This is a genomic window from Streptomyces sp. NPDC001135 (assembly GCF_053598395.1).
In genome coordinates, this window is sequence record NZ_JBSFKD010000028.1 from 57,672 (window position 1) to 115,342 (window position 57,671).

The 57,671-nt window shown below is 72.1% G+C and carries 47 protein-coding genes, 1 tRNA gene, 1 other RNA gene and 1 pseudogene (2 of these 50 cut by a window edge); 39 read left to right on the forward strand and 11 right to left on the reverse strand.

The genetic code is table 11. The features are described 5' to 3' along the window. A protein-coding gene (locus ACWC94_RS29315; RefSeq protein WP_450800267.1) for an FHA domain-containing protein crosses the window boundary here: on the reverse strand, positions 1-1,620 show its 5' portion. 2,283 nt of this gene lie to the left of the window's left edge; 1,620 of the gene's 3,903 nt are visible here — the first part of the coding sequence; it begins with the start codon at positions 1,618-1,620; its stop codon lies off the left edge, out of view. 311 nt (positions 1,621-1,931) lie between these two features. Between ACWC94_RS29315 and ACWC94_RS29320 the strand changes: the two genes are divergently transcribed. From ACWC94_RS29320 to ACWC94_RS29335, 4 genes are all read left to right on the forward strand, one after another. Beyond that, positions 1,932-3,602 (forward strand): serine/threonine-protein kinase, encoded by a 1,671-nt coding sequence (locus ACWC94_RS29320; protein ID WP_450800200.1) that lies wholly within the window; start codon positions 1,932-1,934, stop codon positions 3,600-3,602. Between the two features lie 111 nt (positions 3,603-3,713). Then, positions 3,714-4,937: a serine/threonine-protein kinase gene (locus ACWC94_RS29325; protein ID WP_450800202.1), complete on the forward strand. Its 1,224-nt coding sequence runs from the start codon at positions 3,714-3,716 to the stop codon at positions 4,935-4,937. Between the two features lie 106 nt (positions 4,938-5,043). Further along, a complete protein-coding gene (gene prfB / locus ACWC94_RS29330; RefSeq protein ID WP_450800204.1) occupies positions 5,044-6,150 on the forward strand; it encodes a peptide chain release factor 2 in 1,107 nt (368 codons plus the stop codon). A 305-nt stretch (positions 6,151-6,455) separates the two neighbouring features. Next, a complete protein-coding gene (locus tag ACWC94_RS29335) occupies positions 6,456-7,385 on the forward strand; it encodes a hypothetical protein (RefSeq protein ID WP_450800206.1) in 930 nt (309 codons plus the stop codon). Between the two features lie 134 nt (positions 7,386-7,519). Here ACWC94_RS29335 and ACWC94_RS29340 read toward each other — a convergent pair whose 3' ends face one another. Beyond that, positions 7,520-7,711, reverse strand: coding sequence for a hypothetical protein (locus ACWC94_RS29340; RefSeq protein WP_023550109.1), 192 nt, complete (start codon positions 7,709-7,711; stop codon positions 7,520-7,522). A 237-nt stretch (positions 7,712-7,948) separates the two neighbouring features. Between ACWC94_RS29340 and ftsE the strand changes: the two genes are divergently transcribed. The 8 genes from ftsE (at position 7,949) to ACWC94_RS29380 (ending at position 15,368) form a co-directional block, all read left to right on the forward strand. After that, positions 7,949-8,638 carry a cell division ATP-binding protein FtsE gene (gene ftsE / locus ACWC94_RS29345; protein ID WP_031159396.1) on the forward strand — a complete coding sequence of 230 codons (690 nt, stop codon included), beginning with the start codon at positions 7,949-7,951 and terminating at the stop codon, positions 8,636-8,638. Positions 8,639-8,672: 34 nt separating this feature from the next. Continuing rightward, positions 8,673-9,593 (forward strand): permease-like cell division protein FtsX, encoded by a 921-nt coding sequence (gene ftsX / locus ACWC94_RS29350; protein WP_450800207.1) that lies wholly within the window; start codon positions 8,673-8,675, stop codon positions 9,591-9,593. Positions 9,594-9,660: 67 nt separating this feature from the next. Beyond that, entirely contained in the window at positions 9,661-10,833 is a 1,173-nt protein-coding gene (locus ACWC94_RS29355; protein ID WP_450800208.1) for a S41 family peptidase, read from the forward strand. A 69-nt stretch (positions 10,834-10,902) separates the two neighbouring features. Further along, positions 10,903-11,445, forward strand: a complete 543-nt coding sequence (gene smpB / locus ACWC94_RS29360) for an SsrA-binding protein SmpB (protein ID WP_450800268.1) — start codon at positions 10,903-10,905, stop codon at positions 11,443-11,445. Between the two features lie 110 nt (positions 11,446-11,555). Continuing rightward, positions 11,556-11,924: a transfer-messenger RNA gene (gene ssrA / locus ACWC94_RS29365) on the forward strand. A 190-nt stretch (positions 11,925-12,114) separates the two neighbouring features. Further along, a complete protein-coding gene (locus ACWC94_RS29370) occupies positions 12,115-12,558 on the forward strand; it encodes a hypothetical protein (protein WP_450800209.1) in 444 nt (147 codons plus the stop codon). Between the two features lie 171 nt (positions 12,559-12,729). After that, positions 12,730-14,121, forward strand: a complete 1,392-nt coding sequence (locus ACWC94_RS29375) for a nitrate/nitrite transporter (protein ID WP_450800210.1) — start codon at positions 12,730-12,732, stop codon at positions 14,119-14,121. 86 nt (positions 14,122-14,207) lie between these two features. Further along, positions 14,208-15,368, forward strand: coding sequence for a uroporphyrinogen-III synthase (locus ACWC94_RS29380; protein ID WP_450800211.1), 1,161 nt, complete (start codon positions 14,208-14,210; stop codon positions 15,366-15,368). A gap of 103 nt (positions 15,369-15,471) precedes the next feature. Here ACWC94_RS29380 and ACWC94_RS29385 read toward each other — a convergent pair. Both ACWC94_RS29385 and ACWC94_RS29390 read right to left on the reverse strand, forming a co-directional pair. Beyond that, a pseudogene (locus tag ACWC94_RS29385) lies at positions 15,472-15,699 on the reverse strand (GNAT family N-acetyltransferase); the annotation flags it as partial. A 58-nt stretch (positions 15,700-15,757) separates the two neighbouring features. Beyond that, positions 15,758-16,261, reverse strand: coding sequence for an anthrone oxygenase family protein (locus tag ACWC94_RS29390; RefSeq protein ID WP_450800212.1), 504 nt, complete (start codon positions 16,259-16,261; stop codon positions 15,758-15,760). Positions 16,262-16,422: 161 nt separating this feature from the next. Here ACWC94_RS29390 and ACWC94_RS29395 point away from each other — a divergent pair, with 161 nt between their 5' ends. The 6 genes from ACWC94_RS29395 to ACWC94_RS29420 all read left to right on the forward strand — a co-directional run bounded on the left by ACWC94_RS29395 (position 16,423) and on the right by ACWC94_RS29420 (position 23,558). Next, complete coding sequence (locus ACWC94_RS29395; RefSeq protein ID WP_450800213.1) at positions 16,423-17,028, forward strand: CGNR zinc finger domain-containing protein; 606 nt, start codon at positions 16,423-16,425, stop codon at positions 17,026-17,028. A gap of 218 nt (positions 17,029-17,246) precedes the next feature. Continuing rightward, positions 17,247-17,831: a sigma-70 family RNA polymerase sigma factor gene (locus ACWC94_RS29400; protein ID WP_030167252.1), complete on the forward strand. Its 585-nt coding sequence runs from the start codon at positions 17,247-17,249 to the stop codon at positions 17,829-17,831. 86 nt (positions 17,832-17,917) lie between these two features. Then, the gene (locus ACWC94_RS29405; RefSeq protein WP_450800214.1) at positions 17,918-18,664 is read left to right on the forward strand and encodes an anti-sigma factor family protein; all 747 of its coding nucleotides are present in this window, start codon (positions 17,918-17,920) and stop codon (positions 18,662-18,664) included. A 60-nt stretch (positions 18,665-18,724) separates the two neighbouring features. Further along, on the forward strand, positions 18,725-21,076 hold the full coding sequence (locus tag ACWC94_RS29410; protein WP_450800215.1) for a HelD family protein: 2,352 nt from the start codon (positions 18,725-18,727) through the stop codon (positions 21,074-21,076). 388 nt (positions 21,077-21,464) lie between these two features. Then, on the forward strand, positions 21,465-22,880 hold the full coding sequence (locus ACWC94_RS29415) for a malic enzyme-like NAD(P)-binding protein (RefSeq protein ID WP_450800216.1): 1,416 nt from the start codon (positions 21,465-21,467) through the stop codon (positions 22,878-22,880). Positions 22,881-23,276: 396 nt separating this feature from the next. Continuing rightward, positions 23,277-23,558 carry an HU family DNA-binding protein gene (locus tag ACWC94_RS29420; protein ID WP_023550134.1) on the forward strand — a complete coding sequence of 94 codons (282 nt, stop codon included), beginning with the start codon at positions 23,277-23,279 and terminating at the stop codon, positions 23,556-23,558. 207 nt (positions 23,559-23,765) lie between these two features. Here the strand turns inward: ACWC94_RS29420 and murA are convergent, their stop codons facing one another. After that, entirely contained in the window at positions 23,766-25,106 is a 1,341-nt protein-coding gene (murA, locus tag ACWC94_RS29425; protein WP_450800217.1) for a UDP-N-acetylglucosamine 1-carboxyvinyltransferase, read from the reverse strand. Positions 25,107-25,381: 275 nt separating this feature from the next. Between murA and ACWC94_RS29430 the strand changes: the two genes are divergently transcribed. The 9 genes from ACWC94_RS29430 (at position 25,382) to ACWC94_RS29470 (ending at position 37,417) form a co-directional block, all read left to right on the forward strand. Beyond that, on the forward strand, positions 25,382-25,954 hold the full coding sequence (locus tag ACWC94_RS29430) for a YqgE/AlgH family protein (RefSeq protein WP_031159437.1): 573 nt from the start codon (positions 25,382-25,384) through the stop codon (positions 25,952-25,954). A gap of 29 nt (positions 25,955-25,983) precedes the next feature. Then, a complete protein-coding gene (locus ACWC94_RS29435) occupies positions 25,984-26,274 on the forward strand; it encodes a DUF3039 domain-containing protein (protein WP_225822918.1) in 291 nt (96 codons plus the stop codon). A 161-nt stretch (positions 26,275-26,435) separates the two neighbouring features. Then, entirely contained in the window at positions 26,436-28,058 is a 1,623-nt protein-coding gene (locus ACWC94_RS29440; RefSeq protein WP_450800218.1) for a beta-N-acetylhexosaminidase, read from the forward strand. Positions 28,059-28,315: 257 nt separating this feature from the next. After that, positions 28,316-29,209 carry an FAD binding domain-containing protein gene (locus tag ACWC94_RS29445; protein ID WP_450800219.1) on the forward strand — a complete coding sequence of 298 codons (894 nt, stop codon included), beginning with the start codon at positions 28,316-28,318 and terminating at the stop codon, positions 29,207-29,209. Further along, on the forward strand, positions 29,206-31,140 hold the full coding sequence (locus ACWC94_RS29450) for a 2Fe-2S iron-sulfur cluster-binding protein (protein WP_450800220.1): 1,935 nt from the start codon (positions 29,206-29,208) through the stop codon (positions 31,138-31,140). Before ACWC94_RS29445 ends, ACWC94_RS29450 begins: the two co-directional genes overlap by 4 nt. Continuing rightward, positions 31,137-33,446: a xanthine dehydrogenase family protein molybdopterin-binding subunit gene (locus ACWC94_RS29455; protein WP_450800221.1), complete on the forward strand. Its 2,310-nt coding sequence runs from the start codon at positions 31,137-31,139 to the stop codon at positions 33,444-33,446. Before ACWC94_RS29450 ends, ACWC94_RS29455 begins: the two co-directional genes overlap by 4 nt. Then, complete coding sequence (locus tag ACWC94_RS29460; protein ID WP_450800222.1) at positions 33,443-33,574, forward strand: hypothetical protein; 132 nt, start codon at positions 33,443-33,445, stop codon at positions 33,572-33,574. Before ACWC94_RS29455 ends, ACWC94_RS29460 begins: the two co-directional genes overlap by 4 nt. 136 nt (positions 33,575-33,710) lie before the next feature. Beyond that, positions 33,711-34,871, forward strand: a complete 1,161-nt coding sequence (locus ACWC94_RS29465) for an SUKH-4 family immunity protein (protein ID WP_450800223.1) — start codon at positions 33,711-33,713, stop codon at positions 34,869-34,871. A gap of 134 nt (positions 34,872-35,005) precedes the next feature. Beyond that, positions 35,006-37,417 carry an alkaline phosphatase family protein gene (locus tag ACWC94_RS29470; protein WP_450800224.1) on the forward strand — a complete coding sequence of 804 codons (2,412 nt, stop codon included), beginning with the start codon at positions 35,006-35,008 and terminating at the stop codon, positions 37,415-37,417. A 46-nt stretch (positions 37,418-37,463) separates the two neighbouring features. On the opposite strand, the gene ACWC94_RS29475 is transcribed toward ACWC94_RS29470, so the two are convergent. Beyond that, a tRNA-Cys gene (locus ACWC94_RS29475) sits at positions 37,464-37,538 on the reverse strand. A 407-nt stretch (positions 37,539-37,945) separates the two neighbouring features. On the opposite strand from ACWC94_RS29475, the gene ACWC94_RS29480 reads away from it, so the two are divergent. From ACWC94_RS29480 to dapE, 4 genes are all read left to right on the forward strand, one after another. After that, positions 37,946-39,736 carry a DEAD/DEAH box helicase gene (locus ACWC94_RS29480; protein WP_450800225.1) on the forward strand — a complete coding sequence of 597 codons (1,791 nt, stop codon included), beginning with the start codon at positions 37,946-37,948 and terminating at the stop codon, positions 39,734-39,736. Between the two features lie 324 nt (positions 39,737-40,060). After that, a complete protein-coding gene (locus ACWC94_RS29485; RefSeq protein WP_360096040.1) occupies positions 40,061-40,702 on the forward strand; it encodes an IclR family transcriptional regulator in 642 nt (213 codons plus the stop codon). A gap of 247 nt (positions 40,703-40,949) precedes the next feature. Then, positions 40,950-42,407, forward strand: coding sequence for an amino acid permease (locus ACWC94_RS29490; RefSeq protein WP_450800226.1), 1,458 nt, complete (start codon positions 40,950-40,952; stop codon positions 42,405-42,407). Next, positions 42,404-43,459, forward strand: coding sequence for a succinyl-diaminopimelate desuccinylase (gene dapE / locus ACWC94_RS29495; RefSeq protein WP_450800227.1), 1,056 nt, complete (start codon positions 42,404-42,406; stop codon positions 43,457-43,459). Before ACWC94_RS29490 ends, dapE begins: the two co-directional genes overlap by 4 nt. On the opposite strand, the gene ACWC94_RS29500 is transcribed toward dapE, so the two are convergent. After that, positions 43,440-45,002 carry a PucR family transcriptional regulator gene (locus ACWC94_RS29500; protein WP_450800228.1) on the reverse strand — a complete coding sequence of 521 codons (1,563 nt, stop codon included), beginning with the start codon at positions 45,000-45,002 and terminating at the stop codon, positions 43,440-43,442. The two genes, dapE and ACWC94_RS29500, sit on opposite strands and share 20 nt — an antisense overlap. A 102-nt stretch (positions 45,003-45,104) precedes the next feature. On the opposite strand from ACWC94_RS29500, the gene ACWC94_RS29505 reads away from it, so the two are divergent. The 3 genes from ACWC94_RS29505 to ACWC94_RS29515 are packed head-to-tail and all read left to right on the forward strand — an operon-like array spanning position 45,105 to position 47,813. Further along, the gene (locus ACWC94_RS29505; protein ID WP_450800229.1) at positions 45,105-45,860 is read left to right on the forward strand and encodes a chorismate synthase; all 756 of its coding nucleotides are present in this window, start codon (positions 45,105-45,107) and stop codon (positions 45,858-45,860) included. Continuing rightward, positions 45,857-46,966: an o-succinylbenzoate synthase gene (gene menC, locus ACWC94_RS29510; protein ID WP_450800231.1), complete on the forward strand. Its 1,110-nt coding sequence runs from the start codon at positions 45,857-45,859 to the stop codon at positions 46,964-46,966. Before ACWC94_RS29505 ends, menC begins: the two co-directional genes overlap by 4 nt. A 55-nt stretch (positions 46,967-47,021) precedes the next feature. Then, entirely contained in the window at positions 47,022-47,813 is a 792-nt protein-coding gene (locus ACWC94_RS29515) for a S16 family serine protease (RefSeq protein WP_450800233.1), read from the forward strand. On the opposite strand, the gene ACWC94_RS29520 is transcribed toward ACWC94_RS29515, so the two are convergent. After that, a complete protein-coding gene (locus ACWC94_RS29520) occupies positions 47,810-48,292 on the reverse strand; it encodes an Lrp/AsnC family transcriptional regulator (RefSeq protein WP_450800269.1) in 483 nt (160 codons plus the stop codon). The two genes, ACWC94_RS29515 and ACWC94_RS29520, sit on opposite strands and share 4 nt — an antisense overlap. A gap of 122 nt (positions 48,293-48,414) precedes the next feature. On the opposite strand from ACWC94_RS29520, the gene hppD reads away from it, so the two are divergent. After that, entirely contained in the window at positions 48,415-49,560 is a 1,146-nt protein-coding gene (gene hppD / locus ACWC94_RS29525) for a 4-hydroxyphenylpyruvate dioxygenase (protein WP_450800235.1), read from the forward strand. Positions 49,561-49,585: 25 nt separating this feature from the next. On the opposite strand, the gene ACWC94_RS29530 is transcribed toward hppD, so the two are convergent. After that, a complete protein-coding gene (locus ACWC94_RS29530) occupies positions 49,586-51,055 on the reverse strand; it encodes a tetratricopeptide repeat protein (RefSeq protein ID WP_450800236.1) in 1,470 nt (489 codons plus the stop codon). A gap of 92 nt (positions 51,056-51,147) precedes the next feature. Between ACWC94_RS29530 and ACWC94_RS29535 the strand changes: the two genes are divergently transcribed. Next, the gene (locus ACWC94_RS29535) at positions 51,148-52,563 is read left to right on the forward strand and encodes an FAD-binding oxidoreductase (protein ID WP_450800237.1); all 1,416 of its coding nucleotides are present in this window, start codon (positions 51,148-51,150) and stop codon (positions 52,561-52,563) included. Positions 52,564-52,592: 29 nt separating this feature from the next. Here ACWC94_RS29535 and ACWC94_RS29540 read toward each other — a convergent pair whose 3' ends face one another. Next, on the reverse strand, positions 52,593-53,006 hold the full coding sequence (locus tag ACWC94_RS29540; RefSeq protein WP_450800238.1) for an SsgA family sporulation/cell division regulator: 414 nt from the start codon (positions 53,004-53,006) through the stop codon (positions 52,593-52,595). Between the two features lie 245 nt (positions 53,007-53,251). Here ACWC94_RS29540 and ACWC94_RS29545 point away from each other — a divergent pair, with 245 nt between their 5' ends. Both ACWC94_RS29545 and ACWC94_RS29550 read left to right on the forward strand, forming a co-directional pair. Continuing rightward, on the forward strand, positions 53,252-55,150 hold the full coding sequence (locus tag ACWC94_RS29545) for an RDD family protein (protein WP_450800239.1): 1,899 nt from the start codon (positions 53,252-53,254) through the stop codon (positions 55,148-55,150). 86 nt (positions 55,151-55,236) lie between these two features. Beyond that, a complete protein-coding gene (locus ACWC94_RS29550) occupies positions 55,237-55,995 on the forward strand; it encodes an RDD family protein (RefSeq protein ID WP_450800240.1) in 759 nt (252 codons plus the stop codon). Positions 55,996-56,092: 97 nt separating this feature from the next. On the opposite strand, the gene ACWC94_RS29555 is transcribed toward ACWC94_RS29550, so the two are convergent. After that, the gene (locus tag ACWC94_RS29555; protein ID WP_450800241.1) at positions 56,093-56,338 is read right to left on the reverse strand and encodes a hypothetical protein; all 246 of its coding nucleotides are present in this window, start codon (positions 56,336-56,338) and stop codon (positions 56,093-56,095) included. 343 nt (positions 56,339-56,681) lie between these two features. On the opposite strand from ACWC94_RS29555, the gene ACWC94_RS29560 reads away from it, so the two are divergent. Next, positions 56,682-57,671, forward strand: partial view of an immune inhibitor A domain-containing protein gene (locus ACWC94_RS29560; RefSeq protein ID WP_450800242.1) — the start only. 1,365 nt of this gene lie beyond the right edge of the window; 990 of the gene's 2,355 nt are visible here — the first part of the coding sequence; the start codon lies at positions 56,682-56,684; its stop codon lies beyond the right edge, outside the window.

Genomic DNA, 57,671 nt, shown 5'->3' on the forward strand with positions numbered 1-57,671 from the left:
GCAGTCCTGGCCGTGGCCCGGCCGGACGTGCGGGAGCCAGCCCAGCCAGGACCACTCGGCCGTGCGCTCCTCCACGGGCCGGGCGCGGTCGGCACTGATCAGCACGATCTCCAGCAGGTCGGGGGAGTGCAGGGCGGCCAGCTGCGCCAGCACCGCGCGGGCCAGACCGGACAGCCGGGGGCGTGGACCGGCCAGGCCCAGCGCGCCCGCCTCGCGCAGCGCCGCCGTCACGGGCACCGCGGGCAGCAGCCCGGAGCCGTCCGGAGCACTGCGGTCGGCCGTGCCGAGCCGCACGGTCAGCGCCTCCGCGTGGTCCGGCCCACGCTCCCACAGCCGGGGTCCGGGACCGAGCGCCGTCAGGAGCAGCGCGGCGGGATCCGGCCAGGTATCCGGCTGCTGCGGTGCCGGGTCCGCCGGGACGGCGTCGGCGCGCGGGGCGGTGCCGCCGTACGCCCCGGGGGTGACGGGCTGTTCCCCACGCCCGCCGGTCAGCTTGCGCGCCCAGGCACCGAGTCCGCGCCGCCGTCCGCCCTGGGGGATGCCGGTGCCCCTGACAGGGGGGCCTCCACGGCCCCGCTCCCGCGGATCCCCGACGGGCCCCGGGGTGCGGCCGGTGGTCCCGGGTCCCGCCGCGCCGGTGTACGGCTCCGCGGCCACCGGGCCCGGCCCGCCGACACCGAAGCGGCCGGCGTGCGTGTCCCCGCCGCGGTTCTCGATCCCCGGCGACCCGCCCTGTCCCGGTACCACCCCCGACTCCCGCCGCCGGTGCTCCAGCCCCCCGCCCCCGGAGGCGCCCCACCCGGCGGAGCCGTACCCGTGCTGGGCCGAACCGACGGGCCCGCCGGACGCCTCGGTCCCGCCCGCGGCGGGCGACGGTCCTTCCGTCCCACCGAGGCCGCCCGCACCCGGCGACGAACCCCGCACGGGTGGCGCGGAACCGGAGCCGGACTCCGGCGCACCCGGCAACGTGACCCGGACGCATCCCTCCCCGTCCGGTACGACCCGGACGCCGGTTCCCCCAGACGGAGCAACCCGCAGTACCGACTCCCCGATCCGCAGCAGGCCCCCGGCGGGGAACCGCACCGGACGCGAGTCCACCCGCGCCCCGTCCAGCGCCGTACCGTTCGTGGAGCCGAGGTCGGCGACCGAGACGCGTCCGTCCGCGCCGACGGTGACCGCGCAGTGCAGCCGGGACACGTCGGGGTCGTCCAGCGGTACGTCCGCGTCGGACGAGCGGCCCACGGTGATCCGGCCGCCGTGCAGCAGATGGACCCCGCCCGCATCGGGGCCGGCGACGACTTGCAGCTGGGTCGGCGCGTCGGCCGGCTCGGCGTGGGGCTCGGCGACCGCCGGGGCGCCCAGGGACAGCACGGCGCCGTCGACCAGCGGAGGTTCGCCGAGGGTGCAGCGGCGCGGGTCGAGGCGTTCCGTACCGGCGTACAGCACGACGGGGGCGTTGGAGGCGTCGCGGCCCTCCCCGGTGACCGCCCCGGCCAGCGCCGAGGCGACCGCGGCCAGGTCCGTGCCCGTGGGCGCCGTGACCAGCACGTCGCGGCTCGCGGCGCGGCCCCGCTGCGGGGACGCGCCCAGCGGGTCTACGACGGTCAGCCGGATCTGCATCCCCACCCCAACACGAGCACGTCGGCCAGTACTGGAAGGCATCCTCGCACCTGCCACTGACAGCCCGCCCGGCACCCGGTAACAAGTGATCTTGATTGGTCGGCTCTGCCCCCAAAAATGCCTGACCATGAGGGTGCGGGCGATCAGTTGAGATCGGTCACGTCCGTTTTCGGCAACCAGTGGACCGGGACATGCGTCTTTCCGTCGAGCACCTGGCGCCCCCGAGGGCGGCACTACAGTGGGTCGGACAACCGGAATGACAACCGGAATACAGGCAAGCAACCACCAGCAAGCAGCAGGGAGCGCGTGACGTGCGGCCAGTCGGCAGCAAGTACCTGCTTGAGGAGCCGCTCGGACGCGGCGCCACAGGCACCGTCTGGCGTGCCCGCCAGCGCGAGACCGCGGGCGCCGAGGCGGCCGTGGCCGGGCAGCCCGGCGAGACGGTCGCGATCAAGGTCCTCAAGGAGGAGCTGGCGAGCGATCCGGACATCGTGATGCGCTTCCTGCGCGAGCGCTCCGTCCTGCTCCGCCTCACCCACCCGAACATCGTCCGGGTCCGCGACCTGGTGGTCGAGGGTGATCTGCTGGCCCTGGTCATGGACCTCGTCGACGGCCCCGACCTGCACCGCTACCTGCGCGAGAACGGCGCCCTCACACCGGTCGCCGCCGCGCTGATGACCGCGCAGATCGCCGACGCCCTCGCCGCGAGCCACGCCGACGGCGTCGTGCACCGCGACCTGAAGCCCGCCAACGTCCTGCTCGAGCAGCACGAGGGCCGGATGCACCCGATGCTGACCGACTTCGGCATCGCCCGCCTCGCCGACTCCCCGGGCCTGACCCGCACCCAGGAATTCGTCGGCACGCCCGCGTACGTGGCACCGGAGTCCGCCGAGGGCCGCCCGCAGACCTCCGCCGTGGACATCTACGGCGCCGGCATCCTGCTGTACGAGCTGGTCACCGGACGCCCGCCGTTCTCCGGCGGCACCGCCCTCGAGGTCCTGCACCAGCACCTGAGCGCCGAGCCGCGCCGCCCCTCCACCGTCCCGGACCCGCTGTGGACGGTCATAGAGCGCTGCCTGCGCAAGAACCCCGACGAACGGCCGAGCGCCGAGAACCTCGCGCGCGGCCTCCGGGTCGTCGCCGAGGGCGTCGGCGTGCACGCGAACGCCGCGCAGATCGCCGCGGCCGAGGGCGTGGGCGCGCTGCTGGCCCCCGACCCGGCCCCGGCCGCCGTCCCCGGCGCCGCCGACCCCACCCAGGTCCTGCCGAACACCGGCCCCCAGGGCGCGTACGACCCGAACGGGGCGACCAGTGTGCTGCCCCACACCGGCGGTCCCGCCGGCGCCGCCGACCCCACCGCCGTCCTGCCGAACACCGGCGCGGCGGACCCGACGGCTGTGCTGCCGAACACCGGCCCGCAGGGGCAGCAGCCCGAGCAGCCGCACCCCTGGCAGAACCAGCTGCGCGCCGCCCGCGACCGCAACGAGCAGACACAGATCCAGTACCTGGCCCCGGAGGACGACCCGCTGCGCCACCGGCCCCAGCGGCAGGTCGCCCGGCCCCAGCAGCAGCCGCGCCAGGCCCCGCAGGGACGCCCGCAGCAGCCGCAGCAGCGCGGCCGGCAGCAGCGGTACCAGCAGGGGTACGGCCACGCGCCCCAGCAGCCTCAGCAGTACGCCCCGCCGCAGCAGCCGCAGCGGTACGCGCCGCCCGCGCCGGAGCCGCAACGGCCCGCGCGCGAGCCCCGCGCACCGCGGCAGCGCAGCGCCAACCCGATGAAGATCCCTGGGCTCGGCTGCCTGAAGGGCTGCCTGTTCACGATCGTCATCCTGGTCGTGGCGAGCTGGCTGATCTACGAGCTGACCCCGCTGCACACGTGGGTCGGCCAGGGCAGGAGCTACTGGCACGAGGTGACCCACTGGGTCGGACAGGCGAGCCGCTGGGTCAAGGACCTGGGTGGTTCGTCCGGCAGCGGCAACTGATCACAGGCTTGTGGATTTGTCGACATCTGACGGGTGATTTCCGTCTCCGCGGTGAAGGTTGGCTCATCGGACGCGTAGTTTTAGCGACAACACGCGTCTGTAGGAGCAGCCTTGGCACGGAAGATCGGCAGCCGGTACACCGCCAACCAGATCCTGGGGCGGGGCAGCGCCGGCACGGTGTGGCTGGGCGAGGGACCGGAGGGCCCCGTCGCCGTCAAGCTGCTGCGCGAGGACCTCGCCTCCGACCAGGAGCTCGTCGCACGCTTCGTCCACGAGCGCACCGCGCTGCTCGGTCTGGAGCACCCGCGCATCGTCACCGTGCGCGATCTGGTGGTGGACGGCAACGACCTGGCCCTGGTCATGGACCTCGTGCGCGGCACCGACCTGCGCACCCGTCTGGAGCGCGAACGACGGCTCGCCCCCGAGGCGGCCGTGGCGATCGTCGCCGACATCGCCGACGCGCTGGCGGCGGCCCACGCGGCCGGGGTCGTGCACCGGGACGTGAAGCCCGAGAACGTCCTGCTGGACATGCAGGGCCCGCTCGGCCCGGGCGGCGCCCACCCGGCGCTGCTGACCGACTTCGGCGTCGCCAAGCTGATCGACTCGCCGAAGCGGACCCGCGCCACGAAGATCATCGGTACGCCGGACTACCTGGCCCCCGAGATCGTCGAGGGCCTGCCGCCGCGCGCGGCCGTGGACATCTACGCCCTCGCGACCGTCCTGTACGAGCTGCTGGCCGGGTTCACCCCCTTCGGCGGCGGCCACCCCGGCGCGGTGCTTCGACGCCACGTCACCGAGACCGTCGTACCGCTGCCCGGGATCCCCGAAGAGCTGTGGCAGCTGATCGTGCAGTGCCTGGCCAAGGCGCCCGCGTCCCGGCTGCGCGCCTCGGAGCTGGCGGCGCGGCTGCGCGAGCAGCTGCCCACGCTGGCGGGGATGCCGCCGCTGGACGTGGACGAGCCGGACCTCTCCGAGGAGGCCGCCGAGGAGCCCCAGCCCTCGGCTCCGCCCGGCGAGCCGGTACGGCGGCGGGGGGCCGTGCCCCTCGTCCCCGGGGCCAAGCCGGACTCCAACCGGGACACGCACACGTCGATGCGGGTGCCGGCGCCGGACGAGCTGGCGGGGGGCGCGCACGGTACGGCGCGCGCTCCCCGCGCCACCGGTACGCCCAGGCCGGGGTCGGCCCGCCACCGCGCGACGGTACGGCGGCGCAGGGTGACGCTGGGAGTGGCCGGCGTGGTCCTGGCCGCTGTGGTGGGCGTCGGCGCGTGGCTCGCGTCCGGCGACGGGGACTCGGACGCACCGCGGAACACCCACAGCACCTCGGCCCCCTGACCCCGCCCGGAGGGCGGAGCCCGGGGTGGCGGGTGCGGGGCCGGGCGCCCCGTCGGCTGGGACACACTCGACCCTCGGCGCTCGGCGGAGCCGTTACGCTGGATGCGTGGCAGTCGTCGATGTATCCGAAGAGCTGAAGTCCCTCTCCTCGACCATGGAGTCGATCGAGGCCGTCCTGGACCTCGACAAGCTGAGGGCAGACATCGCCGTGCTCGAGGAGCAGGCGGCCGCGCCGTCCCTCTGGGACAACCCGGACGAGGCGCAGAAGATCACCAGCAAGCTCTCCCACCTCCAGGCCGAGGTCAGGAAGGCGGAGGCGCTGCGCGGCCGGATCGACGATCTCGCCGTCCTCTTCGAGATGGCCGAGGAGGAGGACGACCCGGACACCCGGGCCGAGGCCGAGGCCGAGCTGGCCGCGGTGAAGAAGTCGCTGGACGAGATGGAGGTTCGCACCCTCCTGTCCGGCGAGTACGACGCCCGTGAGGCGCTCGTCAACATCCGCGCCGAGGCCGGTGGCGTCGACGCCGCCGACTTCGCCGAGAAGCTGCAGCGCATGTACCTGCGCTGGGCCGAGCAGCGCGGCTACAAGACCGAGCTCATCGAGACGTCGTACGCCGAAGAGGCCGGCATCAAGTCGACCACCTTCTCCGTGCAGGCGCCGTACGCCTACGGCACCCTCTCCGTCGAGCAGGGCACGCACCGTCTGGTGCGCATCTCGCCCTTCGACAACCAGGGCCGCCGCCAGACCTCCTTCGCGGGTGTCGAGGTGCTGCCCGTCGTCGAGCAGTCCGACCACGTCGAGATCGACGAGAGCGACCTCCGGATCGACGTGTACCGCTCCTCCGGGCCGGGTGGTCAGGGCGTGAACACCACCGACTCGGCGGTGCGCATCACCCACCTCCCCACCGGCATCGTCGTCTCGTGCCAGAACGAGCGCTCGCAGATCCAGAACAAGGCCACGGCGATGAACGTCCTCCAGGCCAAGCTGCTGGAGCGCCGCCGGCAGGAGGAGCAGGCCAAGATGGACGCCCTCAAGGGCGACGGCGGCAACTCCTGGGGCAACCAGATGCGGTCGTACGTGCTGCACCCCTACCAGATGGTCAAGGACCTGCGGACCGAGTTCGAAGTCGGCAACCCCGAGGCCGTGTTCAACGGTGAGATCGACGGCTTCCTGGAGGCCGGTATTCGCTGGCGCAAGCAGCAGGAGAAGTAGGTTTGTCGACAAGGAAACCGGTCTGACAACTGCCGCCCGAGAGGCGGCAGTTGTCTTTTGTCTGGGTTTTACATCACACTCACAGGTTTCAACTCCCCCCAAACGCCACCCCAATGGACATCGCGCCCGCAACGCCCTTGACGTTGCTTTGAAAAATCGGAAGGGTGAGGCGCGGCATGCGTACATCTGGGGCGCATGTGAACCGGGGGATCGAGACGCGTACTTCGTCGCCAGCTGCCTCCGTCGATCACGGCACGCCCCACGCGCCGCCTCATTGACGAACAGCTACTGGGGGTAGCAACCACATGACGAAGAAGACGCGGATCCGGGTCGCGCGGATAGCCGCGGGCGCCGTGATCGCGGCCGGTGCGTCCTTGACCGCAGCCGGTGCGGCATCCGCCCTGGACCTCGACGTCCAGGCGGGTCCGATCAGCCTGGGCGCCCACACGAACACCGCGGGTGACGACGGCGGCACCGACGGCGGCACCACCGACGGCGGCTGCCCGATCGCCGTCTGCACCACGGACGGTGGCACCAACGACGGCGGCACGACCGACGGCGGGACCACGGACGGTGGGACCACGGACGGTGGGACGACCGACGGTGGGACGACCGACGGCGGCACCGTCACCATCGGTGGGACCACGGACGGTGGCACGACCGACGGCGGCACGACCGACGGTGGGACCACGGACGGTGGGACGACCGACGGCGGCACGACCGACGGGGGGACGACCGACGGCGGCACCACGAACGGTGGCACCACGAACGGCGGCACCACGAACGGTGGGACGACGAACGGTGGCACCACGAACGGCGGCACCACGAACGGGGGGACGACCGACGGCGGCACCACGAACGGTGGCACGACGAACGGCGGCACCACGAACGGGGGGACGACCGACGGCGGCACCACGACCGGCGGTGGCTCCGGCACCTCCGGCGGCGGCAGCACGGGTGGCCACGGCACCGGTGGCGGCTCCGGCACCGGCGGCAACCACGACACCCCGCAGGGCGGCAACAACAACGCCTCGCAGGAGGAGGGCTCCTCGGAGCTCACCGACACCGGCTCCGACACCCAGGCCCAGGGCAAGGGCAGCGGCAAGCAGCTCGCCGAAACCGGTGCCGGCCAGACCGCGTTCCTGGTCATCGGTGCCGCGACGATGATCGCCGGCGGCGTCGGCTTCCGCGTCCTGCCGCGTCTGGTGAACGGTCGCGGCGGCGCCGCGGCCTGACCGTAACCCCACGGTCACGCTGCGCACGCATCGCGCATGCCGAAGGGCCCGGAGCTCGGCGCTCCGGGCCCTGACGCGTTTCTCAGAGTTTTCTCACGCGCCGTCTTCGCACGCGTTGTTTCTCACACGCTTTGTCACGCGGTCTGGTGCGCCAGCAGCGCCACCGCGGCGATCAGTACCGCCAGCAGCGCGATCAGCGCCATCGGGTTCACCCCGCCCAGAAAGCCTTCTTGCTGCAGTCGCTCGCGGTTGGCACGGCACACCGGGCACCGGCCCTCGCTCACGGGCGCCGCGCAGTTCGCGCACACCAACCGGTCGTACGTCATGCGCTCGCCCTCCTTGCACCGGCCATCGCTCGTACAACGCTCACGGGAACCAGAACGTTCCCCCCTCCACTGTGCCAGGTTCGCGGGGTGCGTGCGCGGGGCCTGGGAGAGCCGGGCAAGGACAGGGACCGGTACAAAAACGTACAAGCCTTACCCAACCTCGTCCTGCGACTGCACTTGCACACCCGGTTCGCGTATGGTCACGCTCATCTACCCCCGGCGACCCGTGGTGCATCCGTGATCCGATTCGACAACGTCTCCAAGGTCTACCCCAAGCAGACCCGCCCCGCACTCAGGGATGTCTCCCTGGAGGTGGAGAAGGGCGAGTTCGTGTTCCTCGTGGGGTCCTCCGGCTCCGGAAAGTCCACCTTCCTGCGGCTCGTCCTCCGCGAGGAGCGGTGCAGCCACGGCCAGGTGCACGTCCTGGGCAAGGACCTCGCGCGCCTCTCCAACTGGAAGGTGCCGCAGATGCGCCGCCAGCTGGGGACGGTGTTCCAGGACTTCCGGCTCCTGCCGAACAAGACCGTCGCGGAGAACGTGGCCTTCGCCCAGGAGGTCATCGGCAAGTCCCGCGGCGAGATCCGCAAGTCCGTGCCGCAGGTGCTCGATCTCGTCGGGCTCGGCGGCAAGGAGGACCGGATGCCGGGCGAGCTGTCCGGTGGTGAGCAGCAGCGCGTGGCCATCGCGCGGGCCTTCGTCAACCGGCCCAAGCTGCTGATCGCCGACGAGCCCACCGGCAACCTCGACCCGCAGACCTCCGTCGGCATCATGAAGCTGCTCGACCGCATCAACCGGACGGGCACCACGGTCATCATGGCGACACACGATCAGAACATCGTGGACCAGATGCGCAAGCGCGTCATCGAGCTGGAGAAGGGCCGCCTCGTCCGCGACCAGGCCCGCGGCGTCTACGGCTACCAGCACTAAGCAAGTTCACGACGGAAAGGCTCGACCAGACGCCATGCGCGCCCAGTTCGTCCTGTCGGAGATCGGTGTCGGTCTCCGCCGCAATCTGACGATGACCTTCGCCGTCATCGTCTCGGTCGCCCTGTCCCTGGCCCTCTTCGGCGGCTCGCTGCTGATGAGCGACCAGGTGAGCACCATGAAGGGCTACTGGTACGACAAGGTCAACGTCTCGATCTTCCTGTGCAACAAGCACGACGCCGAATCGGACGTCAACTGCGCCAAGGGCGCGGTCACGGAGGACCAGAAGAAGCAGATCCTCGGTGACCTGAACAAGATGACGTCGGTCGTCGAGAAGGTCTCCTACGAGTCGCAGGACCAGGCCTACAAGCACTACAAGGAGCAGTTCGGCAACTCCCCGCTGGCCGGTTCGCTCACGCCGGACCAGATGCAGGAGTCGTACCGGATCAAGCTCAAGGACCCGCAGAAGTACCAGGTCATCGCGTCGGCCTTCAACGGACGCGCCGGTGTGCAGTCCGTGCAGGACCAGAAGGGCATCCTGGACAACCTCTTCACGCTGCTGAACCTGATGAACCGGGGCGCGCTCGGTGTGATGGCGCTGATGCTGGTCGTCGCCCTGCTGCTGATCGTCAACACCGTGCGTGTCTCGGCGTTCAGCCGCCGGCGTGAGACCGGGATCATGCGGCTGGTCGGCGCCTCGGGCTTCTACATCCAGGCGCCGTTCATCGCCGAGGCCGCGGTCGCCGGGCTCATCGGCGGCGGGCTCGCCTGTGTGGCCCTGGTGATCGGCCGGTACTTCACCATCGACCACGGCATGGCCCTGTCCCACAAGCTCCAGCTCATCAACTTCGTCGGCTGGGACGCGGTGTTGGCCAAGCTGCCGCTGATCCTCGCCACGAGCGTGGTGATGCCGTCGCTGGCGGCGTTCTTCGCGCTGCGCAAGTACCTGAAGGTGTGACGCATGCCAAGAGGACCGTACGGACATCCGGCCGTACGGTCCTTCGCGTTGTCCTAGACTCACCGCCATGTCAGGCCGTGACCTGTTCGGTGAGCCCCGTCGCATCCGCCGCGGGGCCGCCCTGACATTGGTCTTCGCCGGCGTCCTGGTCACCGGCGCCGCCACCGGCTCCTTCCCGGAGACCGGTACCCCCGCGCGCGGGGCCGCCTCCCGGCCCGTGCCCTCGGCCACCCGGCAGGAGGACGTGCAGAGGGCCGCCGCCGAGGCGATGGCCGACGGCAAGTCCCCGATGGAGGCCGCCGAGCGGGCCGTCAGCCGCAGCGGGGACCGCTGGGGAGCCGTCTACTCCGAAGGCGAGTACCAGGAGTTCCAGGACGCCCTCGACGGCCGGTACACCGGCGTCGGACTGTGGGCGCGCAGCGACCGGGGCGGCCGGATCGAGGTGACCAAGGTGCAGCCCGGCTCGCCCGCCGCCGAGGCGGGGGTCCGCACGGGCGACCGGCTGCGCAGCGTCGACGGCCGCAAGGTCGACGGACGGCCGGTCACCGAGGTCGTCTCGCTGCTGCGCGGCGACGCCGACGACGCGGCCGCCGGTACGACCGTCACCCTGGGCCTCGAACGCGGCACGCGCGCGTGGACCGAGAAACTGCGCCGGGCCAGCCTGTCCACCCACTCCGTGACGGTGAGCAGGCTGCCCGGAGGGGTCACCGTCATCAGGATCGCCGCGTTCACCAAGGGCACCGGGGACGCCGTGCACGCCGCGGTACGGCAGGTCGCGGCCGACGGCGGGATCGTCCTCGACCTGCGCGGCAACTCCGGCGGCCTGGTCACCGAGGCGGTGGAGACCTCCTCCGCCTTCCTCGACGGCGGCCTGGTCGCCACCTACGACGTCGACGGCGCCCAGCGCTCCCTGCACGCCGAGCCCGGCGGCGACACCGCCCGGCCGCTGGTCACCCTGGTCGACGGCGGCACGATGAGCGCGGCCGAGCTGCTCACCGGGGCCTTGCAGGACCGGGGCCGCGCGGTGGTGATCGGCTCGCGCACCTTCGGCAAGGGCTCCATCCAGATGCCGACGAAACTCCCCGACGGCTCGGTGGCCGAGCTGACCGTCGGCCACTACCGCACCCCTTCCGGCCACACCGTCGACGGCCGGGGGATCACGCCGGACCTGGAGGCGGGGCCGGCGCAGTCCCTGCCCCGGGCGCAGACGGTCCTCACGGGCCTGGGCAACCCGTCGTAGCCTCGTGTTAATCGGCTGTACGCATGCCCCCCGCGTGGTGCGAAAATGGTCGGCACTATGAGCAAGGGAATGTACGTACCGAAGGAGTCCCAGCCCAAGCAGGGCGGCGGGGCCGCGAAGGCCAGGGACGGCGAGAAGGGCGGCAAACGCAAGATCGTCGCCCAGAACAAGAAGGCCCGGCACGACTACGCGATCGTCGACACCTACGAGGCCGGGATCGTGCTCACCGGCACCGAGGTCAAGTCGCTGCGCGAGGGACGGACCTCGCTGACCGACGGCTTCGTCCAGATCGACCGGGGGGAGGCGTGGCTGCACAACGCCCACATCCCCGAGTATCACCAGGGCAGCTGGACCAACCACTCCGCGCGCCGCAAGCGCAAGCTGCTGCTGCACCGCGAGGAGATCGACAAGCTGGAGTCGAAGTCGCAGGAGACGGGTCACACGATCGTGCCCCTCGCCATCTACTTCAAGGACGGCCGGGCGAAGGCCGAGATCGCGCTCGCACGGGGCAAGAAGGAGTACGACAAGCGGCAGACGCTGCGGGAGAAGCAGGACCGGCGGGAGTCGGACCGGGCGATCGCGGCGGCGAAGCGCAGGCAGCGCGGCGTCTAGCCGGCCGCCGGGGAATAGGCTGGCATCGTCGTGCGTTGGTCACGTACGATGGCAGTGCACTCCACAGAGGGTGCGCGGCTCCTCCACGGAGGGGATTGAAAAATCAACATGGGGATGATCGGTTTCGACAGCGGCTGTCGAAGCAGGGGAAGCGTGTCGAGGAAGCGGCAATGATCTCGTAAACCATATGTCGCAAAAAATAATCGCCAACACCAAGCGCGATTCCTTCGCCCTCGCTGCCTAAGTAGCGACTTGCGAAGTGTCAGCCCGGGGCTGTTCCCGACCCGGATCCTGGCATCAGCTAGGGAACTAAACCTTGATCCCGGTCACGGGGTGAAGAGGGAAACCAAACAGTGACTGAGCCCGTCGGAGACTTGTCCGCGTGATCTCCGGGGCCGAGAAAAGCGAAGCGGACTGCACACGGAGAAGCCCTGATTCCGCACCGTTGGACGCGGGTTCGATTCCCGCCATCTCCACCATGCCCCCTCCGGGGGGTGTACCCCATGTGGCAACAGCCCCGTCGCTCAGAGCGACGGGGCTTTTTGCTTTTTACTTTGCCTTTGCGTTGACGAGAGAAAGGCATTGCCTTCCGGTGGGGGTTCCTCTACCTTGATCGTCCGAGCTTCGCCGAGGCGGCGCTCGGGGTGCTTTCAAGGACAAGGAGAACACGTGCGGATCGCGAATCGAGCCGGCTCGATGCTCGCCGCGGCGGCCCTGGTCGCCGGTGCGGCACTCTTCACCGGCGCCTCTCCGGCCAGTGCCACGACGGTGGACGACTTCACCTTCAAGGTGCAGCGGGACCCCAACAAGAGCTTCGGTGTGGTCGTCTACAACAAGGGGCACTACGCCGGAATGGCCTACTGGCAGGCAAACCCCCTGGAGCCGGACATCCCCGGTGACGCGCTGCAGGCGATCGACTCGTACGCGGACGGCTGGGGCGTCGAGGCGATCCTCATACCGGATCGCACGGTCTCCACGGCCGGGCACAGCGCCCCCTACATCAGCCCGTACAAGACGGGCAATCTCACCGAAGGAAGCACGGTGAAGCTGCGGGCCTGCGCCGTGAAGGACCTCAACGCCTCTTGCTCGGACTACTACTCCGGTCAGGCATAGCGGACCGGTCCGGCCGACCCTCACCGGGCACAGGGGCGGTGAGTGAGAGCAAAGTTCCCTCGCGGTCATTCACAGGCACAGGCAGGAAACGCGCCCTCCCTACCTTCGGGCTGAGCCAGTCGATGGCAGGTCGACGGCAGACCGAGCAGCCGTAGCCCCCGTGGAGGCGCGATGACAGCCCCAGCCCCAACACCAGCCCCCTCAGCCCCAACCCGTCGCGGTGGCCGCTGGATCGAGCGCTGGGACCCGGAGGACGAGGGTTTCTGGAAGGCGACCGGCGAGCGGATCGCCAACCGGAACCTCTGGTTCTCCGTCCTCTCCGAGCACATCGGCTTCTCGGTCTGGACCCTGTGGTCCGTCCTCGTCCTCTTCATGGGCCCCGAGTACGGCCTGACCCCCGCCGACAAGTTCCTGCTGACCTCGATGGTCACCCTCGTCGGCGCCGCCGTCCGCGTCCCCTACACCTTCGCCGTGGCCGTCTTCGGCGGCCGCAACTGGACGATCGTCTCGGCGAGTCTGCTGCTCATCCCGACGGTCGCCGCGTTCGCGGTCATGAAGCCGGGCACGTCCTTCACCACGTTCCTCCTGGTCGGCCTGCTGGCCGGCATCGGCGGCGGCAACTTCGCCTCCTCCATGACCAACATCAACGCCTTCTTCCCGCTGAAGAAGAAGGGCTGGGCACTCGGCCTCAACGCGGGCGGCGGCAACATCGGCGTGCCGGTCATCCAGCTCGTCGCCCTCGCCGTCATCGGCGCGAGCGGCGGTCCGCGCGTGCTGCTGGGCGTGTACATCCCGCTGATCGTCGTGGCCGCCGTGTGCGCCGCCTCCTTCATGGACAACCTGGCGACGGTCAAGAACGACACCGGCGCGGCCAAGGACGCCGCGAAGGACGCCCACACCTGGATCATGGCCTTCCTCTACGTCGGCACCTTCGGCTCCTTCATCGGCTACAGCTTCGCCTTCGGCCAGGTCCTGACGATCCAGTTCGGCCGCACCCCCCTCCAGGCGGCCTACCTCACCTTCATCGGCCCCCTCCTCGGCTCCCTGATCCGCCCCCTCGGCGGCCGGCTCGCCGACCGTTACGGCGGCGCCCGCATCACCCTGTGGAACTACGTCGGCATGGCCGCCGCGACCGCCGTCCTGATCGTCGCGAGCACCCGGAAGTCACTGCCGCTGTTCGTGTCCGTCTTCGTCGTCCTGTTCGTGCTCAGCGGCCTCGGCAACGGCTCGACGTACAAGATGATCCCGGGCATCTTCCAGGCGAAGGCCCTGGCCAAGGGGCTGGAAGGGGAGGCCGCCGCAGCCCACGGCCGCCGCCTGTCCGGCGCCTCCATGGGCCTCATCGGCGCGGTCGGCGCGCTCGGCGGAGTCGGCATCAACCTCGCCTTCCGCCAGTCCTTCCTCTCCTACGCCTCCGGCACCGGCGCGTTCGTCGCCTTCCTCGCCTTCTACGGCGTCTGCTTCGCGGTGACGTGGGCCGTATACCTTCGCCGCCCGGCCGGGCAGCCTGTGACGGAGTCGGCGGCGGACACAAAGCCGCAGCTCAGCTACGCGGAAGTGTGACGTAACACCGGTGACATCAAGCCGAACCGAGCCTGTCACGCGCCGTTGACAGGCTCGATTCGCGCGCCGGCCAGCTAGGAGAGCCCATGTACGACGAAGAGCAGCACCCCGGAGCCCGCGAGCACGGTCCGCTCGCGGGGTTCACCGTGGGCGTCACCGCCGCGCGCCGGGCCGACGAGCTGGGCGCCCTGCTCCAGCGGCGTGGTGCCGCCGTCCTGCACGCCCCCGCCCTGCGCATCGTGCCGCTCGCCGACGACGGTGAACTCCTCGCCGCCACGAAGGAGATCATCGACCAGGTGCCGGACGTGGTCGTGGCCACCACGGCGATCGGTTTCCGCGGCTGGATCGAGGCCGCCGACGGCTGGGGCCTCGGCGAGCAGCTGCTCGGGCGGCTGCGCGGCGCGGAGCTGCTGGCCCGGGGACCCAAGGTCAAGGGGGCGATCCGCGCGGTCGGCCTGACCGAGGAGTGGTCCCCCTGCTCGGAGTCCCTGGCCGAGGTCCTGGACCGCCTCCTGGCGGAGGGTGTCGACGGCCGCCGTATAGCCGTACAGCTGCACGGTGAGCCGCTCCCGGGCTTTGTCGAGTCCCTGCGGGCCGGGGGAGCGGAGGTGGTCCCGGTCCCGGTGTACCGCTGGATGCCCCCGGAGGACATCACCCCGCTGGACCGGCTCCTGGACGCGACCGTCGCCCGGTCCGTGGACGCGCTCACGTTCACCAGCGCCCCGGCGGCGGTGTCCCTGCTGGAGCGGGCGGAGACCCGGGGCCTCCTGCCGGACCTCCTGCCGGCGCTCGCCCACGACGTCCTGCCGGCCTGCGTCGGCCCGGTGACCGCCGTTCCCCTGCAGGCACAGGGCGTGGACACGATCCAGCCGGAACGCTTCCGCCTGGGCCCCCTCGTCCAGCTCCTCTGCAAGGAACTCCCGGCCCGCGCCCGCGCCCTGCCGATCGCCGGGCACCGGGTGGAGATCCGCGGCCACGCGGTCCTGGTGGACGGCGCCCTCAAGCCGGTCCCGCCGGCAGGGATGTCGCTGCTGCGGGCCCTGTCCCGTCGCCCGGGCTGGGTCGTCCCCCGGGCGGACCTCCTGCGCGCACTGCCGGGCGCGGGCCGCGACGAACACGCCGTGGAGACGGCGATGGCCCGCCTCCGCACGGCCCTCGGCGCACCGAAGCTGATCCAGACGGTGGTCAAGCGGGGGTACCGGCTGGCCCTGGACCCGGCGACGGACGCGAAGTACGCGGACGCGTAACGGCGGCGCACTCCGTCGGTGGGGAACCCCGTCATGCCCGAACCCACCGTGCCCGCACCCACCCGGCACAAGCCCGCCCACCGCGGCGACACCGCTTTCCGCCTCACCGAAGGCTGAGCGTGTACCACGTACCCGGCTTGCCCCCGACGTCGGACGGGTCGGCCGGACCGGCCGGGGTGAACCCCGCCTTCGTCAGGACCCTCTGGGACGCGGTGTTCTCCAGGGCTGTGGCCGCCCTGATCGTGTGCAGTCCATGGCGTTCCGACGCCAGTCGGCACAGTTCCCGGACGGTCGCCGTCGCCACGCCGTGGCCGGCGGCGTGCCCGGCCAGGACCGCCGGGGCGTGGTCGGCGTGCAGCCGCTGCAGCTCGGGCATCGCCCGACTGTACTCATCCGGGGCGGCCGGGGCGGCCGTACAGCATCAGTGCCCGGGTCAGGAGGCCGAGTGCCAGTGTCGAGGCCAGTGCCCGCACCACGTTCCACGCCACCCAGGGGCCTTCGAAGTGCTCGCGCAGGGCGGACGGGGTGCCCCTCGCCGCCAGGGCGTTGTTCAGCGGGACGTTGAACGCCATCGTGATCAGGAGGACCAGGGCGTACGACAGCAGGGCGGCCCGCAGCCAGCGGGCGCACGCCGTCCCCCTGAGCTGCCATGCCGACAGGCCCGTGAGCAACAGCGCCCCCATGAAGCCCACGAAGAACACCGGGTTCTGGATCACGCTGTTGATGTTCCGCATGACCTCGACGTACGTCCGGTCGTCGCTGCGGGCCAGCGCCGGCATCACCGCGCAGGCGAAGCCGTAGAAGACCCCGGCGCTCAGGCCCGTGGTGACCGTGGCCGCGATCAGGACGGCGGCCCCTGTCCGTGTCGTCCCTGTACGAGTCGTGTGCGTCATGGTTCCAGCCAACCGGGGCACCCCCGCTCCCGGACATGGCCGAGGCGCGCACCCGCATACGTGGGCGTCCAGGTCAGCCGGTACGAGGGGTTCCGGCCGGAGCCCGGGGCGGGCACTGTGAGGAGGAGACCCCCGCTTCCTGCCTAGGCGGTGACAGGCACATGGCACTGGGTACGGCCACGCCCTCGTACGAGCTGCGGTTCGACGCCGGACGGATCTGTCTCGATCTCCTCGCGACCACGCACCCGGCGGAACGGCTGGACGGCGTCGAGGCGTTGCGCATGTGGATCGGCGGGGCCGGGCTGGTGCCAAAGGGGGCGGCGCTGGATCGCGTCGACGCCTCCTGGCTCGTCGGGTTCCGGGAACTGCGCGCGCACATCGGGCTGTTGGTGCGCACCTCCTGCGGCGGCTCCCGCGTGCCGGACACGTCCTCGTACGCGCGGGCGCTCGGAGGGGTCAACGAAGCCGCCCGCGGCGCACCCCCGGCCCTGTGCGCCGTATGCGATGAAGCAGGCGGTCTTGTCCGGGAGTTGGCCGATCCGCCGACCTGTGCGGGGCTGCTCGCACTTCTCGCGCGGGACGCCGTGGAACTGCTCACCGATCCCGTCGCGCGGGCGGCCGTGCGGGAGTGCGAGGGGGACAGCTGCCCGCTCGTGTACCTGGACACCTCCCGGGGGCGGCGCCGGCGGTGGTGCTCCAGCGAGGTCTGCGGGAACCGGGAGCGGGTGGCCCGGCACCGGCGGCGGGCGGCGCTCGCGCGGGCGTGATTTCCGTAACACCAGGTTTAGGTGCCCATTACACGGGAATCCTCCCGGAGCCCTCGGCGATGTGTCGGAAATGTAAAGATCGGCCGGTGGGAATGTGTGCGCATGTCCCGCTCGTCACGTCACCCGGAAGAAAACTGTCACCTCCGTTTGAACGCCCCGGCGCTCCCTTCCGTACGGGTGGGCGAGCGACCGACTGGGGGAACCCCCGGACACCGGAGGTGGGCGTGCGCAAGGATGCGGCCGTGGCCAATGAACGTGGATCGAGGGCCCGACATCGCATGTCCTCACAGCCCTCGGAACCTGACGAGGAGTTGATGCGTGCCCTGTATCGAGAGCACGCAGGACCCTTGCTCGCGTATGTCCTGCGCCTCGTCGCCGGTGACCGACAGCGCGCCGAGGACGTCGTACAGGAAACGCTCATCCGTGCCTGGAAGAACGCCGGTCAGCTCAATCGGGCGACCGGTTCGGTACGCCCCTGGCTGGTGACGGTCGCGCGCCGCATCGTCATCGACGGCCACCGCAGCCGGCAGGCCCGGCCGCAGGAGGTCGATCCGTCGCCGCTGGAGGTCATCCCCGCGGAGGACGAGATCGACAAGGCGCTGTGGCTGATGACGCTGTCGGACGCGCTCGACGACCTGACCCCGGCGCACCGGGAGGTACTCGTCGAAACGTACTTCAAGGGGCGTACGGTCAATGAGGCGGCCGAGACGCTGGGCATTCCCAGCGGCACGGTGCGCTCTCGGGTGTTCTACGCCCTGCGATCGATGAAGCTGGCACTGGAGGAGCGGGGGGTGACGGCGTGATGAGCAGCGGATACGGGGGGATGCAGGGATTCGGGGCGGGTGGTCCGGGTATGTCTGGACCCATGAGCCCCCCATCGGGATCTTCGGTGCCGAACGAGCACGAGACCGTCGGCGCCTACGCCCTCGGGATTCTCGACGACGCCGAGGCAACCGCTTTCGAGGCGCACCTCGCCGGCTGTGAATGGTGCGCCCAGCAGCTGGACGAGCTGGCCGGGATGGAGCCGATGCTGGCCGCGCTCGCGGACCTGCCGGGCTCCGGCAGTACCCCCGCGATCGGCGACTCGCTGTCCGCCAAGCCCAGTCCGCGGCTGGTGGAGAAGCTGGTCGACGAGGTCGCCGAGAAGCGTGCCCAGAAGCGCCGGCGCAGCTTCTACATGATCGCGGCGGCGGCTGCCCTGATCATCGCCGGTCCGCTCGCGGCGGTCGCCGTGAACAGCGGGTCGGGCGGTGGCGGGGGACAGGTCACCGCCTCCGCCGCGCAGACCACCTTCCAGTCCATGCCGGACAAGAAGTCGGCCACGGATCCGTCGTCCCACATCAGCGCCACCGTCGGGATGGAACAGAAGGACTGGGGTACGCAGGCCGTCCTGGAGCTGAAGAACGCGACGGGACCGCTGAAGTGCTCCCTGGTGCTCGTCGCGAAGAACGGACAGCGCGTGACCATGTCGTCGTGGTCGGTGCCGAACTGGGGCTACGGCATCCCGAACGGGAAGACCCCGGAGTCCAGGAAGCCGCTCTACATCGGCGGTGCGGCGGCCTTCAAGCCGAACGAGATCGACCACTTCGAGGTCGTGACCTTCCAGGGCAAGAAGCTGGTGCAAGTGGACGCGTAGCTTCGACGGGCCCCCTTCGCGTACGGTTGACGGCTGCCCAGCACGTCAGAAGGGGGCCCGGTGGCCGCTCAGCTTCAGCAGTCCGCGGTCGGCTCGGTACAGGACGCACACGATTCCGTCCGTGACCGGGAGATCAGCGTCGAACAGGAACACCTGGACCGGGTGTACCGGCGGCTGGAAGAGAAGATCCACGAGGCCGAGTTCCTGATGAACGACGCGGCCAAGCGCGGCCAGGTCGGCACCCCGGGTGCGCTGGCCGAGCGGGACGCGCAGGTCTTCCGGGCCGGCATCCACCTGAACCGGCTCAACAACGAGTTCGAGGACTTCCTCTTCGGGCGGATCGATCTGCTGCTCGGCAAGGACGGGAAGAAGGGGCCCGACGGCGCCTACACGGCCGTGGAACCCGCCGAAGGCGCCGTGCGGGAGGACAACACCGCCGACATCGCCGAGACCCTGCACATCGGGCGCATCGGCGTCCTCGACCAGGACTACGCGCCGCTGGTCATCGACTGGCGGGCACCCGCCGCCGCGCCCTTCTACCGCGCCACCCCGGTCGAGCCCGGACGGGTGGTACGGCGCCGGGTCATCCGCTCCAAGGGGCGCCGGGTCCTCGGTGTCGAGGACGACCTGATGCGGCCCGAGCTGACCGCCCGCCTCGAAGGCCGCGAGCTGCCCGTCATCGGCGACGGCGCCCTCATGGCCGCCCTCGGCCAGGCCCGCAGCCACACCATGCGGGACATCGTCTCCTCCATCCAGGCCGAGCAGGACCTCGTGATCCGCGCTCCCGCCGCCTCCGTCACCCATGTCGAGGGCGGTCCGGGCACCGGCAAGACCGCCGTCGCCCTGCACCGCGCCGCCTACCTGCTCTACCAGGACAGACGCAGATACGCGGGCGGCATCCTGATCGTGTCCCCGACCCCGCTGCTCGTCGCCTACACCGAGGGCGTGCTGCCCTCGCTCGGCGAGGAGGGCCAGGTCGCGATCCGCGCGATCGGCTCGCTGGTCGACGGCGCCGAGGCCACCCTGTACGACTCCCCGTCCGTGGCCCGCGCCAAGGGCTCGTACCGCATGCTGAAGGTGCTGCGGAAGGCTGCCCGGGGCGCCCTGGAGCTGGGGCCCACCGCTCCGGTGCGGGACGAGGACACCGAGCCGCAGACGGTCACCGGCCCGCCCTCCCGCCTCCGCGTCGTCGCCTTCGGGCGCCGGCTGGAGCTGGAGGCGCAGGAACTGGAGCGTGTCCGCCGTACCGCCCTCGGCGGCACCGCGCCCGTCAACCTGCTGCGCCCGCGCGCCCGCAAGCTGCTCCTGGACGCCCTGTGGGCGAAGTCCGGCGGGGCCTCCCGGCACACCGACCCCGAGCTGGCCGCCGAGCTGCGCTCCTCCTTCGACGAGGACGTCACGAGCGAGGACCCCTTCATCGCGTTCCTCGACGCCTGGTGGCCGGAGCTGACGCCGAAGGCGGTGCTCGCCGCGATGGCCGACGAGAAGCGGCTCGGCCGCTGGGCCCGCCGCATCCTCAACCCCGGCGAGATCCGCAAGGTGGCCCGGTCGCTCCAGCGGGACGGCCTCTCCGTGCACGACATCGCCATGCTGGACGAGCTGCAGGCGATCCTCGGCGCCCCGGCCCGCCCGAAGAAGCGGCGCGAGCTGGACCCGCTGGACCAGCTCACCGGCCTGGAGGAGCTGATGCCGGTGCGCGAGGAGACCCAGCGGGAGCGGGCCGAGCGGCTCGCGCAGGAGCGCACCGAGTACGCGCACGTCATCGTGGACGAGGCGCAGGACCTCACGCCGATGCAGTGGCGCATGGTCGGCCGCCGGGGCCGGCACGCCACCTGGACGGTCGTGGGCGACCCGGCCCAGTCCTCCTGGTCCGACCCGGACGAGGCGGCCGAGGCCCGCGACGAGGCTCTCGGCACCCGCCCGCGGCGCCGCTTCCAGCTCACCGTGAACTACCGCAACCCGGCCGAGATCGCCGAGCTGGCCGCCAAGGTGCTCGCGCTCGCCATGCCCGGCTCCGAGTCGCCCCGCGCCGTGCGGTCCACCGGCGTCGAGCCGCGTTTCACCGTCGTACGGGAATCGCTGCAGCGGACCGTGCGGGCCGAGGCCGAGCGGCTGCTGGACCTGGTGGACGGCACCGTCGGGGTGGTCGTCGCCATGAACCGGCGCGAGGAGGCCCGGCGCTGGCTGGCCGGGCTCGGCGACCGGGTGGTGGCGCTCGGCAGCCTGGAGGCCAAGGGCCTGGAGTACGACGCGACCGTGGTCGTGTCCCCGGCGGAGATCGCCGACGAGTCCCCGGCCGGCCTGCGCGTGCTGTACGTGGCGCTGACCCGGGCCACCCAGCAGCTGACGGTGGTGTCGGGGGAGCGGGACGAGCCGGACGCGGCCGGGGTGCCGGATCTGCTGAGAGACTGAGTTTCCTGTGAACTCCCCGCGGGGGGAATGGTCCTCGGCATCCGTTTGTTAGCCTGGATACGGCACCGGCTCGATCCAAGCCCCCGGGCCCAACCTTTGTCCCTGCGAGGGACCACTTGCCGCGAGGCGAGCATGGCGGGTCGGTGTCTCAAACGTGGGAGGCCCACGTCACGTATGTGACGGGGGCCTCTTTCGTTGCCGCGCCCGCCCCTTCCCCCACCTGATCGTTTCTCGTATGGTGGAAGAGATTTTCCGAAACCGCGCGCCTGGCCGTGCGCCTGCTGTGAACAAAACGTCCGCAATGCCGGGCGACTATCACGTACTCACGGGTAGGTGCGACGATCGGACGGCACAACTCGTGACACGGTGAAAGCAGAGGAAGTCGGCCATGGCAACGGCGCCCAGCGTCTCCTACTCGATGACCATCCGGTTGGAGGTGCCCGCGAGCGGAACCGCCGTCTCGCAGCTCACCACCGCCGTGGAGTCCTCCGGAGGCTCGGTGACCGGCCTCGACGTCACCGCGTCCGGGCACGAGAAGCTCCGTATCGACGTCACCATCGCGGCCACCTCGACCGCGCACGCCGAGGAGATCGTCGAGAAGCTCCGCGGCATCGAGGGCGTCACGCTGGGCAAGGTCTCCGACCGTACGTTCCTGATGCACCTCGGCGGCAAGATCGAGATGGCGTCGAAGCACCCCATCCGCAACCGTGACGACCTCTCCATGGTCTACACGCCCGGTGTGGCCCGCGTCTGCATGGCGATCGCCGAGAACCCCGAGGACGCCCGGCGTCTGACCATCAAGCGCAACTCCGTTGCGGTCGTGACGGACGGCTCCGCCGTGCTCGGCCTCGGCAACATCGGCCCCAAGGCCGCGCTGCCCGTCATGGAGGGCAAGGCGGCCCTCTTCAAGCGCTTCGCCGGCATCGACGCCTGGCCGATCTGCCTGGACACCCAGGACAGCGACGCGATCGTGGAGATCGTCAAGGCGATCGCCCCCGGGTTCGCCGGCATCAACCTGGAGGACATCTCCGCGCCCCGCTGCTTCGAGATCGAGGCCCGGCTGCGCGAGGCCCTCGACATCCCCGTCTTCCACGACGACCAGCACGGCACCGCCATCGTCGTCCTCGCCGCCCTGACCAACGCCCTGCGCGTCACGGACAAGGCCATCGAGAACATCCGGGTCGTCATGTCCGGCGCCGGCGCGGCCGGTACGGCCATCCTCAAGCTGCTGCTCGCGGCGGGCGTGAAGAACGCCGTCGTCGCCGACATCCACGGTGTCGTCCACTCCGGCCGCGAGGACCTGGTGAACGCCCCCGCCGACTCGCCGCTGCGCTGGATCGCCGACAACACCAACCCCGAGGGCCTGACCGGCACCCTGAAGGAAGCCGTGCGCGGCGCCGACGTGTTCATCGGTGTCTCGGCTCCCAACGTGCTGGACGGCGACGACGTGGCCGCCATGGCCGACGGTGCGATCGTGTTCGCGCTCGCGAACCCCGATCCCGAGGTGGACCCGGCAATCGCCCGTCAGACGGCGGCCGTTGTGGCCACCGGCCGCTCCGACTTCCCGAACCAGATCAACAACGTGCTGGTCTTCCCGGGCGTCTTCCGCGGCCTGCTGGACGCCCAGTCCCGCACCGTCAACACCGAGATGATGCTCGCCGCCGCGAAGGCCCTGGCCGACGTGGTGACCGAGGACGAGCTGAACCCGAACTACATCATCCCCAGCGTCTTCAACGACAAGGTCGCGGGCGCGGTCGCCGGAGCCGTCCGCGAGGCCGCGAAGGCGGCCGGGGCGACGGTCTAGCCGCGTACACCGGATCCGGCCGGGCGCCCTCGCGCCCGGCCGGTGAAGGGAAAGGGACGGCCGGGCGTCGGCTCGGTGACGGCGTGCCGTACTGTGCAAGGGCTGTGACGATCACCACGGCGGCCCGTGCACCGGCGCGTCGTGGAACCAGCTGATGCCGGGCGCGCTCTAGGGTGACGCCGAGCGGGCGCCTTTCGTGTGACTCCCCAGGGTGTTCTCACGACTCCTACGGGTGCCGGATTGGCTTTACCGCCGCAGGTAGGGGCAGGATGCTCCCCCAGGGACTACGTCCCCCGGGGGCACCCCCATGGGCGCGAGCGCATCGGCATCGCAGTGCCTCGGGCGGATCCGCCGCGTGGCACACCCCAACGGCAAGAAAAACACGGGAGTAACAACATGAACCGCAGTGAGCTGGTGGCCGCGCTGGCCGACCGCGCCGAGGTGACCCGCAAGGACGCCGACGCCGTGCTGGCCGCGTTCGCCGAGACCGTCGGCGAGATCGTCGCCAAGGGCGACGAGAAGGTCACCATCCCGGGCTTCCTGACCTTCGAGCGCACCCACCGTGCCGCTCGCACCGCGCGCAACCCGCAGACCGGCGAGCCCATCAACATCCCGGCCGGCTACAGCGTGAAGGTCACCGCGGGCTCCAAGCTCAAGGAAGCGGCCAAGGGCAAGTAATCGCTCCGCTCTGAGCGCCGGTCCACTGGAGCGCCGTTCGACTGAGCGCCGTGGGTGACTGCGGGCCGGATGGTGGCTGGTCGCGTCCGCGCGGCGGAGCCGCACATCCGGCAGAGCCCCGCGCCCCATTCGGGGCGCTTGCAGCTGAAGACGCCAAATGGGCGGCCCCCTTTCACCAGGGGGTCGCCCATTTTCCGTTGGTGACGCCTAGCCGAGCGCCTTGCCCGGCAGTTCCACCTTCGCGCCCAGTTCCACGAGCTTCTCCATGAAGTTCTCGTAGCCGCGGTTGATGAGGTCGATGCCGTGGACGCGGGACGTTCCCTCGGCGGCCAGGGCCGCGATCAGGTACGAGAAGCCGCCGCGCAGGTCGGGGATGACCAGGTCGGCGCCCTGCAGCCGGGTGGGGCCGGAGACGACCGCGGAGTGCAGGAAGTTGCGCTGGCCGAAACGGCAGTCGGAGCCGCCGAGGCACTCGCGGTAGAGCTGGATGTGGGCGCCCATCTGGTTGAGGGCGGAGGTGAAGCCGAGGCGGGACTCGTAGACCGTCTCGTGGATGATGGACAGGCCCGTGGCCTGCGTGAGGGCCACCACCAGCGGCTGCTGCCAGTCGGTCTGGAAACCGGGGTGCACGTCCGTCTCCAGCGCGATCGACTTCAACTGGCCGCCGGGGTGCCAGAAACGGATGCCCTCGTCGTCGATCTCGAAGGCGCCGCCCACCTTCCGGTAGGTGTTCAGGAACGTCATCATCGAGCGCTGCTGGGCGCCGCGGACGTAGATGTTGCCGTTGGTCGCGAGGGCCGCGGACGCCCAGGACGCGGCCTCCAGGCGGTCCGACAGGGCGCGGTGGGTGTAGCCGCCGAGCTTGTCCACACCGGTGATGCGGATCGTGCGGTCGGTGTCCATCGCGATGATCGCGCCCATCTTCTGCAGCACGCAGATGAGGTCCTCGATCTCCGGCTCGACGGCCGCGTTGGACAACTCGGTGACGCCCTCGGCGAGTACGGCCGTCAGCAGCACCTGCTCGGTCGCGCCGACGGACGGGTACGGCAGCCGGATCTTCGTGCCGCGCAGCCGCTGCGGGGCCTCCAGGTACTGCCCGTCCGCGCGCTTCTCGATGGTCGCGCCGAACTGGCGCAGCACGTCGAAGTGGAAGTCGATGGGCCGGCCGCCGATGTCACAGCCGCCGAGGCCCGGGATGAACGCGTGGCCGAGGCGGTGCAGCAGAGGGCCGCAGAAGAGGATCGGGATACGGCTCGACCCCGCGTGGGCATCGATGTCAGCCACGTTGGCGCTCTCGACGTGCGTCGGGTCGAGCACCAGCTCGCCGGGCTCGTCGCCCGGACGGACCGTCACCCCGTGCAGCTGGAGCAGCCCGCGGACGACCCGCACGTCACGGATGTCGGGGACGTTGCGCAGTCGGCTCGGCGCGCTGCCCAGCAGGGCGGCGACCATGGCCTTCGGTACGAGGTTCTTCGCACCGCGGACACGGATCTCGCCCTCCAGCGGGGTTCCGCCGTGGACAAGGAGGACATCGTCGTTGACGGTCATGTATCTCGCGTTCCGATGAGTTGGGCAGGGGCCGGCCGATCACTGTGCGCAGGGGCCGGGAAGACAGGGTAATCGCCGATTACCCCCCTCCCGTAAGCCCGAGTACCACCCGGACACGTCATAGCTGTGTCACAACACGAACCGTTCCCTTTCGGGCACATGGGGTCACCGTCCGTGGTGTGCGCCCGGGGCGCTTCCGTGCTCCCTGAGCTGCGTTCACTCCCGGACGCCGATTGGCTCCCCACCGGAGGGGAAGATGCGGGATCATGTCTGGCATGACCGAGGTGTCCTCGCTCACAGGGCGGCTGCTCGTGGCCACTCCCGCCCTGGCGGACCCGAACTTCGACCGCGCGGTGGTGCTCCTTCTCGACCACGACGAGGAGGGTTCCCTCGGTGTCGTCCTGAACCGCCCCACCCCGGTGGACGTGGGGGACATCCTGGAGGGCTGGGCCGACCTCGCCGGCGAGCCCGGTGTCGTCTTCCAGGGCGGCCCCGTCTCGCTCGACTCGGCACTCGGCGTCGCGGTCATCCCGGGCGGTGCGAACGGCGACCTCGCCCCGCTCGGCTGGCGCCGGGTGCACGGCGCGATCGGCCTGGTCGACCTGGAGGCCCCGCCCGAGCTGCTCGCCGCGGCCCTCGGCTCCTTGAGGATCTTCGCCGGATACTCCGGCTGGGGCCCCGGTCAGCTGGAGGACGAGCTGGTCGAGGGCGCCTGGTACGTGGTCGAGTCGGAGCCCGGGGACGTCTCCTCGCCGGCCCCGGAAAGACTCTGGCGCGAGGTCCTGCGCCGCCAGCGCAACGAGCTGGCGATGGTGGCGACGTACCCGGACGACCCGTCGCTCAACTGATGCGTGTGGGCTTCAGTACCCTTGGCGATATGAGCACTCTTGAGCCCGAGCGCGGGACTGGTACGGGGACCCTCGTAGAGCCGACGCCACAGGTGTCCCACGGCGACGGCGACCACGAGCGCTTCGCCCACTACGTCCAGAAGGACAAGATCATGGCGAGCGCCCTCGACGGTACCCCCGTCGTGGCGCTGTGCGGCAAGGTCTGGGTGCCGGGCCGCGACCCGAAGAAGTACCCCGTGTGCCCCATGTGCAAGGAGATCTACGAGTCCATGGGCAGCGGTGGCGAGGACAAGGGCGGCAAGGGCGGCGACAAGAAGTAGCCCCCTGGCGGTCCGCCCGCCGGCCTGAGGTCTCGCAGGGCCCCCGGGGTGCGCGTGCCGCACGCGCGCCCCGGGGGTCTTCGTGTGGTCCGGTCACGGAATGGTTTAGACCACACCCGGTCCCTGGCCCCGGTAGGGGACGGAGCGGTAAAGGTCTGGACATGACGGATGTGATTCCCGCGCCGCGCGCCGTCCGGGGACCGATGCGCCGCGGCGTCCTGCTGGACGACGACACCACGCTGTGGGCGGCCCCGGGCACGGAGGCCACGGAGCGCTGGCTGCGCACCACGCTCGGCGCCGCTCTGGGGCTCCCGCTGCGGTCCGGCCCCGAGACCGCCCGTGGCTGTGTACGGCTGCTCCTGGACGACTCGCTGGAGGCGGAGGCCTACCGTCTGGGCGTGATCGCCGACCGGGGCGTGGAGATCCGTGGCGGTGACCCGGCCGGCGTCTTCTGGGGTGCGCAGACCCTGCGTCAGCTCCTCGGCCCCGACGCCTTCCGGCGCGCCCCCGTACGCCCCGGCCGCCCCGTCGCCATTGCCCACCAGACCATCGAGGACGCGCCCCGTTTCCGCTGGCGGGGTCTCCTCCTCGACGTGGCCCGCCACTTCATGCCCAAGGAAGGCGTGCTGCGCTACCTGGACCTGATGGCCGCGCACAAACTCAACGTCTTCCACTTCCACCTGACGGACGACCAGGGCTGGCGGCTGGAGATCAAGCGCTACCCGAGGCTGACGGAGATCGCCTCCTGGCGGTCGCGGACGAAATTCGGCCACCGCGACTCGCCGCTGTGGGAGCACAAGCCGCACGGGGGTTACTACACCCAGGACGACATCCGGGAGATCGTCGCCTACGCCGCCGAACGGCATATCACCGTCGTCCCGGAAATCGACGTACCGGGCCACTCGCAGGCCGCCGTCGCCGCGTACCCGGAACTCGGCAACACCGACGTCATCGACACCACCGCCCTCTCCGTGTGGGACACCTGGGGGATCTCCTCCAACGTACTGGCCCCCACCGACAACACCCTGCGCTTCTACGAGGGAGTGTTCGAGGAGGTCCTGGAACTGTTCCCTTCGCAGTTCGTCCACGTCGGCGGTGACGAGTGCCGGAAGGAGCAGTGGAGCGGGTCGGCGACGGCCAGGAGCCGGATCGCGGACCTCGGTCTCGGCGGCGAGGACGAACTGCAGTCGTGGTTCATCGGGCACTTCGACACCTGGCTGTCCGCGCGCGGACGCCGGCTCATCGGCTGGGACGAGATCCTGGAGGGCGGGCTCGCCAAGGGGGCCGCGGTGTCGTCCTGGCGCGGGTACGGCGGCGGGATCGCTGCCGTGCGGGCCGGCCACGACGTCGTCATGTGCCCGGAGCAGTACGTGTATCTGGACCACCGTCAGGCCCCGGGCGAGGACGAGCCGGTGCCGATCGGGTTCGTGCGCACTTTGGAGGACGTCTACCGGTTCGAGCCCGTGCCGCCCGGGCTCACCGAGGAGGAGGCCCGGCATGTGCTGGGGACTCAGGCCAACGTCTGGACCGAGGCGATGGAGGACGCCGCGCGCGTGGACTACCAGACGTTTCCCCGGCTCGCGGCCTTCGCCGAGGTGGCCTGGAGCCGGCTGCCGGCCCCCGCGGAACGCGACTTCGCCGGCTTCGAACGCCGGATGGCCGCCCATTACGCGCGACTCGACGCCCTCGGGGTCGCTTATCGGCCGCCCGGCGGGCCCCGGCCGTGGCAGAAACGCCCCGGTGTCCCGGGTCGCCCGAAAGAGGGGCCGCCGCCGAACAAGTGACCACCCCGAACACCTGACCGTTCCGAACAAGGAATGGAAAACCGCGTCAAGAGTCACCGAAGAGTGTCAATCGGTGCGCACCGGTGATGCCGTGCGAAAACGGACCATCTCCATGGTGAGGTGGGTGAATGCCTCCTAGCGGACCCCCGCGTTCGGCTGTTGCGAAGATGTGCCAGAGTTGCCACGTCCGCCCTGTGAGCACGTACCGTACGGCCACACAGGTGGGACCAGTGGGGCAGCGGGAAGGGGCAGCCGGTTTGACCACGCACGCACCGCAGGCGGCGCAGGCCGTCACGCTGCCCACGACGCTGGACGAGGCGGTGGCGGCCCTCGCCGAGATGCCCACCGCGGTCCCCGTCGCGGGCGGCACCGATCTCATGGCCGCCGTCAACTCCGGTCAGCTCAGGCCCGCCGCCCTGGTGGGTCTCGGGCGGATCAGCGAGATCCGCGGCTGGCAGTACCAGGACGGCCACGCGCTGCTCGGCGCGGGCCTCACGCACGCGCGCATGGGCCGCCCCGACTTCGCGGCCCTGATCCCGGCGCTCGCCGCCGCCGCGCGTGCCGCGGGCCCGCCGCACATCCGCAACGCGGGCACCCTCGGCGGCAACATCGCCTCGGCCGCCCCCACCGGGGACGCGCTGCCCGTCCTCGCCGCCCTGGAGGCGACACTGATCATCGCGGGCCCGGGCGGAGCCCGCCGGGAGATCCCGGTGTCGCACCTGCTGGCCGGCATGGAGATGCTGCGCGGCGGTGAACTCGTCGGCTACGTGCGCGTGCCGCTGCTGCACGCCCCGCAGGTCTTCCTGAAGGCCACCGGACGCACCGGCCCGGGCCGCGCGCTGGCCTCCGTGGCCCTCGTCCTCGACCCCGCCCGGCGCGGAGTGCGGTGCGCCGTCGGTGCCATAGCGCCGATGCCGCTGCGGCCCCTGGAGGCCGAGCAGTGGGTCGCCCAGCTGATCGACTGGGACAACGACCGCGCGCTCGTCCCGGAGGCGCTGAACGCCTTCGGCGAGTACGTCGCCGCGGCCTGCATCCCGGACCCGGCACCGGAGCCGGACGGCTCGGTCGCCCCGCTTCCGCCCGCCGTACTGCACCTGCGGCGCACCGTCGCCGCACTGGCCCGACGAGCACTGGGGAGGGCGCTGTCGTGACCGACGACCAGCACGGAGAGGGCACGCCCCAGGGCGGCGGTCGCTGGGACCCGCTGCCCCAGGGCGACTACGACGACGGCGCCACCGCCTTCGTCAAGCTCCCCGAGGGCGGCATCGACGCCCTGCTGTCCGGCGACAGCCCGCTGGCCGCGCCGGGTCACGGCTACGTGCCGCCGCGGATAACGGCCGCCCCCGGCACCGGGGACCCCGGCGCGACCGGGACCTGGACCGCGCCCGCGGGCGGCGCCGAGTGGCCCGACCCGAACGCCACCCCCCAGGTGCCCGCCGCGGACGACCGGTTCACCTACCAGCCCGGCGCGACCCAGCACTGGACCTTCGACGAGTCCGCGGCCCCGGCCGCGCCCGGGCACGACGTCACCGGGCAGTGGTCCATCCCGGTCGCCGGCGGTGATCTTCCGGACGAGTCGGGGGAGTTCACCACGTCCTCCCTGGTCGAGCAGTGGGGCGGCACCCCGCCGGCCACGCTGCCCGGCGGTGCGCCCGCGCCGTGGGCGACGCAGGACACGGGCCGCCCCTGGGACCGGCCCGCGGACACCGGCCACACCGCCCTGCCCGACCACACCGACGCGCACCCCGCGGGCGCTCCGGCCGAGCCCGCCCCGGGCGGCGCGCCGGAGCCGGGGTACGGGCCGGACGAGCAGGCGTACGCGCTCGACGAGCGCCACGGCCCGGCCGGCCACGAGCAGGCCGCGCAGACGGACACCGGTCACCCGGAGGAGGCCCAGCAGCACGCCGGGGCCGGCCACCCGGGTGACTCCGCCGCGCAGGTCCGGGCCGGTCACTCCGGCGCGTTCCCGGCGCCCGTCGAGGCCGGTCGCCCCGGCGGGTCCGCCCCGTCTCCGGAACACCCCGCCGATGCGCAGGCGGTGCCGGGCACGGACGGCCAGGGCCCCGCAAAGACGCCTGAGCGCCCCGCTGACGGCCCGGCAGGCCACGACCCGGCCCCGGTTCCGGGCGACGCCCCGCAGGCCGCCACGACCCCCGTCAGCGCCGCCGCGCCGGACACCCCCGGGTCCGCCGGCCCGGAGGCCCCGGAGACCCCCGCCGAGGCAGCCGCGGCAGCCGAACCGGCGGCACCGGAAACCGGCGACACGCCCGAAGGCGCCACCGAGGCCACCGGGGACGGCCCGGCCCCCGGGGCCGAGGAGCACGCGCCGCCCCTCCCGCCGAACGACGACCACCCGCTCGCCTCCTACGTCCTGCGCGTCAACGGCGCCGACCGTCCCGTCACCGGCGCCTGGATCGGCGAGTCGCTGCTGTACGTCCTGCGGGAGCGGCTGGGTCTCGCGGGCGCCAAGGACGGCTGCTCGCAGGGCGAGTGCGGGGCCTGCAACGTGCAGGTCGACGGCCGGCTGGTGGCCTCCTGCCTGGTCCCGGCGGTCACCGCGGCCGGCAGCGAGGTGCGTACGGTCGAGGGCCTCGCCGTCGACGGACAGCCCTCCGACGTGCAGCGCGCGCTCGCCCGGTGCGGCGCCGTGCAGTGCGGCTTCTGCGTCCCCGGCATGGCCATGACCCTGCACGACCTGCTGGAGGGCAACCCCGCGCCGACCGAGCTGGAGACCCGCCAGGCGCTGTGCGGCAACCTGTGCCGCTGCTCCGGCTACCGGGGCGTCCTCCAGGCCGTCGGGGAGGTCGTCGCCGAACGCGAGGCGTCGCACGCCGCCGACGCCGGGACGGACGCGGGCGAGGCCCGTATCCCCCACCAGGCGGGCCCCGGGGCCGGCGGCGTCAACCCGTCGGCGTTCGAGGCGCCGGGCGCGTTCGACACGCCGCACAGCGCTCCCGGCGGCTACGGCGACGCACCGGACCCGTACGGCCCGCCCGGCCCGTACGGCACACCACCGCACGGCACCCCGGGCCCGCACGACCAGCACGGCCCGCACTACGGCCAGGACGGAGGCCAGGCGTGAGCAACGAAGCAGCCACGGCGACCACCGCCGCGGAAGCGGCCTCCGAGGCCGAGTCGTGGCCGCACGGCATCGGCGCCTCCCTGCCGCACGCCGACGCCCGCGCCAAGACCGAGGGCACCTTCCCCTACGCGGCGGACCTGTGGGCCGAGGGCCTGCTGTGGGCGGCCGTCCTGCGCTCCCCGCACGCGCACGCGCGCATCGTGTCCGTCGACACCAGCCACGCGCGCGAGATGCCCGGCGTCCGGGCCGTCATCACCCACGAGGACGTGCCCGGAACCCCCCGGCACGGCCGGGGCACACCCGACCGGCCGGTGTTCGCCTCCGAGGTCGTGCGCCACCACGGCGAACCCATCGCGGCCGTGGCCGCCGACCACCCGGACACCGCGCGGATGGCGGCCGCCGCCGTCATCGTCGAGTACGAAGTACTCGACCCGGTCACCGACCCCGAGCAGGCCTTCGAGGCCGAGCCGCTGCACCCCGACGGCAATCTGATCCGGCACATCCCGCTGCACCACGGCGACCCGTCGGCGGTCGGCGAGGTCGTCGTGGAGGGCCAGTACCGCATAGGGCGCCAGGACCCGGCCCCGATCGGCGCCGAGGCCGGCCTCGCCGTGCCGCGCCCCGACGGCGGCGTGGAGCTGTACCTGGCCTCCACCGACCCGCACACCGACCGCAACACCGCCGCTGCCTGCTACGGCCTGTCCCCGGATCGGGTGAAGATCGTCGTCACCGGGGTGCCGGGCGCCACCGCCGACCGCGAGGACCAGGGCTTCCAGCTCCCCCTCGGTCTGCTCGCCCTGAAGACCGGCTGCCCGGTGAAGCTCACCGCGACCCGCGAGGAGTCCTTCCTCGGCCACGCCCACCGCCATCCGACGCTGCTCCGGTACCGCCACCACGCGGACGCCGAGGGCAAGCTCGTGAAGGTGGAGGCGCAGATCCTGCTGGACGGCGGCGCGTACGCCGACACCTCCGCCGACGCCCTGGCCGCCGCCGTCTCCTTCGCGTGCGGCCCGTACGTCGTCCCGAACGCCTTCATCGAGGGCTGGGCCGTGCGCACCAACAACCCGCCCTCCGGCCATGTGCGCGGCGAGGGCGCGATGCAGGTGTGCGCCGCCTACGAGGCGCAGATGGACAAGCTGGCCAAGAAGCTGGGCCTGGACCCGGCCGAGGTGCGCCTGCGCAACGTCCTGGCGACCGGTGACGTCCTCCCGATCGGCCAGACGGTGACCTGCCCCGCCCCGGTCGCCGAACTCCTGCAGACGGTACGGGACTTCCCGCTCCCGGCCCTGCCCAAGGACACGCCCGAGGAGGAGTGGCTGCTGCCCGGCGGCCCCGAGGGCGCGGGCGAACCGGGCGCGGTGCGCCGGGGCGTCGGCTACGGCCTGGGCATGGTGCACATGCTCGGCGCGGAGGGCGCCGACGAGGTGTCCACCGCGACGGTCAAGGTCCACGACGGCGTGGCGACCGTCCTGTGCGCCGCCGTCGAGACCGGCCAGGGCTTCACCACGCTCGCCCGGCAGATCGTCCAGGAGACCCTCGGTGTCGAGGAGGTCCACGTGGCGCCGGTCGACACCGACCAGCCGCCGGCCGGCGCGGGCTGCCGGGGCCGGCACACCTGGGTGTCGGGCGGCGCGGTGGAGCGTGCGGCGAAGATGGTGCGCACCCAGCTCCTCCAGCCGCTCGCCCACAAGTTCGGCATGTCCACGGAGCTGCTGCAGATCACGGACGGCAAGATCACGTCGTACGACGGCGTGCTCTCCACGACCGTCACGGAGGCGCTGGACGGCAAGGAGCTGTGGGCGACCGCCCAGTGCCGCCCGCACCCCACCGAGCCGCTGAACGCCTCCGGGCAGGGCGACGCCTTCGTGGGCCTCGCGTTCTGCGCGATCCGCGCGGTGGTGGACGTCGACATCGAGCTGGGCTCGGTCCGGGTGGTGGAGCTGGCGGTCGCCCAGGACGTGGGCCGGATCCTCAACCCGACCCAGCTGGCCGCCCGGATCGAGGCGGGCGTCACCCAGGGCGTGGGTATCGCACTCACGGAGAACCTCCGTACGCCCCGCGGTCTGATCCGCCACCCCGACCTGACCGGATACGCGCTTCCGACCGCCCTGGACGCGCCGGACATCCAGATCGTCAAACTGGTCGAGGAACGGGACGTGGTCGCCCCCTTCGGAGCCAAGTCCGTCAGCGCGGTCCCGGTCGTGACGGCACCGGCCGCCATCGCCTCCGCCGTCCGCGCGGCCACCGGCCGCCCGGTCAACCGCCTCCCGATCCGCCCGCAGGCAGCGGTGGTGACGACCCCGTGAGCACTCCCGAGACCCCCGACGAGCCCCGCTACGAACCCCCGCCGAGCGTCGGCAAGTTGTTCCTGTGGATCCTGCTGTTCCTCGTCGCGGCGCTGGCCGTCGTCCTGGGCGGTATCTACTTCACGTGACGCAACGGACCCGTCCCGCCTGACGTCCTTCCTGGTGAGGGCCGTTGTCAGTGGGGCGGCGTAGTGTGCTGAGCGGTGGGGGCGAGGGCACTCACGAACGCACGGCGCACCGTACGGGGAAGATCGCGGGGGAGCGATGGGCACGACCGACGCCGGGACCACGGCGATCACGCTGACCGAGGCGGAGCTGGACCGCTATGTCACCCACGCGCCGACGCGTGGCCTGCTCACCGGCACCGGCCTGCCCGCGGCCACCGACCTGCTGACCTTCTCCCCGCTGCGCACCCACGGCCTGCGCACGCTCGCCGACGCCGCCCAGGGCCCGTTCCGTGTGGCGGACGAGCTGCGGGACCGGCTGGTGATAGGCGAACTGCTCAACCCGGCGGGCATGGAACGCGAGTCCATCCTGCTCGACGGCGGCACCGGCGAGCTGACGACGGCGTACCTCTTCGCCCCGTCCGACGCCCGCCCCTTCGCACCCTCCCTGGACACCCTGCTGCGCTTCGCCGCGGTCACGGAGGAACTGGCGGGCCTGCGCGGCCGTTTCGCCTCCCTCGCGGACCGGTACGGCCCCGAGACGGCGGCCGAGGCCACCCGCCGGCTGCTCACGCTCTTCGAGGAGGGCGCGGGCGGCGAGGTCCCGCCGTACTGGAAGGCGGCGGCCCTGATCCGCCCCCTCGCCCTCGCCGCGGGCCCCGGCACGGCCTCCGGGCTCACCCTGGACGTCCCCGGCCGCCTGCTGGACCAGGAGTTCGGGCACGGCCGGGTGGTGCGCTTCGAGGAGGTCGACTTCCCCGCGACGCTCACGCACGAGCCGACCCGGCGCTTCCTGCGTGAGACGGGGCTCCCGGAGGAGGCGGTCCTCTTCCACGCCGACACGGACGTCCCGCTGCCGACGCTCAGGGAGTACGCCACCGAGGAGTGCTCGGGCGACTGCCGCCCGGAGGAACTCCCGGCCCACGCCGATCACTTGATCCGCCTCGGCCGCCTGGCCGGGGACCACAGCCTGGTGGTCGACGGCAGAACGGGCGCGGTCCTGACCTACAGCGAGCCGGATGCGAGGCTCCACCCGCTCAACACCGACGTCTCCACCCTCGCCTTCACGCTCTGGCTCCTGCACCACGAGCGCACCATCGACGAGCACCTGGGCAACGAACTGACCACAGACGCCTACGACCAGCTCGCCGCCGCCATGATCCACACCCTGTCGGCGATCGACCCCACAGGGGTTTCGCCCGGCGGGGACTGGCACTACTGGACGGAAGCCTTCCCGGACGAGGCGGGCTGGGCGCTCTGAGGCGATCCCGCGTACGGGTGGCCCGCCGACTCACCTGAATGCCCGCTGCGGCGAGAGTGGCGCGGTGTCGGCAGAGACAATCCTCTTGGCTCCGAACCCACGTCACACCACCTCGGGGAGCAGGGGAGAAGACAATGGCCGGGTCGCGCTTGCGTACCCTCGCGATCGGCGGGGCAGCCATGGCCACCGTCGCCACCGCCTGGGTGCCCGGGAATCCGACCAGGGCCCCATCGGACCGAGCCGAAAACCCGTCGGCCGCTGCGACGAAGCGGATCCTGCCATCGGCGCTCACCATCAAGACCGCCGGTCCCAGGAAGGACGGCACCGCCATCACGCCTGTGGGACACCGGGTCACACCGGCGGGTGACCAGACCCGGCTGGGTGACCTTCCGCTGAACGCGGCTCTTCACCCGGACGGACGCCATCTGCTGGTGACCAACAACGGTCCGGGTGTGCAGAGCCTGCAACTGGTCGACACCCGGACGAACAAGGTCGTCCAGACACTGTCGTATCCGTCGCCGGAGTCGCTGTACATCGGGCTGGCGTGGAGCCCGGACGGCAGGACCGCTTACGCCAGTGCCGCGGCGAACTCCAGGATCCGGGTGCTGTCGTTCGCCGATGGCCGGCTCACCGAACGTGACCCCGTCAAGCTGCCCACCAAGTCCCCCGAGGGCAGGTCCGTCACGCTCTTCCCGGCCGGCCTGGCCGTCACCCCGGACGGAGGAAGACTGGTGATCGCCGATCAGCTCGGCGACTCCGTGACGGTCGCCGACACCGTCAGCGGGCGGGTGCGGACCGTCGCCGCAGGGCATCGGCCGGTGTGGGTGACGCTCAGCAAGGACGGGCGAACGGCCTATGTCTCGGACCAGGGCGCCGACACCGTGGACGTCGTGGAGGTGGCGGGCCCGGCGCCCCGGAGGACCGGGCGGATCAAGGTGGGCCTGCATCCGAACAAGTCGGTGCTTTCCGGGTGCGGCCGGAAACTGTATGTCGCGAACGGCGACGCCGACAGCGTCAGCGTGGTGGATCTGGCGGCCAGGAGCGTGATACGCAGCTTCTCCATAGCGCCGTCAGCGCGGTCAGCGCAGGCAGGGCAGGCGGCGCCGGCCAAGAAGGTCCTCGTCGGCAGCAATCCCACAGGACTGGCCCTGGACCCTGTGCGCCAGCGGCTCTACGTCACCAGCTCCGGCAACAACAGCGTTGCGGAGCTCGATGCGACCAGCGGCAAGGTGCTGGGGCGGCTTCCCACCGGCTGGTACCCCAGTGCGGTCATCTGGCGCACCGGACGCCTGTGGATCACGAACGCCAAGGGGCTGGGGGCGGGCCCGAACAACGGTCCCGGTTTCGCGTCGACGGGCGCCGGCACACTCAGCGGGGTGGACGTGCCGGACTCCGCCGCACAACGGGATGAGTACACCCACCAGGTGGAGCGCAACAACGCCCCGGTGGCGTGGGACGGCGGCACCGTCGTGCCGCGCACGCCCGGCGCAGAGACCCCCATCAAGCATGTGATCTACATGGTCAAGGAGAACCGCAGCTACGACCAGGTGCTCGGCAGCCTGAAGAAGGGCAACGGCGACCCCGCCCTCAACCTGTTCGGGGACGAGTCGGCGCCCAACACACGCGAGCTGGCACGGCGCTTCACCACCATCGACAACTTCTATGCCGACGGCAGTGTCAGCGCCAGCGGCTGGAACTGGGCGGTCCAGGCCAACTCCAACCCCTACGTCGAGCAGATGTGGCCCGCACGCTACTCCGGCCGCAAGGGCGCCTACCCCGGCGGGAACAACGCCCAGGAGAACGCCGCACAGGCAACCGGGGACTCCTATCTCTGGCAGCGCCTCGACAAGGCCGGTGTGAGCTTTGCCAACTTCGGCTTCTACGTGACGCGTCGGGGCGACGAGGTGCACGCCGTGGATCCGGTGCTCGACGCCCGCACGGATCACGGGTTCCAGGTGGAGCTGGGCTGCCCGGATTCGGCGGGAACGTTCGTTCCGGCCAAGAAGGACTGCCTGACTCCACGGGTCGACCAGTGGCTCAAGGCCTTCCACGGGTACGAGGCCCGGGGTGACATGCCGACGGTGCAGTTCGTCCAGTTCCCCGGCGACCACACCCTGGGCACCCGGGCCGGTCAGCCCACTCCCAAGGCGATGGTGGCCGACAACGACTACGCCCTCGGCAGGCTGGTGGACGCGGTGTCCCACTCGCGGTTCTGGAAGGACACCGTCGTCCTCGTCACCGAGGACGAGGCCCAGGACGGGCCCGACCACATCGATGCCCACCGGACGCTCGCCCTGGCGATAAGCCCGTACACCCAGACGGGAAAGGTCGACTCGACCTTCTACAGCACCGCCTCCATGGTCCGGACGATAGGACTGTTCGCCGGAATCGGCCCGCTCACCCAGTTCGACGACTATTCCACGCCATTGAGTGCGTCCTTCACCGACAAGCCCGTCCACCGGGCCTATTCGGTGATCAGACCGACCTACCCGATGAGCCGCCTCAATCCCCCTCGCGCCACGCGTCGGCCGACGGGAGGCACATGACCCGCCGGCCGCCGCCGCTCCGCGGGCGCGGACCACATCAAGCCACTGGAGGCCGTGGCGGGATTCGAACCCACGTAACTCGCTTTGCAGGCGAGCCCCTCAACCACTCGGGCACACGGCCGTGTTCGTGGAATGACGGTAAGGCGCGGCCGAGGAGCCCCTCAAGGGGCATCCCGGTGCCGCAACGGGACTGCCACACGGCGTTCATGAACCGGGTGGGGGCCGCACGGTGGCGGGACCCAGCGCCCCGGCGTCCGGAGAGGGCGCTGTACGACCTGGTCATCGGCGGGGCCCGGCAGACGTCAGTGAGGTCACGGTGATCGCGGGGCCGCTGCGGCGGCTGTGACCTCGGTCCCACCCATGGGCGACCCGGGCCCGTCCGGGCGTGGCCGGGAGGGCGGCGCCGGTAGGGTGGCCCGGTTGTCATACGTAGCCGATCCGCCGACCCCAAGACATACGGAGACCGTGACTACCGCCCGCCCGTCGCCCGCCACCGCCGTCAACGCAGGACCCTCCGGGCCCGCCCCCATGTCTGCTACCGCCGCTCACTCCCACCACCTCTCGCCCGCCTTCCCGGGCCGCGCGCCCTGGGGTACCGCCAGCAAGCTGCGTGCCTGGCAGCAGGGGGCGATGGAGAAGTACATCCAGGAGCAGCCGCGCGACTTCCTCGCCGTCGCCACGCCCGGCGCCGGCAAGACCACCTTCGCCCTGACGCTCGCCTCCTGGCTGCTGCACCACCACGTCGTGCAGCAGGTGACCGTGGTCGCGCCGACCGAGCACCTGAAGAAGCAGTGGGCCGAGGCGGCCGGACGGATCGGGATCAAGCTCGATCCCGAGTACAGCGCGGGGCCCCTCGGCCGGGAGTACGACGGCGTCGCGGTCACCTACGCCGGTGTCGGCGTGCGGCCGATGCTGCACCGCAACCGGGTCGAGCAGCGCAAGACGCTCGTCATCCTCGACGAGATCCACCACGCCGGTGACTCCAAGTCGTGGGGCGAGGCCTGCCTGGAGGCGTTCGAGCCCGCCACGCGCCGGCTCGCGCTGACCGGTACGCCCTTCCGCTCCGACACCAACCCCATCCCGTTCGTGACGTACGAGGAGGACAACGCCGGCATCCGGCGCTCCGCCGCCGACTACACGTACGGGTACGGCAACGCCCTCGCCGACCACGTCGTCCGGCCGGTCATCTTCCTCTCCTACAGCGGCAACATGCGCTGGCGCACCAAGGCCGGTGACGAGATCGCCGCCCGGCTCGGCGAGCCGATGACCAAGGACGCGGTCAGCCAGGCCTGGCGTACGGCGCTCGACCCGCGCGGCGAGTGGATGCCCAGTGTGCTGCGCGCCGCCGACCAGCGGCTGACCGAGGTCCGCAAGGCCATCCCGGACGCCGGGGCCCTCGTCATCGCCTCCGACCAGGACTCCGCCCGCGCCTACGCCAAGCTCATCCGTGAGATCACGGGGACGAGGGCGACGCTCGTCCTGTCCGACGACGCCGGTGCCTCGAAGAGGATCGACGAGTTCAGCGAGAGCAACGACCGGTGGATGGTCGCGGTGCGCATGGTGTCCGAGGGCGTCGACGTGCCCCGGCTCGCGGTGGGCGTGTACGCGACGACGATCTCGACCCCGCTCTTCTTCGCGCAGGCCGTCGGCCGTTTCGTACGGTCCCGGCGGCGCGGCGAGACCGCGTCGGTGTTCCTGCCGACCGTGCCCGACCTGCTGACCTTCGCCAACGAGATGGAGAAGGAACGGGACCACGCGCTCGACAAGCCCAAGAAGGAGGGCGAGGAGGACCCGTACGCCGAATCCGAGAAGGAGATGGAGGAGGCGAACAAGCAGCAGGACGAGGACACCGGCGAGCAGGACATGCTGCCCTTCGAGGCGCTGGAGTCCGACGCCGTCTTCGACCGGGTGCTGTACGACGGCGCCGAGTTCGGCATGCAGGCGCACCCGGGGAGCGAGGAGGAGCAGGACTACCTCGGTATCCCGGGGCTCCTCGAACCCGAGCAGGTGCAGCTGCTGCTGCAGAAGCGGCAGGCCCGGCAGATCGCGCACAGCCGGAAGAAACCGGACACCGAGGCCGACCTGCTGGAGCTGCCCGCCGAACGGCGGCCGGTGGTCACGCACAAGGAGATGATGGAGCTGCGCAAGCAGCTCAACACGATGGTCAGCGCGTATGTGCACCAGAGCGGGAAGCCGCACGGTGTGATCCACACCGAGCTGCGCAGGGTGTGCGGGGGGCCGCCCAGCGCCGAGGCCACGGCGGGGCAGCTGCGGCAGCGGATCGCCAAGGTGCAGGAGTGGGCGACCCGGATGAAGTGACGCTTCGCTGTCCCGGACCCCCAGGGATTGGCGCGTGTCAGTTCCTGGGGCCTGTGCGTTTCCGGACGAATGGCGGCAGGCCGGATCTGGGCTTGACCGGATTCTGGACTGAGACTTCCGCTCAGCGAACCTGCTTCGCTACTGTCCCGCTACGCACACGCCCCGTGGCAGCGCCGCCGCGGAGCGCAGCCGTGAAGCGACTTGGCCCGGAGCCGCCGGACCGTTCTGCCGATCGGCGGCCTCTGAAGCGCGTCGCCGACGGGACTCGGTGACGCATCCGCCGCTCAGGGGACCGCCGGCCTCACCACCAAAGGAGTGGGCGTCGTGACCGCGGAGACCTCTCAGACGCTCGACCGGGGACTGCGCGTCCTCAAGCTGCTGGCCGACACCGACCACGGGCTGACCGTCACCGAACTGTCCACGAAACTGGGCGTGAACCGTACCGTGGTGTACCGGTTGCTCGCCACGCTGGAACAACACGCGCTCGTACGGCGTGACCTGGGCGGCCGGGCCCGGGTGGGGCTCGGGGTGCTGCGGCTCGGCCGGCAGGTGCACCCGCTGGTGCGGGAGGCCGCGCTGCCCGCGCTGCGGGCGCTGGCGGAGGACATAGGCGCGACGGCGCACCTGACACTGGTGGACGGGACGGAGGCGCTGGCCGTCGCCGTGGTCGAACCGACCTGGACCGACTACCACGTGGCGTACCGGGCCGGCTTCCGGCATCCGCTGGACCGGGGGGCGGCGGGCAGGGCGATCCTGTCGGCTCGGCAGTCGCCGTCCGTGGACCCCGGGTACACCCTCACCCATGGTGAGCTGGAGGCCGGGGCGAGCGGGGCCGCGGCGCCGCTGGTCGGGGTCACGGGGGTCGAGGGCAGTGTGGGTGTCGTGATGCTGGCGGACTCCGTGCCGGAGCGGGTCGGACCGAGGGTGGTGGAGGCGGCGCGGGAGGTCGCCGAGGCCCTGCGCTGACGTCGGCCGCGCGGTGCGTGCCGCCCGAGCGGCACGCCCGTCCACAGCTGCGGAAGCGAGCGGAACCGCAGCCCCCGAGGGGCGCGGCGAGCACCACGACGGACCCGCACCCGGCACACCCGCCGCCCCTCCTTTGCCCATCCGGCCAACCGGCCATCCGTACCTTTGGCCGATCCGCACACCCCGCCCGCCTGCGCCCTCCGCATCATCAAGGGCCATACAGCCCCGAGGCGGAGGGAACAGCGCGGTGGACACAGTGGACACCCGGCCGCAGGCCACAGCACCAGGAACGAGCACACGCAGCCTCACCCGGCGGCAGCCGGTGCATCGCCTCGTCGGCGAAGCCGCCGGCAGCCCGCTCAGGCGGACCATGGGCGTGGCCCAGCTGACACTGCTCAGCGTGGGGGCCACCCTCGGCACGGGGATCTTCGTGGTGCTGGGCCAGGCCGTCCCCGAGGCCGGGCCCGCCGTCGTCGTCTCCTTCGTGCTGGCCGGCGTCACCGCCCTGTTCTCGGCGCTGTCGTACGCCGAGCTGGCCGGCATGATCCCCGGCTCGGGATCCTCCTACAGCTACGCCTACGCCACCCTCGGCGAGCTGGTCGCCTGGGTGTGCGGATGGTGCCTGATCCTGGAGTACGGGGTCTCCGTGGCGGCCGTCGCCGTGGGATGGGGGCAGTACGTCAACGAGCTGCTGGAGCTCACCTTCGGTATCTCCCTCCCCGACTCGCTCAGCGCGCCGCCCGGCGCCGGAGGCACCCTCAACGTCCCCGCCGCCCTCATCGTCGTACTCGCCATGGCCGTCCTGCTGCGCGGCGCCAAGGAGAGCGCCGTCGCCAACACCGTCATGGTCGCCGTCAAGATCGCCGCCCTCGTCCTCTTCTGCGCCGTCGCCTTCACCGCCTTCCGTGCCGGGAACTTCCACCCCCTCTTCCCGCTCGGCGCCGCCGGCATGAGCGCCGGAGCGGCCTCGCTCTTCTTCTCCTACATCGGGTTCGACGCCGCCTCCACCGCGGGCGAAGAGGCACGCGACCCGCAGAGGGACCTGCCGCGCGCGATCATCTGGTCGCTCGTCCTCGTCACCGCCCTGTACGTGCTCGTCGCCGTCGCCGCGCTCGGCGCCATGCCGTGGAAGCAGTTCGCGGGGACCGAGGCCACGCTCAGCGAGGTGCTCGTACGGTCCGTCGGCGGCGGGAACCTGTGGCCGGTCCTGCTGTCCGTCGGCGCGGTCGTCGCCACCACCAGCGTGGTGCTCACCGTGCAGTACGGGCAGATCCGCATCCTGTTCGCCATGGCCCGGGACGGGCTCGTGCCGCCCCTGTTCGCCAAGGTGCATCCCCGTACCGGCGTGCCCCGCGCCAACACCGTGATCGTGTCCGGCTTCATCGCCGTCCTCGCGGCCCTCGTCCCGCTCGGCAGCCTCGCCGACGCCACCAGCATCGGTACCCTCTTCGCGTTCATGCTGGTCAACCTGGCGGTCGTGCTGCTGCGCCGGCGCAGCCCCGACACCCCGCGCTCCTTCCGGGTGCCGTTCGCGCCCCTCACGCCCCTGCTCGGGGTCGGCTTCTGCGTCTACATGCTCGGCAGCCTGGGCGCCGACACCTGGATCGCGTTCGGCGCCTGGATGGCGGCCGGACTCGTCGTCTACGGCCTCTACGGCGTCCGTCACTCCAAGCTCAACCGCGCCGTCCAGGAAGATCCCGCATGACCCGCCTCGACCTCACCGCCGACGTCGTCACCCTCACCCGCGCCCTCGTCGACCTGCCCTCCGAGAGCGGACGGGAGGGCGCCATCGCCGACGCCGTCCACGCCGCCCTGCGCGGCCTGCCCCATCTCACCGTCGACCGGGTCGGCGACTCCGTCGTCGCCCGCACCGGCCTCGGCCGCCCCGAACGCGCCCTGATCGCCGGGCACCTGGACACCGTCCCGGCCGCCGGGAACCTGCCCTCCCGGCTCGCCGACGGCCGTGTGCACGGGCTCGGGGCCTGCGACATGAAGGGCGGCGTGGCCGTCGCCCTGCGGCTGGCCGCCACCCTTCCCGCGCCCGTCCGCGACCTCACCTTCGTCCTCTACGCGTGCGAGGAGGTCGAAAGCGAACGCAACGGGCTCGCCCGCATCGGTGCCGAGCGGCCGGAGCTGCTCGCCGACGCCGGCCTGGCGATCCTCATGGAGCCCTCCGACGCGAGGGTCGAGGCCGGCTGCCAGGGGATCCTCACCGCCGACATCGTGGTCAGGGGTGCCCGCGCCCACACCGCCCGCGCCTGGCAGGGCGTGAACGCCGCGCACAAGGCCGGCGAGGTCCTCCGGCGGCTCGACGCGCACCGGCCGCGGCGGGTCGTGATCGACGGGCTGGAGTACCGGGAGGGGCTCGGCGCCGTCGCCGTACGGGCCGGGGTCGCCGGGAACGTCGTACCCGACGAGTGTGTCGTCACCGTCAACTGCCGCTTCGCACCCAGCCGTTCGGCGGACGAGGCGGAGGCGTACGTGCGCCGGCTCTTCCCGGAGTACGAGGTGCGCGTCACCGAGGTCGTCGCGGGCGCCCTGCCGCATCTGGACCGGGTCGGCGACCTCGTCGCCGCGCTCGGCGCCGAGCCGAGGCCGAAGCTCGGCTGGACGGACGTCGCCCGGTTCGCCGCGCTGGGCGTGCCCGCGCTCAACTTCGGCCCCGGGGACCCGTCCCTCGCCCACACGGCGGGGGAGTACGTCCCCGTCGAGCACCTGCACACCTGCGAGGACCGGCTCAGGGCGTGGCTGCGCTGAGCCCGCCCAGCGCCCGCAACTGCAGCCACAGCACCAGCCGCTCGTCGGGGTCGTCCAGATCGACCCCGGCGTGCTGCTGGAGCTGTCTGAGGCGGTAGCGGCAGGTGTTGGGGTGCACGGCGAGGAGTCTCGCCGCGCCCGCCATGTCGCAGCCCGCGTCGAACCAGCACACCAGCGTGCGCGCGTACTCGGTGCCGTGCCCGGCGTCGTACGCCAGCACCCGCTGCCACGCGCCCGCGCTCAACTCCCGCCGCTCGCCCATCACTTCGGCCAGCCGCAGCAGGACCACCCGGGCCCGGACCTCGTCCACCGTGGCCACCGGCAGCTGCGCGTCCAGCACCCGCAGCACCAGATCCGCGTCCGCCCGCGAGTGAGCGAGCCCCTCCGCGTCCGGTACGACCTCGCCGAGCGCCGCCCGCACCGGCACCCGCAGCGCCTGCCCGGCCCGCGCCACGATGTCCTCGGCGAGCCGCCTGTGCCGCTCTCCGGGACCGGGCAGCACCGCGTACACCACCCCGTCCACCAGCACACCCGCGTGCCGCCCGTAGCGCGCCTCGCACTGCAGCCGTACGACGTCCAGCAGACGCGACGCCGTGCGCTCGGTGTCCGGGACGCTCCCGGCGGAGTCCGGCCCCAGGACGAAGGCCGCCACCCGGGCCGGACCGGCGACACCCAGTCGTTCGGCGGCCGTCGCCGCGTCCGCCGCCGTCCCGTCCAGCAGCCGGCGCAGCAGCTCGCCGCCCCGGTGCCGGGCCAGCTCCCGGGCCGCGCGCGCCCGCAGCAGGAGCAGGGCGGCCGTCGAGGCGCCCTGGGCGAGGGTGTCCTCGGCATCCGGGGCGAGGGCGCCGCCGTCGACCACCCACACCGAACCGAGGGTCTCCCCGCCGGCCCGCACCGGCATCGCCAGCCGGGGCAGGCCGCCGTCGGCCAGTGCGGGCAGCCTGAGGGGGCGGTCGGCGGCGAACAGCCGCCGGTACTGCTCGGTGTTCTCCGTGCTGTCGGTCGGGACCTGACGGCCCAGGATGCCCTGCCGGCGGTCCTCGTCGATCGGCTGGCCGGGGACGGTGGAGTAGGCGAGGATCCGCTGCCGGGGGTCCTCGACGGCGGTGGCCCCGCCGGTCGCCGTCGCGATCGCGTCGGCCAGCGCGAACAGGTCGCCGAGCCCGCTGTCCGGGGCTACGGCGGTGGGCCGGGCGGCGATGGCCGAGGCCAGCAGCAGATGCACGTGGTGCCAGGCGGCGTCCTCGGCGACGGACAGCAGCGCCACGCCGTGCGCCTGCGCCTCCGCGACCGGTCCGTCCGCGCCGCGCACCACCACACCGGTCAGGCCGGCCTCCGCCGCCGCCCGCAGCAGCGGGCCCGCCCGGTCCGCCGGCACGCCGACCGCCAGCAGCAGCGCGCCGGGCAGCCGGGGGAGCGGGGTGCGGCCGTCGTAGAGCACCGCCTCCGTGACCGGCACGGCCTGCCCGGCGGGCGCGGTGTGCAGACGCAGGGCGGGGCCGCCGACGACGTCCAGGAGATCGCCCAGGGTGCAGACGTCCATGAGAAGCCCCCGGCAGGCTGTTGGCGGATGGTGAAACGAACGTACGCATCCCTTGGCCGCTCGCACAACACATGCGCGGCCGGCTCCTTCGAGACTCGTGCCATGACAGCAGGAGTCACCATCCGCACCGTCCAGGACGTCGCCCGCCTCGCGGCCGTGGCCGACTACTTCAGCGACGTCTGGCGGACACCCCGCACCGCACCGCCCTACCCGGCCGAGGTCCTGCACAGCCTGGTGCACGCCGGCGGCGCGGTCCACGCCGCCCACGACGGGCAGCGGCTCGCCGGTGCGTCCGTCGCCGTCCTCGGCCCCGAGCGCAGCACCTACTCGCTGGTGGCCGCCGCCGACCGGGGACTCGGGCACGCCGTGAAGCTGGCCCAGCGCGACTGGGCGGCCGGTCTCGGGGCGCGCACCATGCGCTGGACCTTCGACCCGCTGGTCGGCCGCAACGCCCGCTTCAACCTGGTCAAGCTGGGTGCCGTCGGCACGGAGTACCTGGTCGACTTCTACGGCCCGATGACCGACGGAGTGAACGACGGCGACGAGAGCGACCGGCTGACGGTGACCTGGGATCTGGCGGTGCCCGGTGCCCCGTACCAGGTGGGGGCCCACGGCCCGGTCGTCCGAAGGGCCCCCGACGGCGACCCCCTCGTCCGCCGGGACCCCGCCGGCCGGCACGTGTGGTGCCGGGTTCCGGACGACATCGTGAAGCTGCGCGCCGCCGACCCGGCACTGGCGCTGCGCTGGCGGCACGCGGTGCGTGACGTGTTCCTGGACGCCTTCACGGAGGGGTTCCTGGCCACCGGCATGTCCCGCGACGGCTGGTACACCCTCACCCGCAAGGAGACGGCGGCATGAAGCTGGAACGCGTCGAGATCGTGCACGTGGCGATCCCGCTGGTCACGCCCTTCCGCACGTCCTTCGGGACGATGACGACGAAGGACACCTTCCTCCTGCGGGCCGTCACGGACACCGCCGAGGGCTGGTCCGAGTTCGCCGCCGACCCCGAACCGCTGTACTGCCCGGAGTTCGTCGCCGGTGCCGAGATCGTGCTGCGCGACTTCCTGATCCCGCGCGTGGCCGCCCTCCCGCACCTCACCACCGCCGCGCTCGCCCCCGCCCTGGCGAAGATCAAGGGCCACGAGCTGGCGAAGGCCGCTCTGGAGACGGCGCTCCTGGACGCGGAGCTGCGGTCGTACGGGATGCCGCTGGCGACCTACCTCGGGGCGGTACGGGACCGGGTGCCCGCCGGGGTCTCCGTCGGCATCAAGAACTCGGTCCCGGAGCTGCTGGACGACGTCGAGCGCTACCTCGCCGAGGGCTACGTCCGTATCAAGCTGAAGATAGAGCCCGGCTGGGACGTCGAGCCGGTCCGCGCGGTCCGCGACCGCTTCGGCGACGCCCTCCCCGTCCAGGTCGACGCCAACACCGCGTACACCCTCGCGGACGCCGAGCATCTGCGGCGGCTGGACGAGTTCGAGCTGCTGCTGATCGAGGAGCCGCTGGAGGAGAACAACCTGCACGCCCACGCCCGGCTGCAGCAGCGGCTGCGGACGCCGGTCTGCCTGGACGAGTCCCTGCACGGCGCGCGTGACACCGCCTCCGCGATCGCACTGGACGCCTGCCGGGTGGTGAACGTCAAGCCCGCCCGGGTCGGCGGCTATCCCGAGGCCCGCAGGGTCCACGACGTGGCGCACGCGCACGGGGTCCCGGTGTGGTGCGGCGGCATGCTGGAGACGGGCATCGGCCGTGCCCCGAACCTGGCCCTGGCCGCCCTCCCCGGCTTCACCCTCCCCGGGGACACCTCCGCCTCCTCCCGTTACTTCGCCGAGGACATCACCGAGCCGTTCGTCCTTCAGGACGGCCACCTCCCGGTGCCGGCCACCCCCGGGATCGGCGTCGCGCCCCTCCCGGAGGTGCTGCGCCGCCGCACCGTGGAGCGGCGGGACCTGTACGCGGTATAGCGGCGGACCCGTACGCGGCACCAGGCACGGGCGGTGGTCGCGTTAGATTGATCCCGTGCTCTCTCGTCTCACGCGTTCCCAGGCCGTAGCCGTCTGCGCGCTGCCCCTCGTGGCCCTGCTGGCCACGGCGGCGTTCGCGCCGCTGCCGTTCTCGGTGGCGCAGCCGGGGATGACGGCGAACGTGCTCGGCAAGAACAAGGGCACGGAGGTGATCACCGTCTCCGGCGCACCGGTCCGCAGGACCGGCGGGCAGCTGCGGATGGTGACGATCGTGGCGACCGGCCCCGACACCGTCGTGACCCTCGGTGACGTGGTCGGGAACTGGTTCCGCTCCGACCGGGCCGTGATGCCGCACGACGCCGTCTACCCGAGCGGGGACACGGTCAAGGAGATCGAGAAGCACAACGAGGCGCAGATGCGGCAGTCGCAGGACGCGGCGACCGCGGCGGCACTGAAGTACCTCGGGCTGAGCGCCGACAAGGTCAAGGTCACGCTGAGGCTCGCCGACGTGGGCGGTCCGAGCGCGGGACTGCTGTTCACCCTGGGGATCATCGACAAGCTGGACGGCGACGGCAGCGGCGGCGACCTCACGGGTGGCCGCACCGTCGCCGGTACGGGCACGATCGACGCCGCCGGCAAGGTCGGCGCGGTCGGCGGGGTGGCCCTGAAGATGCAGGCCGCCCGGCGGGACGGGGCGACCGTCTTCCTGGTGCCGAAGGACGAGTGCGCCGACGCCAAGGCGGAACTGCCCAAGGGCCTCAGGCTGGTCCCGGTCACCACGCTGAAGGGCGCGGTGACCTCCCTGGTGTCCCTGGCGAAGGCCAAGGGCTCGGTCCCGAGCTGCTAGGCCCTGTCCCGGCCCTCCGCCGCGGCCTGTTCCACCAGGGGGATGATCCGCAGCGGGACGGGGTTCTCCATGACGATCGTCGTGGAGGCGCGGACGATGCCCTCGAAGCCGACGACCCGGTCGATCACCCGTTGCAGATCGGCGTTCGAGCGGGCCACCAGCCGGCACAGCATGTCCCCGCTGCCCGTGGTCGTCAGCAGTTCCAGCACCTCCGGCACGGTCGCCAGGTGCGCGCGCACATCGGGCCCCTGGCCCTGCCGGATCTGCAGTGTGGCGAAGGCCGTCACCGGGTAGCCGAGGGCCGCCGGGTCCACCTGCGGACCGAATCCCCGGACGACCCCGTTCGACTGGAGCCGGTCGAGGCGGGCCTGCACGGTCCCGCGGGCGACCCCCAGCCGCCGGGACATCTCCAGCACGCCGATGCGCGGCTCCCGGGCGAGGAGCACGATGATCCGCCCGTCCAGATGATCGATCGCCACGGCACCCCCAGGGATGGTCATCCTGCACAGAAAGTCCGCCGACACGGCCGTACCGCTGAACAGATTGCCCAGCGAATACGCCAACTATTGCGCACCTTGCAGAGCGGGGCCACCCTTCCCGCATGACGCAGACCACACACCACACCCCCGACACCGCACGGCAGGCCGACCCCTTCCCGGTCAAGGGAATGGACGCGGTCGTCTTCGCCGTGGGCAACGCCAAGCAGGCGGCGCACTACTACTCCACCGCCTTCGGCATGCAGCTGGTCGCGTACTCCGGACCGGAGAACGGCAGCCGCGAGACCGCCAGTTACGTGCTCGAGAACGGCTCCGCCCGCTTCGTGTTCACCTCGGTGATCAAGCCGGGCACCGACTGGGGCCGCTTCCTCGCCCGGCACGTGGCGGAGCACGGCGACGGCGTCATCGACCTCGCCATCGAGGTCCCGGACGCCCGCGCCGCGTACGCCTACGCGATCGAGCACGGCGCGAAGAGCGTCGCCGAGCCGTACGAGATGAAGGACGAGCACGGCACCGTCGTCCTCGCCGCCATCGCCACCTACGGCGAGACCCGCCACACCCTGGTGGACCGCTCCGGCTACGACGGCCCCTACCTGCCCGGTTACGTCGCCGCCAAGCCGATGGTCGAACCGCCCGCCAAGCGCACCTTCCAAGCCATCGACCACTGCGTGGGCAACGTCGAACTCGGCAGGATGAACGAGTGGGTGGGCTTCTACAACAAGGTCATGGGCTTCACGAACATGAAGGAGTTCGTGGGCGACGACATCGCCACCGAGTACAGCGCGCTGATGTCGAAGGTCGTCGCGGACGGCACCCTGAAGGTGAAGTTCCCGATCAACGAGCCCGCGATCGCCAAGAAGAAGTCCCAGATCGACGAGTACCTGGAGTTCTACGGCGGCGCCGGCGTCCAGCACATCGCGCTGAACACCAACGACATCGTGCAGACGGTCCGCACCATGCGCGCGGCCGGCGTCGAGTTCCTCGACACCCCCGACTCCTACTACGACACCCTCGGCGAGTGGGTCGGCGACACCCGCGTCCCCATCGACACCCTGCGCGAGCTGAAGATCCTCGCCGACCGCGACGAGGACGGCTACCTGCTGCAGATCTTCACCAAGCCGATCCAGGACCGGCCGACCGTCTTCTTCGAGATCATCGAACGGCACGGCTCGATGGGCTTCGGCAAGGGCAATTTCAAGGCCCTGTTCGAGGCGATCGAACGCGAGCAGGCCAAGCGGGGCAACCTGTAACGGCAGGGCCTGCGAACGGCGGTCCCTAGGCGCTGGGCGGCGGCTCGTCCGGTACGTCGCCCAGCGCCCGCAGCGCCTCCTGCGCCACCGGTACCCGCAGCGGGGAGAAGTACGGGTTGAACCGCAGCGCCTCCTGCAGGTGCCGGCGGGCGAGAGCCCGCTCGTCCAGCTCCAGCTCGATCAGGCCCCGGTGGAAGGCGTACAGGGCGCTGCGCACCCCGCCGCCCTTCGTCGGGTCCGTCGCGGTGGTGGCGTAGGTCAGCGCCTCCTCGTCGTCGCCCGCCTCGTGCAGCGCCCAGCCGAGCGCGTCGGCCACCTCGATCCCCGGCTGGCGCTCCCACTCCTGCTGCAACCGCTCCACGGCCTCCTGCGGGTCCCCGTGGTCCGCCTCGAACTGCCCGATCAGCAGCTCCTCGTCGACCCCGGCCGCCATCTGGCGCCGCACCAGCTCCTTCACCCGGTCGTACTGCTCCCGGGCCTGCGCCCCCATACCGTGCGCCTCGTACAGCTCGCCCAGCTCACAGGCGCCCTGCGGACTCGGATGCCGGGCGAGCGCCGTCCGGTACGCCGCGTACGCCTCGGTGGTGCGGCCCAGCGCCGCCAGCACCCGGCCCCGCCCGGTCAGCCCCGGCCCCTGGTCGGGATCGAGGCGTACGGCCGCCTCGAAGTGCCGCAGCGCGTCCGGCAGGTCCCCGCGCTCCCAGGCCAGCTGCCCGAGCCCGGTCAGATAGGCGGCCTGCTCGGCCGGGGCGCCGGCGGCGGACGCCGCGTCGGTCAGCTGGGCCACCGCGTCCTCGCGCCACCCCCGGTCCCGGTACACCGCCGAGGCCCGCGCCATCACCGCGGGCCGGGCCGCCGCGCCGGTGCGCAGCCCCAGCAGCTTGTCGAGCGTCGCGCGGGCGTTCTTGTAGTCGCCGAGCCCGGTGTAGGCGTCGATCAGCGGCGGGTACGCCGTCCACCGTTTCGGCGCCGCCCTCAGAGCCTGCTCGCCGTACCGTTTCGCCGCCGGAAAGTCCCGGCGCGCCAGCGCAAGCGCGGTCAGCCCGTCCAGCGCCTCGGTGTTCCGCGCCCCCCGCACCCGCAGGGACGTCTGCAGCGCCTGCTCGGCCCGCGGGTAGTCCGCCGGGTCGGCCGTCCGGCGCGCCCGCGCCACATACGCGGACCCCAGCACGGCCCACGCCCGCGCGTCCCGGGGCTGCGCCCGCACCCGCTGCTCCTGCTGCCCGATCAGCGCCCCCAGCTGCGGCAGCGCGGCCGGCAGCCCCGAGGTCACCGCCGTCAGTGCCCGCGCCGCCCGCGCCTGGGCCTCGGGACCGGCGGCGGGCGGCCGGCCCGCCCCGTGCGGGCGCTCCTCGGGCAGCAGCGTCAGCACCGCCCCCACGGCGACCCCGCCCGCCAGCGCGGTGACCAGCACCCGGCGCCGCCACCGCCGGGAGCGGCGCGGCGGCGGCTCCCCCGGCAGGGACGCACCCGGCACACACACTCGGTTGTCCATGGCGCTCACTGTGCGTCAATACGACGATCACATCCGAGTGGACCAACCGGAGGGCGGCCGGGGTTCACACCGATGGCCGTGGGTGCGACCCTTTGATCATGAGCCGTATCGAAGCGCGTCACGATGAGGACACCGTGGCAACCAGCGACCTCACCGACCGGCTCCTGGCCGGCCTGCCCCCCGAAGCCGTCCTGACCGACCCCGACGTCACCGCCTCCTACGCCAACGACATGGCGAGCTTCTGCCCGGCCGGAGCCCCGGCCGTCGTCGTGCTGCCGCGCACCGTCGAGCAGGTCCAGCACGTCATGCGCACCGCCACCGAGCTGCGCGTCCCGGTGGTCCCGCAGGGCGCCCGCTCCGGCCTGTCCGGTGCGGCCAACGCCACCGACGGCTGCATCGTGCTGTCCCTCACCCGGATGGACCGCATCCTGGAGATCAGCCCCGTCGACCGGATCGCCGTCGTCGAGCCGGGAGTGATCAACGCGGCCCTGTCCCGCGCGGTCGAGGACCTCGGCCTGTACTACCCGCCGGACCCCTCCAGCTGGGAGATGTGCACCATCGGCGGCAACATCGGCACGGGCTCGGGCGGCCTGTGCTGCGTCAAGTACGGCGTCACCGCCGAGTACGTCCTCGGCCTGGACGTCGTCCTCGCCGACGGCCGCCTGCTGACCACGGGCCGCCGTACGGCGAAGGGAGTGGCGGGGTACGACCTCACCCGCCTGTTCGTCGGCTCCGAGGGCTCGCTCGGCATCGTCGTCCGCGCCGTCCTCGCCCTGCGGCCCAAGCCGCCGCAGCAACTGGTACTGGCCGCCGAGTTCCCCTCCGCGGCCGCCGCGTGCGACGCCGTCTGCCGGATCATGGAGGGCGGTCACGTGCCCTCCCTCCTCGAACTGATGGACCGTACGACCGTCAAGGCCGTCAACGACCTCGCCCACATGGGCCTCCCGGAGACCACCGAGGCGCTGCTGCTGGCCGCCTTCGACACCCCGCGCCCCGCCGCCGACCTCGCCGCCGTCGGCGCGCTGTGCGAGGCCGCGGGCGCCACCGGGGTCGTGCCCGCCGAGGACGCGGCCGAGTCCGAGCTGCTGCTGCAGGCCCGGCGGCTCTCGCTGACCGCGCTGGAGGCGGTCAAGGGCACGACGATGATCGACGACGTGTGCGTGCCCCGCTCGCGGCTCGGCGCGATGCTCGAGGGCGTCGAGCGGATCGCCGCCAAGTACGACCTGACCATCGGCGTCTGCGCACACGCCGGCGACGGCAACACCCACCCGACCGTCTGCTTCGACGCCCAGGACGCCGACGAGTCCCGCCGGGCCCGCGAGTCCTTCGACGAGATCATGGCCCTCGGCCTGGAGCTGGGCGGGACCATCACCGGCGAACACGGTGTCGGCGTGCTGAAGAAGGAGTGGCTGGCCCGGGAGATCGGCCCGGTCGGGATCGAGATGCAGCGCGCCGTGAAGCACGCCTTCGACCCGCTGGGCATCCTCAACCCGGGCAAGGTCCTGTGACCCCGCCGCCGTACGGCCCGTACGGCGGCTCACTGGGCGAGCAGCTGGTCGAGCGCGTCGTCGATGCCCAGCTGCCCGCCCTCCGTCCCCGGCGGCACCGCCGTCAGCGTCCGCTCCAGCCAGGCCGACACCTGCGGGACCGGTGCCTCCAGCAGCGCGTCCCCGTCCGGCGAGCTGAGCGCCATCAGCACGACACTGCGTCCGTCGACCTTCGCCGGCCACACCCGCACGTCCCCCTGCCCGCACGGCCGGAACACCCCTTCCACCAGCAGATCGCGGGCGAAGGTCCAGTTGACGGGGCAGTCGGAGTTGATGTGGAAGGCGATGCGGACGGCGTACGGATCCTCGGAGCGGTAGCCCAGCCGGGCCGGCACCGGGATGCTGCGCTCCGGCGACAGGATGAGCCTCAGCTCCAGCTCCCGCTCCACCACGATGTGCTCCATGACCTGCGTTCCTTTCCTCGTCTGCGCCTTTCGGGACCGCTCGGAACGGGCCCGTGCCAGGGGAGAGAGGGCTGGGGCCGGGCCATTACGCGGGTACGGGGAAAATTTTTTCGCGGACCTGTGGGAGTCCGGTACGGCGTTGCCCGGAAAGGAGTGGGTCCGGCGGGACTGGCGCTGAGGGCTGCCCCGGTCTGATAGATGTGGAGGCCCCCATCCCACCCCCGAGCAGATACGGGACGAAGGACATGAGCGCCCCAACCCCGGCCCCAGGTGACGACAGGCCCCGCGAGGGCTACTACCCGGACCCGTCCATCCCCGGATACGTCCGGTACTGGAACGGCGCCTCCTGGGTGCCCGGCACCAGCCGGCCGGCGCCGAAGGACGGCGAACCGCTCGCCCCGCCGCCCGGCGTCCGCGCCGCGCCCGCGGCGGTGGAGGAGACGGGCCCGCACTTCTTCGACGAGGACCCGGAGCCGACGCCCACCGGGCAGGACGGGGCCGGCGCATGGGCGGCCGACGGCCGCGGCGGCACGGGCCGTGCCGGGTACGCCGAACAGGACACGGCGGGGCGGCCGGGCGCGGGCGGCCGGGCTGCCGGGCAGCCCGCTGCCGGTGGCGCCGGCCGGTCCGCGGGGCCGTTCGGTTCCGCGGGGGACGGCGACGGGCGTACCGCCTGGGGTACCGACCCGCGGGTGCCCGCGGAGGGCTCGGCCGGGCCGGCCGGCCCGGCCGGCCGCCCCGACGGCACGGCCTCGGTCCCGTCGGGGGAGGGCGACGGCCAGGACCCCGGCGGCACCTTCATCTTCCGCCGGCCGGTCCCGGGGCCCGCGGCCGTCAGGGACGACGGCACGATGACGTTCCGTCCGGTACCCGGTCAGGGCCGGCGGGGCGCGCAGCCCGCCTCCGGCCCGGAGGCCGGCGCGGGCTCCGGCTTCGGCCCGCACGGCGCGGCCCAGGGCCCCGGCTTCGGCGCGCCCGCGTCCGGCTCGGGAGCGGCGGCCGCCGACGGGTCCGGTGCGGGGCCGGCGGGCTCCGGGGCGGGTGCGGCGGGTTCCTCCGCGGCGCCCGGTGGCTTCGGCCCGCACGTTCCGGCGCAGGGCGCGGGCTTCGGCGCTCCCGGCTCCCCCTCCGCCCCGGCCTCCGGTGCCGAGGCCGGGCCTGGTTCCGGCTTCGGCGCACCGGGTCCGGCCCAGCCGGGCCAGGGCCCCGGCAGCGGCGGGCAGGCCGCCGGCTCCGGCGCGGTGCCCGGCGGATCCGCAGCGGCGGGTTCGGGCGTGGGGCCGGGAGCGGCCGGTACGCCCGGTGTCTCCGGCGGCTTCGGCCCGCAGGGCCCCGTCGGCGCGCCCACCCCGCCCTCCGCCGCGTCCTCCCCGAACCCCGCCTCCCCGGCCGCAGGCCCCGGCTTCGGGGCCGGCAAGGCCGCCGCCGCCCGCGCCGCCACGCAGGCACCGCAGGCCCAGCCTGCCCAGGCGGCCGTGGCGTCCTCGGTGCCGGCGCAGGGCGGCACCCCGGCCACCCCGCTGACCAGCGGGCCCGGTGGCGGTCAGGCGTCCTGGGCCCAGCAGGTGCACCAGCTGGCCGGTGGCGGTGACGAGCAGCCGGTGGCGCCGTGGAAGCCGCCGGTGGAGGACCCCTTCCAGGCGGCCGCGCGCCGCCAGGCCGCCGCCCGCCCCGCCGGACTCGGCAAGCGGTTCGCCGCCCGGCTGATCGACGGCCTGGTGCTGGGCGCGGTGACGGCCGCCGCTGCCGTGCCGCTCGGCATCCAGGCCGCCGACCACGTCCAGGAGAAGATCGACGCGGCCAGGCTGTCCGGCCACGAGGTCACCGTCTGGCTGCTCGACGGCACGACCGCCACCAGCCTCGGCATCGTCCTCGCCGTCCTGCTGCTCTTCGGTGTCGTCTACGAGGTGCTGCCGACCGCCAAGTGGGGCCGCACCCTCGGCAAGAAGCTGCTGGGCATCGAGGTGCGGGACATCGAGGCGCACGAGCCCCCGGCCTTCGGCCGGGCACTGCGCCGCTGGCTGGTCTACAGCGTGCCCGGGCTCCTCGGGATCGGGATCGTGGGCGTGCTGTGGTGCCTGTTCGACCGGCCCTGGCACCAGTGCTGGCACGACAAGGCGGCCCACACCTTCGTCGCCGGCTGACGGAACGGCGCCGGTGGCCGGCCGCGCCTCCCCCGTACGGCCGCCCGCCGGATGCGAAATGGGCGCTTTCGCGGTCCACTCGGGCCATGAGCAGCGAACCGCCCCCCGACTCCGGAGAGCAGCCCCCCGAGGACGACCCGTTCAGGAAGCGGCCCCCGTCGGACCAGGGGCAGGGGCCGGGCTCGCCGTACGGCGGCGCCCAGCAGCCCCCGCCACCGGGCGGCGGCGGGCAGCCCCCGGGCGGCGGCCAGCCGCCCCCGTACGGAAGCGGCGAGCCCCCGCCCCCGTACGGCAGCCAGCCGCCGCCCCCGTACGACGGTGCCCAGCCCCCTCCCTACGGCGGTGGCCCCCATGGGGGTTACGGGGCCGGCGGTTACCCCGCCGACCCGCTGGCCGGTATGCCCCCGCTCGCCGACAGCGGCAGGCGGACGCTGGCGCGGATCATCGACATGATCCTCGTGGGGATCGTCTTCTGGCTGCTGACCTGGGCGTTCGGTGTGCGTGAGTACCAGGTCAACGACGATCACATCGAGGTCGGCCGGTCCGTCGCGCAGTCCGTCGTCGCGGCCGTCCTGTACATCGCCTACGACACGTTCATGATGACCAAGTACGGCCAGACCCTCGGCAAGCAGTGGCTGGGCATGCGGGTGGCGAACCTGGACGACGGCGCCACCCCTTCGGTGCAGACCAACCTGATCCGCGCCCTGGTCCTGTGGCTGCCGTTCGCCTTCTGCTGCGCCTGTGTCTGGACGGCGATCTCCGGCGGCTGGAGCTTCTTCGACAAACCGTACAAACAGGGCCTGCACGACAAGGCGGCCAAGACGGTGGTGGTCAGCACCCGTTGAGCGATGTGTGAGGGGTGGCCGGAGATGTTATGGGCGGCCATGCGAAAGCGGCGGGCCCGTGGGAACACGGGCCCGCCGCTTTCGTGTGCGCCGCCGTTCACAGTGCTGTGGACACCGGCTGTTCCTGGGGTGCGGGCTCGGTGGATCCGGCCGCCGTCTCGGCCGTACGGACCGGCGGCAGGGGTACCGTCATCGCCACGAGCAGTCCGAGGGCCAGCGCCGCGAGGGCGATGACGGTGATCCCGAGGCCCGAACCCGTCTGGGACAGCAGCAGCATGGCGAGCGTCGAGAAGACCACGGTGCAGGAGCCGTATATGAGCTGTGCGGCAGTCGGACGAGGCATGGCAATCGTGTCCTAGGAAGACTTCGGGGGCTGAGGCGTGCCGTTCGACTCTCTTCGCGTGCATGCCCGAACGGGGTGCCTGGTAAGCGTGACCTAACCCACGGTACGGGGTGCACGGGGGGCGCACGGAGTCATGGGGTGGAGGCATAGGCCGCGAGCAGGTTCGTAAAGCGGACACCGCATCCGCATAGTGCACTTGGCCTGCACAAGTCAAGGACTGTCTTTTCTTCTAAACCTCTAGTCAAATTACGGCACTTGATTACACGCGTTGATCTTGCGCGCACGGATCCCTCCATGACCAGGAACCCCCTGTCCGTGTGCGCGGCGCGGGGGAGGAACTCAAGTGACCAGCAGATCCTGGACGTTCAGAGCTGTCGCGATCGGGGTGACGCTCGCGGCGGCCTCCGCCACGTTCGCCACCTTCGCCGTCGCGGAGGCGAGCACCCAGGCCCGGTCCGCTGCCGCCAACCGGCACGACCCGGCCCCGGTGCACCAGCGGGCACACGACCTGGACGGCCCGCTGAGCAAGACCCAGGAAGCCCAGCGCCAGGAGGCGCTGAACCAGCTCGTGTCGGGCAAGGCCAAGGCGCAGGACCGCAACGGCTCCAAGGTCGTGGCGCTCAAGAGCCGCAAGGGCAAGAGCAAGTACGTCGAGCTCAGCCGTGAGAAGACCGACAAGATCTTCACCATCCTGGTGGAGTTCGGGGACAAGACCGACCCCAAGTTCGGCGGCACGCCCGGCCCGCTGCACAACAAGATCGCCGCGCCGGACCGCAAGAAGGACAACTCGACGGCCTGGCAGAAGGACTACGACCGGAAGCACTACCAGGACCTCTACTTCGGCACCGGCAACAAGACCGAGTCGCTGAAGAAGTACTACGAGAAGCAGTCCTCGGGCCGCTACTCGGTCGACGGCGAGGTCTCGGACTGGGTCAAGGTCCCCTACAACGAGGCCCGCTACGGCAACAACGCCTGCGGCCAGACCAACTGCCCCAGCGTGTGGAACGTCGTCAGCGACGGCCTGAACGCCTGGGTGGCCCAGCAGAAGGCGGCCGGCAAGTCCGACGCCGACATCAGGAAGGACCTCGCCCAGTACGACCAGTGGGACCGCTACGACTACGACCACGACGGCAACTTCAACGAGCCGGACGGTTACGTCGACCACTTCCAGATCGTGCACGCCGGTGAGGACGAGTCCGCGGGCGGCGGAGCCCAGGGCAAGGACGCGATCTGGGCCCACCGCTGGTACGCCTTCGGTACCGACAAGGGCTCGACCGGTCCCGTGAACAACAAGCTCGGCGGTGCGCAGGTCGGCGACACCGGTGTCTGGGTC

Bases quoted from the DNA above. Each gene is read 5' to 3' on its own strand.
- ACWC94_RS29335 (WP_450800206.1), top strand. From the start codon at position 6,456: ATGACGAAGAAGACGCGGATCCGGGTCGCGCGGATAGCCGCGGGCGCC.
- ACWC94_RS29340 (WP_023550109.1), bottom strand. From the start codon at position 7,711: ATGACGTACGACCGGTTGGTGTGCGCGAACTGCGCGGCGCCCGTGAGC.
- ftsX (WP_450800207.1), top strand. From the start codon at position 8,673: ATGCGCGCCCAGTTCGTCCTGTCGGAGATCGGTGTCGGTCTCCGCCGC.
- ACWC94_RS29355 (WP_450800208.1), top strand. From the start codon at position 9,661: ATGTCAGGCCGTGACCTGTTCGGTGAGCCCCGTCGCATCCGCCGCGGG.
- smpB (WP_450800268.1), top strand. From the start codon at position 10,903: ATGTACGTACCGAAGGAGTCCCAGCCCAAGCAGGGCGGCGGGGCCGCG.
- ACWC94_RS29375 (WP_450800210.1), top strand. From the start codon at position 12,730: ATGACAGCCCCAGCCCCAACACCAGCCCCCTCAGCCCCAACCCGTCGC.
- ACWC94_RS29380 (WP_450800211.1), top strand. From the start codon at position 14,208: ATGTACGACGAAGAGCAGCACCCCGGAGCCCGCGAGCACGGTCCGCTC.
- ACWC94_RS29390 (WP_450800212.1), bottom strand. From the start codon at position 16,261: ATGACGCACACGACTCGTACAGGGACGACACGGACAGGGGCCGCCGTC.
- ACWC94_RS29395 (WP_450800213.1), top strand. From the start codon at position 16,423: ATGGCACTGGGTACGGCCACGCCCTCGTACGAGCTGCGGTTCGACGCC.
- ACWC94_RS29415 (WP_450800216.1), top strand. From the start codon at position 21,465: ATGGCAACGGCGCCCAGCGTCTCCTACTCGATGACCATCCGGTTGGAG.
- ACWC94_RS29420 (WP_023550134.1), top strand. From the start codon at position 23,277: ATGAACCGCAGTGAGCTGGTGGCCGCGCTGGCCGACCGCGCCGAGGTG.
- murA (WP_450800217.1), bottom strand. From the start codon at position 25,106: ATGACCGTCAACGACGATGTCCTCCTTGTCCACGGCGGAACCCCGCTG.
- ACWC94_RS29430 (WP_031159437.1), top strand. From the start codon at position 25,382: ATGACCGAGGTGTCCTCGCTCACAGGGCGGCTGCTCGTGGCCACTCCC.
- ACWC94_RS29435 (WP_225822918.1), top strand. From the start codon at position 25,984: ATGAGCACTCTTGAGCCCGAGCGCGGGACTGGTACGGGGACCCTCGTA.
- ACWC94_RS29440 (WP_450800218.1), top strand. From the start codon at position 26,436: ATGACGGATGTGATTCCCGCGCCGCGCGCCGTCCGGGGACCGATGCGC.
- ACWC94_RS29465 (WP_450800223.1), top strand. From the start codon at position 33,711: ATGGGCACGACCGACGCCGGGACCACGGCGATCACGCTGACCGAGGCG.
- ACWC94_RS29470 (WP_450800224.1), top strand. From the start codon at position 35,006: ATGGCCGGGTCGCGCTTGCGTACCCTCGCGATCGGCGGGGCAGCCATG.
- ACWC94_RS29480 (WP_450800225.1), top strand. From the start codon at position 37,946: ATGTCTGCTACCGCCGCTCACTCCCACCACCTCTCGCCCGCCTTCCCG.
- dapE (WP_450800227.1), top strand. From the start codon at position 42,404: ATGACCCGCCTCGACCTCACCGCCGACGTCGTCACCCTCACCCGCGCC.
- ACWC94_RS29500 (WP_450800228.1), bottom strand. From the start codon at position 45,002: ATGGACGTCTGCACCCTGGGCGATCTCCTGGACGTCGTCGGCGGCCCC.
- ACWC94_RS29505 (WP_450800229.1), top strand. From the start codon at position 45,105: ATGACAGCAGGAGTCACCATCCGCACCGTCCAGGACGTCGCCCGCCTC.
- menC (WP_450800231.1), top strand. From the start codon at position 45,857: ATGAAGCTGGAACGCGTCGAGATCGTGCACGTGGCGATCCCGCTGGTC.
- hppD (WP_450800235.1), top strand. From the start codon at position 48,415: ATGACGCAGACCACACACCACACCCCCGACACCGCACGGCAGGCCGAC.
- ACWC94_RS29530 (WP_450800236.1), bottom strand. From the start codon at position 51,055: ATGGACAACCGAGTGTGTGTGCCGGGTGCGTCCCTGCCGGGGGAGCCG.
- ACWC94_RS29540 (WP_450800238.1), bottom strand. From the start codon at position 53,006: ATGGAGCACATCGTGGTGGAGCGGGAGCTGGAGCTGAGGCTCATCCTG.
- ACWC94_RS29545 (WP_450800239.1), top strand. From the start codon at position 53,252: ATGAGCGCCCCAACCCCGGCCCCAGGTGACGACAGGCCCCGCGAGGGC.
- ACWC94_RS29550 (WP_450800240.1), top strand. From the start codon at position 55,237: ATGAGCAGCGAACCGCCCCCCGACTCCGGAGAGCAGCCCCCCGAGGAC.
- ACWC94_RS29555 (WP_450800241.1), bottom strand. From the start codon at position 56,338: ATGCCTCGTCCGACTGCCGCACAGCTCATATACGGCTCCTGCACCGTG.